This window comes from Nocardia abscessus, from assembly GCF_015477775.1.
Taxonomy (GTDB): Bacteria; Actinomycetota; Actinomycetes; order Mycobacteriales; family Mycobacteriaceae; genus Nocardia; species Nocardia abscessus_A.
On sequence record NZ_JADLQO010000004.1, the window covers coordinates 458,586 to 507,417 of the forward strand.

General features: G+C 69.2%; 36 protein-coding genes and 1 pseudogene (1 of these 37 running past the window's edge). 21 read left to right on the plus strand and 16 right to left on the minus strand.

The features are described 5' to 3' along the window. Together IU450_RS15095 and IU450_RS15100 are read right to left on the minus strand one after the other, a co-directional pair. Positions 1-1,072, minus strand: partial view of an amino acid deaminase/aldolase gene (locus tag IU450_RS15095; protein WP_195150409.1) — the 5' portion only. It extends 107 nt beyond the left edge of the window; only the first 1,072 of its 1,179 coding nucleotides appear in the window; it begins with the start codon at positions 1,070-1,072; its stop codon lies beyond the left edge, outside the window. A gap of 43 nt (positions 1,073-1,115) precedes the next feature. Continuing rightward, positions 1,116-1,598 (minus strand): TetR family transcriptional regulator, encoded by a 483-nt coding sequence (locus tag IU450_RS15100; protein WP_228834554.1) that lies wholly within the window; start codon positions 1,596-1,598, stop codon positions 1,116-1,118. A gap of 412 nt (positions 1,599-2,010) precedes the next feature. Between IU450_RS15100 and IU450_RS15105 the strand changes: the two genes are divergently transcribed. Then, on the plus strand, positions 2,011-2,757 hold the full coding sequence (locus tag IU450_RS15105) for a tyrosine-protein phosphatase (RefSeq protein ID WP_195150410.1): 747 nt from the start codon (positions 2,011-2,013) through the stop codon (positions 2,755-2,757). 7 nt (positions 2,758-2,764) lie between these two features. Here IU450_RS15105 and IU450_RS15110 read toward each other — a convergent pair whose 3' ends face one another. After that, the gene (locus IU450_RS15110) at positions 2,765-4,024 is read right to left on the minus strand and encodes a class I adenylate-forming enzyme family protein (RefSeq protein ID WP_195150411.1); all 1,260 of its coding nucleotides are present in this window, start codon (positions 4,022-4,024) and stop codon (positions 2,765-2,767) included. Positions 4,025-4,116: 92 nt separating this feature from the next. Beyond that, entirely contained in the window at positions 4,117-4,911 is a 795-nt protein-coding gene (locus tag IU450_RS15115) for an enoyl-CoA hydratase/isomerase family protein (protein WP_195150412.1), read from the minus strand. Positions 4,912-4,952: 41 nt separating this feature from the next. Here IU450_RS15115 and IU450_RS15120 point away from each other — a divergent pair, with 41 nt between their 5' ends. The 7 genes from IU450_RS15120 to IU450_RS15150 all read left to right on the plus strand — a co-directional run bounded on the left by IU450_RS15120 (position 4,953) and on the right by IU450_RS15150 (position 21,265). Further along, positions 4,953-5,975 (plus strand): glutathione S-transferase family protein, encoded by a 1,023-nt coding sequence (locus IU450_RS15120; RefSeq protein WP_195150473.1) that lies wholly within the window; start codon positions 4,953-4,955, stop codon positions 5,973-5,975. Positions 5,976-6,180: 205 nt separating this feature from the next. Next, positions 6,181-6,912 (plus strand): hypothetical protein, encoded by a 732-nt coding sequence (locus IU450_RS15125; protein WP_195150413.1) that lies wholly within the window; start codon positions 6,181-6,183, stop codon positions 6,910-6,912. Then, positions 6,909-7,895 carry an ABC transporter ATP-binding protein gene (locus tag IU450_RS15130; RefSeq protein WP_195150414.1) on the plus strand — a complete coding sequence of 329 codons (987 nt, stop codon included), beginning with the start codon at positions 6,909-6,911 and terminating at the stop codon, positions 7,893-7,895. The genes IU450_RS15125 and IU450_RS15130 overlap by 4 nt, the downstream gene beginning before the upstream one ends. Further along, positions 7,892-8,674 (plus strand): ABC transporter permease, encoded by a 783-nt coding sequence (locus IU450_RS15135; RefSeq protein WP_195150415.1) that lies wholly within the window; start codon positions 7,892-7,894, stop codon positions 8,672-8,674. The genes IU450_RS15130 and IU450_RS15135 overlap by 4 nt, the downstream gene beginning before the upstream one ends. A gap of 51 nt (positions 8,675-8,725) precedes the next feature. Beyond that, positions 8,726-12,595, plus strand: a complete 3,870-nt coding sequence (locus tag IU450_RS15140; RefSeq protein WP_416382870.1) for an ABC transporter ATP-binding protein — start codon at positions 8,726-8,728, stop codon at positions 12,593-12,595. Between the two features lie 106 nt (positions 12,596-12,701). Beyond that, on the plus strand, positions 12,702-16,538 hold the full coding sequence (locus IU450_RS15145; protein ID WP_195150416.1) for a multifunctional oxoglutarate decarboxylase/oxoglutarate dehydrogenase thiamine pyrophosphate-binding subunit/dihydrolipoyllysine-residue succinyltransferase subunit: 3,837 nt from the start codon (positions 12,702-12,704) through the stop codon (positions 16,536-16,538). Between the two features lie 578 nt (positions 16,539-17,116). Beyond that, complete coding sequence (locus IU450_RS15150) at positions 17,117-21,265, plus strand: CHAT domain-containing protein (protein ID WP_195150417.1); 4,149 nt, start codon at positions 17,117-17,119, stop codon at positions 21,263-21,265. A gap of 106 nt (positions 21,266-21,371) precedes the next feature. Here IU450_RS15150 and IU450_RS15155 read toward each other — a convergent pair whose 3' ends face one another. Further along, positions 21,372-23,414, minus strand: a complete 2,043-nt coding sequence (locus IU450_RS15155; protein WP_195150418.1) for an NERD domain-containing protein — start codon at positions 23,412-23,414, stop codon at positions 21,372-21,374. Between the two features lie 167 nt (positions 23,415-23,581). Then, positions 23,582-24,214, minus strand: a complete 633-nt coding sequence (locus IU450_RS15160; RefSeq protein ID WP_195150419.1) for a TetR/AcrR family transcriptional regulator — start codon at positions 24,212-24,214, stop codon at positions 23,582-23,584. Between the two features lie 70 nt (positions 24,215-24,284). Here IU450_RS15160 and IU450_RS15165 point away from each other — a divergent pair, with 70 nt between their 5' ends. From IU450_RS15165 to IU450_RS15185, 5 genes are all read left to right on the plus strand, one after another. Beyond that, positions 24,285-25,814 (plus strand): flavin-containing monooxygenase, encoded by a 1,530-nt coding sequence (locus IU450_RS15165; protein ID WP_195150420.1) that lies wholly within the window; start codon positions 24,285-24,287, stop codon positions 25,812-25,814. Then, complete coding sequence (locus IU450_RS15170; RefSeq protein ID WP_195150421.1) at positions 25,811-26,641, plus strand: SDR family NAD(P)-dependent oxidoreductase; 831 nt, start codon at positions 25,811-25,813, stop codon at positions 26,639-26,641. The genes IU450_RS15165 and IU450_RS15170 overlap by 4 nt, the downstream gene beginning before the upstream one ends. A 22-nt stretch (positions 26,642-26,663) precedes the next feature. Further along, positions 26,664-27,581 (plus strand): alpha/beta hydrolase, encoded by a 918-nt coding sequence (locus IU450_RS15175; RefSeq protein ID WP_195150422.1) that lies wholly within the window; start codon positions 26,664-26,666, stop codon positions 27,579-27,581. Positions 27,582-27,699: 118 nt separating this feature from the next. After that, complete coding sequence (locus IU450_RS15180; protein ID WP_195150423.1) at positions 27,700-29,493, plus strand: AMP-dependent synthetase/ligase; 1,794 nt, start codon at positions 27,700-27,702, stop codon at positions 29,491-29,493. A 170-nt stretch (positions 29,494-29,663) separates the two neighbouring features. After that, the gene (locus IU450_RS15185; protein ID WP_195150424.1) at positions 29,664-31,331 is read left to right on the plus strand and encodes a molybdopterin-dependent oxidoreductase; all 1,668 of its coding nucleotides are present in this window, start codon (positions 29,664-29,666) and stop codon (positions 31,329-31,331) included. Between the two features lie 100 nt (positions 31,332-31,431). On the opposite strand, the gene IU450_RS15190 is transcribed toward IU450_RS15185, so the two are convergent. The 3 genes from IU450_RS15190 to IU450_RS15200 form a co-directional block, all read right to left on the minus strand. Then, the gene (locus IU450_RS15190; RefSeq protein WP_195150425.1) at positions 31,432-32,913 is read right to left on the minus strand and encodes a DHA2 family efflux MFS transporter permease subunit; all 1,482 of its coding nucleotides are present in this window, start codon (positions 32,911-32,913) and stop codon (positions 31,432-31,434) included. Between the two features lie 11 nt (positions 32,914-32,924). After that, positions 32,925-33,635 (minus strand): PadR family transcriptional regulator, encoded by a 711-nt coding sequence (locus tag IU450_RS15195; RefSeq protein WP_195150426.1) that lies wholly within the window; start codon positions 33,633-33,635, stop codon positions 32,925-32,927. Between the two features lie 496 nt (positions 33,636-34,131). Continuing rightward, entirely contained in the window at positions 34,132-35,022 is an 891-nt protein-coding gene (locus IU450_RS15200; RefSeq protein ID WP_195150427.1) for a glycine betaine ABC transporter substrate-binding protein, read from the minus strand. A gap of 243 nt (positions 35,023-35,265) precedes the next feature. On the opposite strand from IU450_RS15200, the gene IU450_RS15205 reads away from it, so the two are divergent. The 4 genes from IU450_RS15205 to IU450_RS15220 are packed head-to-tail and all read left to right on the plus strand — an operon-like array spanning position 35,266 to position 38,699. Beyond that, positions 35,266-36,150, plus strand: coding sequence for an ABC transporter substrate-binding protein (locus tag IU450_RS15205; RefSeq protein WP_228834639.1), 885 nt, complete (start codon positions 35,266-35,268; stop codon positions 36,148-36,150). 12 nt (positions 36,151-36,162) lie between these two features. After that, complete coding sequence (locus IU450_RS15210) at positions 36,163-37,311, plus strand: ABC transporter ATP-binding protein (protein WP_195150429.1); 1,149 nt, start codon at positions 36,163-36,165, stop codon at positions 37,309-37,311. A gap of 6 nt (positions 37,312-37,317) precedes the next feature. Further along, positions 37,318-37,986: an ABC transporter permease gene (locus IU450_RS15215; RefSeq protein ID WP_195150430.1), complete on the plus strand. Its 669-nt coding sequence runs from the start codon at positions 37,318-37,320 to the stop codon at positions 37,984-37,986. Continuing rightward, positions 37,983-38,699 (plus strand): ABC transporter permease, encoded by a 717-nt coding sequence (locus IU450_RS15220; protein WP_195150431.1) that lies wholly within the window; start codon positions 37,983-37,985, stop codon positions 38,697-38,699. The genes IU450_RS15215 and IU450_RS15220 overlap by 4 nt, the downstream gene beginning before the upstream one ends. Before the next feature lie 74 nt (positions 38,700-38,773). Here the strand turns inward: IU450_RS15220 and IU450_RS15225 are convergent, their stop codons facing one another. The 4 genes from IU450_RS15225 to IU450_RS15240 form a co-directional block, all read right to left on the minus strand. Then, positions 38,774-39,970, minus strand: a complete 1,197-nt coding sequence (locus IU450_RS15225) for an NAD(P)-dependent malic enzyme (protein WP_408638650.1) — start codon at positions 39,968-39,970, stop codon at positions 38,774-38,776. A gap of 526 nt (positions 39,971-40,496) precedes the next feature. Further along, positions 40,497-42,035 carry an FAD-dependent oxidoreductase gene (locus tag IU450_RS15230; protein WP_195150432.1) on the minus strand — a complete coding sequence of 513 codons (1,539 nt, stop codon included), beginning with the start codon at positions 42,033-42,035 and terminating at the stop codon, positions 40,497-40,499. A 50-nt stretch (positions 42,036-42,085) separates the two neighbouring features. Continuing rightward, on the minus strand, positions 42,086-42,298 hold the full coding sequence (locus IU450_RS15235; protein WP_228825723.1) for a hypothetical protein: 213 nt from the start codon (positions 42,296-42,298) through the stop codon (positions 42,086-42,088). Positions 42,299-42,348: 50 nt separating this feature from the next. After that, entirely contained in the window at positions 42,349-43,203 is an 855-nt protein-coding gene (locus IU450_RS15240; RefSeq protein ID WP_195150433.1) for a PHP domain-containing protein, read from the minus strand. A gap of 74 nt (positions 43,204-43,277) precedes the next feature. Here IU450_RS15240 and IU450_RS15245 point away from each other — a divergent pair, with 74 nt between their 5' ends. Continuing rightward, on the plus strand, positions 43,278-44,369 hold the full coding sequence (locus IU450_RS15245; protein ID WP_324197683.1) for a magnesium and cobalt transport protein CorA: 1,092 nt from the start codon (positions 43,278-43,280) through the stop codon (positions 44,367-44,369). Between the two features lie 12 nt (positions 44,370-44,381). Here IU450_RS15245 and IU450_RS15250 read toward each other — a convergent pair whose 3' ends face one another. From IU450_RS15250 to IU450_RS15260, 3 genes are read right to left on the minus strand one after another with little or no spacing between them, the layout of a single operon-like run. Then, complete coding sequence (locus tag IU450_RS15250) at positions 44,382-44,963, minus strand: suppressor of fused domain protein (protein ID WP_195150435.1); 582 nt, start codon at positions 44,961-44,963, stop codon at positions 44,382-44,384. A gap of 3 nt (positions 44,964-44,966) precedes the next feature. Continuing rightward, on the minus strand, positions 44,967-45,458 hold the full coding sequence (locus tag IU450_RS15255) for a general stress protein (protein WP_195150436.1): 492 nt from the start codon (positions 45,456-45,458) through the stop codon (positions 44,967-44,969). 12 nt (positions 45,459-45,470) lie between these two features. Further along, positions 45,471-46,427: an HpcH/HpaI aldolase/citrate lyase family protein gene (locus IU450_RS15260; protein ID WP_195150437.1), complete on the minus strand. Its 957-nt coding sequence runs from the start codon at positions 46,425-46,427 to the stop codon at positions 45,471-45,473. Between the two features lie 62 nt (positions 46,428-46,489). On the opposite strand from IU450_RS15260, the gene IU450_RS15265 reads away from it, so the two are divergent. The 3 genes and pseudogenes from IU450_RS15265 to IU450_RS15275 all read left to right on the plus strand — a co-directional run. Further along, positions 46,490-47,770 carry a magnesium transporter MgtE N-terminal domain-containing protein gene (locus IU450_RS15265; RefSeq protein WP_195150438.1) on the plus strand — a complete coding sequence of 427 codons (1,281 nt, stop codon included), beginning with the start codon at positions 46,490-46,492 and terminating at the stop codon, positions 47,768-47,770. A gap of 55 nt (positions 47,771-47,825) precedes the next feature. Further along, complete coding sequence (locus IU450_RS15270) at positions 47,826-48,476, plus strand: DUF1003 domain-containing protein (protein WP_324197678.1); 651 nt, start codon at positions 47,826-47,828, stop codon at positions 48,474-48,476. A 153-nt stretch (positions 48,477-48,629) separates the two neighbouring features. Further along, a pseudogene (locus IU450_RS15275) lies at positions 48,630-48,832 on the plus strand (lytic transglycosylase); the annotation flags it as partial.

Consider the following 48,832-nt stretch of genomic DNA (forward strand, 5'->3'; position numbering starts at 1 on the left):
TCGCGTGCCGGAACCACACCCGGTCGCCGATCCGGAGTTCCGCGGCGCCCGACAGCGGGGTCTGCACTTCGCCCGCTCCCTCGGTGCCGAGCAGCTTCAACTTGCGCGGCCACACCGGTTTGGGTATCCGCGACGCCCCGGCGGGGCCGGAGGCGACGTAGCCGCCCGCGAAGACGGTGGCGATATCGGGCGTGGGCCGCCGCAGCACCGGCATCGCGAAATACAGCGCGGGTCGCGGGGTGAACGACCGGTAGTCGTCGAACAGCGTCGGCACGTACAGCCCGGACCCGGCGGTCACCTCGGTGACGTCCGGATCGGCCACGCTGACCTCGATGGAGCCGCTGCCGCCGCTGTTGACGATCTCGAGGCCGCCGGTCACCGAGCGGACCGCGTCGAGCACGTCGGCCCGGCGCTTGCGGATTTCCGCCGCTGAAGCCCGCTTCACCAGCCGCACCGCGACATTCGAGTCCGGCAGCCCCGCGATCTGCGCCTCGTAGGTCATCACGCCCACCACGTCGAATCCCTGGCGCAGCGCCTCGCCCGCCAGGGTGGCCGCCTGCTCCGGCGTGCGCACGGGAGAGCGGCGCACACCGAGGTGCAGCGGGCCGATCCGCAGGGAGGCGTCCACGTCCAGGCAGACGCGCGGCCGCACCCGGTCGGTGCCGACGGCGACGCGGATCAGGTCGAGTTGCGCGGCATCATCGATCATCAGCGTGATCGAGCGCAGCAGGAGGTCGTCGGCCGCCAGTTCGGCCAGCGCCGCGCGGTCCACGCTCGGGTAACCGAGCAGGACATCACGCGCGCCGTGGCGCACGAGCCAGAGCGCTTCGCGCAGGGAGTAGGACATGATGCCCGCGAAGCCGTCCGCGGCGGTGAGGTCGGGGCCGAGGACTTCGGCGAGAACGGCGCGGCAGCGCACGGATTTGCTGGCCACCCGCACCGGCGTGCCACCAGCGCGGCGCAGCAGATCGGCGGCGTTCGTACGCAGGGTGGGCAGGTCGAGGGCGGCCAGGGGTGGGTCCAGTTCGGCGGTGGCCGCGTGCAGCCCCGCGATCGGCGACGTCTCGGTCACCAGGACAACTCAACCACCAAGTTGGTCAAACGTCCAGTATTTGTCAGATCTCCACGGCCTTGGCGGCAAGTCCGCTGACCATCTCGTCGAGCACCACCAGCATGGTCTCGTCATTGCAATCGGCCAGCCAGCGCAGCACCGTGCCCTGCACGATCGAGACGACGTTGCAGGCGATCGCCTCCACCGGCTCCAGCCACTGCGTGTCCGACAGTTCGGCACACAGCTTCAGGAACGCGGTGACCTCCGCGTCCTTCTCGCGATAGAACTCCGTCGCGATCGGATCCGGAAAGCAATCGCCCCTGGCATGCCAGCGGGCGCGCAGGGCCTGCAAGGTCATCTCGTACGACTTGATCTGTCTATCCGGAGTGGCTTTGACCAGCGGCCAGTACGCACTGACCCCCGCGTGCAGCAGTACCCGCAGCGCGCGCAGGCCCGTGTAGTCGAGCGTGGCGGCCGCAGCTTCCACCGCGTCGGTGACGGCGGGTCGTAGCCGGATTTCTGTTATCACTTCTCCACGTGCGCTCAACGACGACTCCCTCGGCGAAAGAACTCGCGCACCTCCGCGGCGCGACTCGCTGAACAGGGCGGGCAACATCGGGAAACACCTGGGCTGCCCGGTCCAACGTTCATCAATGGTAGAGCGTTTTCGGGGTTTGAGAATGGGTTCGATGGGTAATTCCAGACTGAAAGAATGTTTTGTTACCCAACCGGGACCGGGATGCGATCCCGCCGTGTCGCCCGGAAATCCCGCTATGACGGTGGATCTCGGGCCACCCTACTACTCGGCAGACCGTTGACAACGGTACGGTTCGAGGAGCTGGCATCCCAAATTCTGTGGCGCATCCCACATCGAAACCACCCAAAACGGTCAGCTTATCGTGTGGGGTCCGATCCGCAACCGACACCTTTTCGTTCCGCGATGCGGATAGCCTGGATCGGTGACTCTCTCGCCCCCCGCCGACCAGTACTTCCTCTCCGGCACGTTCAACTTCCGAGACACCGGCGGGCTGCGCACCGACGACGGCGCCAAGGTCCGCCCCGGCGTCCTGCTGCGCTCGGCCCAGCTGAGCGGACTCGACGAGACCGGCCACGCCGCGCTGCGCGAACTGGGCGTCAGCGATGTGCACGACCTGCGCGGACAGCGCGAGATCGACCACATGGGCGCCGACCTGCTCCCCTCCGGCGTCCGGCTGACCGTCACGCCGTTCGACTCGCGGATGGCCGAGGCGCCGCCGCACGAGGCGACCGCGCGGACCGCCTACACGCACATGCTCGAGGTCTACCGGATGTTCCCGGCACTACCCGAGGCGCATGCCGCCATCGTCTCCCTCGCCGAGTCCATCGTGCGCGGAGACGGCGCCGTGCTGGTGCACTGCGCGGCGGGCAAGGACCGCACCGGCTGGGCCGTCGCGACCCTGCTGCGCGCGGTCGGCGTCACCGAGGACGACGTGCAGGCCGACTACCTGCTCAGCAACGGGGCCATCCCCGCGCTGCGCGCCGTCATGACGACGAAACTGCTCGCCGGCGAGGAAGTCTCGGTCGACCTGCTCGGCGTGCGCGAGGAGTACCTCGACATCGCCACCGCGTCGATGCGCGAGCTGCACGGCGGCCTGCACGGTTATCTCGCGACCGCCGGGCTGACGCCGGAACTGCTCGCGCGGCTGCGCGAGCGCATGCTCGAGTGAGACCGGCTCACTCGACCGGCGCCGCCGCTCCCCTGCGCACCAAGCCGTCGGCGTCGATGGTCACCTGATCGCCGGTGTGGAACCAGGTTCCGGTGAACCGCGCCGCCGTCGTGGTGGGGTCGTTCCAATAGCGCGGCGTGATGTTCGGCCCGCGGCACAGCAGTTCGCCGCGCCCCGCCTTCGCCTTGGGACCCCAGAGCGCCAATTCCGTACCGCCGAACGGGAATCCGAGCACCGCGGCCGCGTCGGCCGGGTCGGCGTCCTGCTCGGCGTCGTCCACCGCGAGGCCGATGCCGCTGGTCTCGGTCGCGCCCCACACCGACCACTGCCGCGCCTCGGGAAACACGCCGCGCAGCTCGGTGGTGAGGTCGACCGGAGCGAACGCGGACGCGGCCCGTTCGGCACGATGACCGGCTTTGCTGATCCGCGCGATGCCATCGGTGCACAGTCCCTCGGCGCGCAGATCCGCCAGTTCGGGCAGCAGGCCCGCGAAGATGCGCGGCGTCGCGGAGACCATGTCGACCCGCTCGGCGGTGATGGCTTCGGCCAGACCGCGCGCGTCCCGGGCGAGCACGACGGTGCCGCCGACGGCGAAGGTCGGCAACAGCTGGTCCACACAGCCACTGGCGTGCGCCAACGGCAGCAGCACCAGGTTGCGCAGGCCGTCGGTGGGCAGATCCAGCGCCGCGACCACCGAGCGCACTGCGGACAGCAGATTCTCGTTGGTCAGCTCCACGCCCTTGGGCGTGCAGGCCCCGCTGGTGTAGCACAGCAGCGCCAAGTCGCCGAGCGACGCACCGTCATCGATGTAGGCGGCGCCGTCCGGGAACTCGCTCTCGGAGCCCTTGCGTCCGAGCACGAAATCGGCACGGCTATCGGCGATCACGCGCTCGGCCATCGCCTCGGGCAGCCCGTCGGGCACCAGCACCGGTACCGCGCCGCTGAGCAAGGCGCCGAGGAAGGCCTGCACCCAGCGCACGCCCGCGGGCGTGCGGATCGCGATCCGGTCGCCGTATCCGATGCCGTGCTCCTGCAAGCCGCCCGCGATCCGGGAGGCGGAGTGCCACAGCTCGCGGTAGGTCAGGCGCGGGCCGCCGACTTCGACCACGGCTTCGCGAGTGGCGAACGCGTGCACTTGCAGATCCAGGAGTTCGGTCAGCGCGGGTGTGAGGTTTCCGTAGCGCAGCACCCCGTCGACGCCCCGGGCTAGCGGGTTGTCCCAGGCGTGTGGGCCGGTGAGGGGATATTCGACGAGCAACTGCGACATTCGTCCTCCGCGTGCCTCGAGGTATCAGGCACTGCGACTATATGACGCATGTCACAACTTCGCTGCGATAGGCGATGAACGTGTCCTAGCTGTCACCGCCCGGTGTAGCGAGCCTTCCCCGGCCCCTGCTCGAGGAAACTGCGCACGCCGCCCTTCAGGTCCTCGGTGTCGAACAGCATTCCGGACACCTCCGGCGTCACCGAATCCGCGTGTGCCACACCGCCGGAACGCCAGGCCTCGATGATCTTCTTGGTCGCCGCGTTCGCCTTCGTCGGGCCCCCGGCCAGCCGGTGGGTCAGGGCCCGCGCGGCGGCGTCGAGGTCCTCGTGCACGGCGTTCACCACGCCCCACTCGGCCATGGTCGCCGCGTCGTAGAGGTCGCCGGTCATCACGAACTCGCGGGCCCGGCCCGAACCCGCGCGCTCGGCGAGGCGCTGCGGACCGCCCATCGACGGGGTCAGCCCGACCACGATCTCCACCAGTCCGAACTTCGCCTTCGGCGCCGCCAGGAGGATGTCGCAGGCGAGCGCGATCTCGAAGGCCGCGGTCAGGGTCAATCCGTGCGCGGCGAACACCACCGGGCACGGCAGCGCCTCCAGCGGATGGATGATCTGCGCGAACAGGGTGCGCCACAACTCGGCGCCCTGCTCCGGGGACAAACCGTCGAAGACGTGCACGTCCACGCCGCCGGACACCACCTTGCCCTCGGCGCGCAGCAGCACCGCCCGCGGCGGCCGCGCCGACAGGTCGGCGATATCGGCGATCAGCGCGTCCAGCATGGCCCGATCGAAGAGATTGAGCGGCGGATGGGCGAGCGTGAGGGTCGCGACCTCCGCGCCACCGTCGGTGAAGTCTCGTTCCAGCCGGGTCGCCTTCGTTTCACTCATCCGGTCAGCGTACGAGGTCGATCTGGAAGACTGTGGACGTGATCAAGTCGGCCAGTGAAAGCGGTTCCTACGTCGAGCCCGGCGAGTTCAAGAGGGACACGAACTACATCACCACCCGGATCACGGCCGACGGCCGCGACGGCTACCCCGTCGAGCCGGGGCGCTACCGGCTCGTCGCGGCTCGCGCCTGCCCGTGGGCCAACCGAACGCTGATCGTGCGCCGTCTGCTCGGGCTCGAGCCGGTGCTCTCGCTCGGCCTGTGCGGGCCCACGCACGACAAACTCAGCTGGACCTTCGATCTGGATCCCGGCGGCGTCGACCCGGTACTCGGCATTCCGCGGCTGCGCGACGCCTACCTGGCCCGGTTCCCGGACTACCCGCGCGGCATCACGGTGCCCGCCGTCGTGGACGTGCCGACCGGGCAGGTCGTCACCAACGACTACGCGCAGATCACGCTCGACTTCTCCACCGAGTGGACCGAGCACCACCGGCCCGGCGCACCGCAGTTGTATCCCGAACCGCTGCGCGCGGAGATCGACGAGGTGAGCCTCGCGGTGTTCCGCGACGTCAACAACGGCGTCTACCGTTGCGGGTTCGCCGGGGCGCAGGACGCCTACGACGCCGCCTACGACCGGCTCTTCCACCGGCTGGACTGGCTGTCGGAACGCCTTGCCGGACAACGCTATCTGGTCGGCGACACGATCACCGAGGCGGACGTGCGGCTGTTCACCACGCTGGTCCGCTTCGACGCCGTGTACCACGGGCACTTCAAGTGCAACCGGTCCAAGCTCGCCGAGATGCCGGTGCTGTGGGCGTACGCGCGCGATCTGTACCAGACCCCCGGCTTCGGCGACACGATCGACTTCGAGCAGATCAAGAGGCACTACTACGTCGTGCACACGGACATCAACCCGACGGGAATCATCCCCAAGGGCCCGGATCTGGCGAACTGGCTGACCCCGCACGGCCGAGAGGCCCTCGGCGGCAGTCCCTTCGGCGACGGAACCCCGCCGCCCCCTCCGGCGCTGGCCGAACGCGTGCCCGCGATCCACGCACCCGCGTAACGGACGAAGTCCGACGGAGACCGCGCCGGGCCGGGCGAAGGCGAGGCAGCGGCGTAACGAACGCAGCCGGACGACATCCATCCGGTCGAAAGCAGGCGGCCGCCGGTGGAACCGATCCGCCTGGGTACTTCGTTGTCATGACGAGCTGACGGCAACCGGTGCCATACAGTTCTACTCAGCAGACCGGAAGAGGAGGATGCCGCCGATGCTCAAAGGCGCGTTCGAGAAGACGGTGGTCGAACTGCTCGACACCGGGTCCCGCCTGCAGGCCCCCGCGGTCGCCAAGTACGTGGACCGAATCCGCCGCTCCCACCCGGACGAGAGTCCCGCGCAGATCATCGAACGGTTGGAGAAGCAGTACCTGCTCGCGGTGACCGGCAGCGGCAGCGCGGTCGGCGCGACCGCCGCCTTCCCCGGCGTCGGCACCGTCGCGGCCATCGCCGCGGTGAGTGCCGAGACCACCTTCTTCATGGAGGCTTCGGCGGTGTTCACCCTGGCGGTCGCCTCGGTGCACGGCATCGCGCCGGAGGACCAGGAGCAGCGCAGGGCGCTGGTGCTGGCCGTCGTGCTGGGCGAGAGCGGCATGCAGATCGTCCAGAAGAGCGTCGGCACCTCGGCGAAGAACTGGGGCACGGCCTTCGCCAGCCGAATTCCCGGGCTGTCGCGCATGAACGATTCGCTGTTGAAGCGGTTCATCATCCGGTTCATCACCAAGCGCGCCGCGCTGATGGCAGGCAAAGTGCTGCCCGCGGGCATCGGCGCCGTGATCGGCGGGGCGGGCAACCGCGCGCTGGGCAAGGCCACGATCACCAACGCGCGCAAGGCCTTCGGGCCGCCGCCGCGCACCTGGCCCGTCGACCGAAACCTGGTCATCGACGCCGATCCGCTCACCGCGATCGACCCGGCGAAGCCGCAACCTCCGGCCACGCCACGATGAGCGGGGCGCGGCCGGTCGCGTTCGCGGTCCGGGGACTGACCAAGCGGTACGACCTGGCGACCGCCGTGACGGACGTCAGCTTCACCGTGCCCTCCGGCGCCGTCGCCGCGCTGGTGGGTCCGCGCGGTGCGGGCAAGACCACGATCCTGCGGGTGCTGCTCGGTCTGCTCGCCCCCACCTCCGGCTCCGCGTCCGTCGGCGGCCCCGGTTCCCGGCGAGAGGGCGTCGGCTCCGCGGACGCGATCGGCGGCGTGCTCGCGCCCCGCGGGTTGCATCCGGCGCGCACGGCGCGAGACCACCTGTGGATCTACGCCGCCGCGGCGGGCGTCGCCGACAGCCGGGTGGCCGAGGTGCTCGAGCTCGTCGGTCTGGACGAACAGGCCACGACGAAGATCCGCGCCCTGTCGATCGGACAGCAGACGAGGCTGGCCCTGGCCACCGCGCTGCTCGGCGATCCGCCGCTGCTGGTGCTCGATGAGCCGATGGACGGGCTCGACGCGGCCGAACGCGGCTGGCTGCACGATTTCCTGCGCAAGCACGCCCGTCGCGGCGGTAGTGCCCTGCTGACCAGCGAAAGCCTCGGCGCTGTCCTGCCGGGCGCGGACCAGCTGATCGTGCTGCACGAGGGCATGGTGGCCTATCAGGGCACCCCCGCGCGATTGCGGCGCGGGCATCCGGACCGGCTGGTCGTCGCGGCGTCCACCCCGATCGCACTGGCCACCATGCTCGCGGCAGAGGGATTCACCGACGCGGTGATCCGGCCCGACGGCCGTCTGGCCGTCGCCGAAGCGAGCGAAGCGCAGATCAGAGCCGCGGCCACCGCGGCTCAGGTGCGGATCGACAGCATCGTCCCCGACCCGATCCACCCCGACCGGGTGCTCGCGTCGCTGACCAAACCCAGCGCCGCGCCCGCGCCGCCCTATCCGGGCCTCGCCGCGCCCGGCCCCCCGCCAACGCCGACGCCCTACGGGATTCCACGATGATCGCCATCCTGCCCGCGGACCTGGTGCCGAACGTCGACTCCGAGGTCCGCAAGATCGTCACTCTGCCACGCGTCCGGGCGCTCGCCGGTGCGCTGGTCGCCGTGGCGCTGTTCGCGAGCCTCGCGTCGGCGAGCCTGGCCGGACCGCCGGATCCGCGCGGGCAGCCCGCCACCGGCGCGGCGACGATCGGGCTCTACGTCGGCCTCGCACTGGTCGCGCTGGCGGCCGCGGTTTTCGGCGCGGTGGGCAGCGGCGCGGAGTACCGGTATCACAGCATGGCCGTGACCGCGCTGTTCACCGCCGACCGCGACCGGCTCGCCGCCGCGAAGTTCCTGGTCATCGGATGCTCCGCGCTGGCGGCGGCGGTAGCGGTGGAATTGGTGTCGATCGGCGCGCTGTTCGGCGTCGGTCGCGGCAAGGTCTCCGTCACCGGGGAGTTGTTCGCGGTGCTGGGCGGCGGACTGCTCGCCGCGGTCTGCTGGTCGCTGATCGGCGCGAGCGCGGGCATCCTCCTGCGGTCCTCGACCAGGGCGGTGACGCTGCTGCTCGGCTGGATCGTGCTCGCGGAACCCTTGCTCTGGCTGATCGCGCGCGGCCTCGGCATCCCGGGCGTGGTCACCCTGCTGCCCGTCTCCGCCAGCGTCGGCGCCGTCGCCGTCGGCTCCTACCCCGACAGCGATCTGCTCGCGCCCACCCCCGTCGCCGTCGTGGTGCTGCTGCTGTGGACCATCGGCCTGGGTGCGGCGAGCTGGTGGAGCCTGCGCACCCGCGATCTGTGATCCGAGGACGGACCGGGAACAACGAGATGTCGGCCGGTGTCGGTACCGTCGATGGCGAACACGGTGCGACGAAGGGGGCCGGCGGGCGTGGACGGGGGACGAAGACCGGGGTGGATGCGCAGGCTGTGGGCCGAGTGCCTACCGCACCGCGCGGTGCTGGCCGGCCTCTCCGCGGCGGTGCTCGGCGGGGCGATCGTCGAGACCGCGGGGCCCCTGCTGACCAAACGGGCCATCGACGCGGCGGGTATCGGTGACACGAGAACGATCAGCGCCGTCGCGGCGCTGATCCTGGTGCTGGCGGTGAGCCGGTCCGCGGCCGGATTCGGGCGGCGCTGGCTGGCCGGACGGCTCTCCCTGGACGTGCAGCACGCGCTGCGGGTGAATCTGCTCGGCTCACTGCAGCGGCTGGACGGCGTCGGACAGGACACCCTGCGCACCGGGCAGGTGGTGTCGCGCTCGATCACCGATCTCCAGCTGGTCCAGGGCCTGATGGCGATGGTGCCGCTGTCGGGTATGGCACTGCTGGAATTCGGTCTCGCCGCCGGGGTGATGATCTGGCTCTCACCGCCGCTGGCCGCTGTGGCGCTGCTGGTGGTGCCCGCGATCGGCCTGGTGGTCTACCGCATGCGACCGCGCCTGCACGCGGCGACCTGGTCCGCGCAGCAGCGCGCCGCCGATCTGGCCCAGCACGTCGAGGAGACGGTCACCGGTGTGCGGGTGGTCAAAGGCTTCGGCCAGGAAGCGCGGATGGTCGATCTGCTGGAGCGGCACGGTCGCAAGCTGTTCGCCGAGCGGATGCGCGCCGCCCGGATCGACGCCGGGTTCGCGCCGACCGTCTCGACGATTCCGCAGGTCGGCATGGTCGCGGTCATCGCGCTCGGCGGGCTGCTCGCCCTGCACGGCAGCATCGGCATCGGCACCTTCGTCGCGTTCGCCGCCTACGTCGCCGTCATGACCGGTACCGCGCGCATCCTCTCCTCGGTGATCGTCATGGCGCAGCTGACCCGAGCGGCGGCCGAGCGCGTGTTCCAGGTGATCGACACCGCGCCGGTCGTCGCCGACCCCGATCGTCCGGTCGAACTGCCGGACGGACCGCTCGGCATCGAGATCGATGCGCTCACCTTCGGCTTCGATCCCGACCAGCCCGTGCTGCGCGAACTGGACCTGCGCGTGCGGCCCGGCGAGACGGTGGCCGTCATCGGCCCCGCGGGGTCGGGCAAGTCCACGCTCGCCCTGCTGCTGCCCCGGTTCTACGCGCCGGACGCGGGCAGTATCCGGCTGTTCGCCGACACTGTCCCCGCCACCGGACTCCCACCGCGTGACGACCCGGCCGACGCGTTCGGCGCCGCGCACGCGAGCTCACGCGCCGCGACCCGCACCGCCGAGACCGTCGAGGTCGACATCGCCGACGTGCGCGCCGCCGACCTGCGCGCCGCCATCGGCGTCGTCTTCGACGACCCCTTCCTGTTCTCCGACACGATCGCGGCCAATATCGCGCTCGGGCGGCCGGACGCGACCGACGAGGAGATCCGCCGCGCGGCCGTGCAGGCCGCCGCCGACGAATTCATCGCCGAACTGCCCGACGGCTACGACACGGTGGTCGGCGAGCGCGGCCTCACCCTCTCCGGGGGTCAGCGACAGCGAATCGCGCTGGCGCGGGCGCTGCTGTCGCGCCCGCGGGTACTGGTGCTGGACGACGCCACCTCCGCGGTGGACGCGGTGACCGAGGCGGCGATCTTCGACGCGCTGCCCGGCGACGGCGGCCGGACCACGCTGATCCTGGCGCATCGGGAGTCGACGCTCGCCCACGCCGACCGCGTGATCCGGTTGCCCGCTCCCGCCGCACCCCTCGCTCCGGAGCCGGAGGTGGTCGCGAGCAAGCGAGCGGTCAGCGGTTCCGCCCGCCGCTTCGCGGGCGCGGCGGCCGACATCAGCGAGACCCCCGAGCTGCGCCGGAACATCGAACTCCTCCCGCCCGCCACCGAGCAGCCGGGCCTGCACGCGGAAGGTCTGCGCGAGCCGGACCCCCGCTTCCGGCTGGCCCGCATGCTGCGCCCCGTTCGCGGGCTGGTGCTGACGGTGATAGCGCTGCTGACGGCGGACGCGGCGATCGCGCTCGCGTTCCCGCCGCTGGTGCGGTACGCGATCGACGGCGGGGTGCTCGGCGACAACGCCGCGGCACTGGTCCGCGCGGCACTGCTCGGCGCGATCCTGGCCGCCGTGGGCTGGGCGGTCGGCGCGGCCACGACCTTGCTCACCGCGCGCACGGGCGAACGGGTGCTGTTCGGACTGCGGATCCGCAGCTTCGCGCATCTGCAACGGCTCGGGCTGGACTACTACGAACGCGAGCTGTCCGGGCGGATCATGACGCGGATGACCACCGACGTCGACGCCCTGTCGACGTTCCTGCAGACCGGCGTCGCCACCACCCTGGTCGGCTTGCTGACGCTGGCGGGCATCACGGTCGCGTTGCTGGTCATCGACGTCTCGCTGGCGCTGGTCGTGCTGTCGACGGTGCCCGCCCTGGCGATCGCGACAGTGCTGTTCCGGCGGGTGTCCTCCACCGCGTACACCGTCTCGCGGGAGCACGTGTCGGCGGTCAACGCCGACTTCCAGGAGAACGTGACGGGCTTGCGCGCGGTGCAGGCCAACCGGCACGAGCCGCGCGCCGCCCGGCGCTTCGCCGAATACTCCCAGCGCTACCGCAACAGCAGGTTGCGGGCCCAGCGGGCGATCGCGCTGTACTTCGCGTTCGTCGTCGGGTGGGCGGACGTCGCGTTGGCCGCGGTGGTGTTCTTCGGTGCGCGCGAGGTCGCCACCGGCGCGACCAGCGCGGGGACGCTGGTCGCGTTCGTGCTGTATCTCCAGTTGCTGTTCGTGCCGATCCTGCAGCTGTCCCAGGTCTTCGACAGCTACCAGCAGGCCAGGGTCGGCCTGCGCCGGATCGGGGACCTGCTGCGCACGCCCTCCTCGATCGCCGCCGATCCGGCCGAGCCGGTGCCGATAGACCAGGGGCTGCGTGGCGACGTGGCATTCGACGACGTCCGCTTCCACTACTCGGGCAGCCACGTTCCGGCGCTGGACGGTGTCTCGCTGCGCATCCCGGCCGGTTCCACCCTGGCCCTGGTCGGGCCCACCGGCGCGGGCAAGTCGACCGTCGTCAAGTTGCTCGCGCGGCTGTACGATCTGCCGCCCGATCCGGGCGCACGTCCGGCGAGACCGGGTGAGGTCGCGGTCCCGGCCACGCGGGAGCCCGAACCCGCCGTGGCGACGAACGGCACCCGCCTGATCGCGAGCGATCCCGGCGCGATCCGCGTCGACGGCGCCGACATCCGCGACTACCGCCTCGCCGACTACCGCTCCCGGCTGGGCATCGTCCCGCAAGAAGCTCACCTGTTCACCGGTGACGTGGCGAGCAACATTGCATTCGGGAAACCATTCGCGACTCCCGCGGAGATCGCCGCGGCGGCCGCGGCCGTGGGGGCGGCGGACATGATCGCCGCCCTTCCGCTGGGGATGAGCCAGCCGGTCGGTGAGCGCGGCCGCGGCTTGTCGGCCGGGCAGCGGCAGCTGATCGCGCTCGCCCGCGCGGAACTGGTCGCTCCGGACTTGCTGCTGCTCGATGAGGCCACCGCGACGCTCGACCCGGACACCGAGGCATCGGTGCTGGCCGCGAGCCGATCGCTGAGCCGGGACCGGACCACGGTGATCGTCGCGCACCGGCTCGGCACGGCCGCGCGCGCCGACCGGATCGCCGTGGTCGATCACGGGCGGATCGTGGAATTCGGCTCTCACGAGCAGTTGCTCGCGGCGGGCGGGCCATATGCCCGGCTGTGGGCAGCGGCGCTGCCGTCCGAGGGAATATTCTCGGGAGACGACGGGTCGTCACCAATAGGGTCGGGGGTGTCGGGTGGTCAGTGAATCCGCCGATTTGCTGCTGGGCCTATCCTCAGATAGGGCGCATCGGCGCGCAATCCGCTGATCCCCGTGCCGGGCACGTCACAAACGTCGCAGCGCGAAGAACGAAATGAGGCGAACACCTGCTGTGAGCAGCTCAACTTCCCAGTTCGGACAGAACCAGTGGCTAGTCGACGAGATGTATCAGAAGTTCAAACAAGATCCATCCTCGGTCGACGAAAGCTGGCACGAGTTCCTGGCCGACTACACGCCTGACGCGAGTGGCGACTCCGGCAACAGCCAGCCCGCCTCCGCGCCCGCGCAGGCTGCCGCTCCTGCACCGGCTCCAGCGGCCACCCAGCCCGCTGCCGCCAAGCGCAACGACGCCGCGCCTGCCGCCACGAAGCCCACCACCACCGCCGCGGCCCCGAAAGCGCCCGCCCAGGGCGCGGCCAAGCCCGCCCCGGCAGCGGCCAAGCCTGCTCCGGCCGCCGCCAAGCCCGCGGCGACCACGCGCACACCGCAGACCACCCCGGCGCCGACGTCGAACGCAGCACCGACCTCCGGCCCCAAGCCCGCCGACACCGCCACCGACGAGTCCAAGGTGCTGCGCGGCGCCGCCGCGGCGGTGGCGAAGAACATGGCTGCTTCGCTGAGCATCCCCACCGCGACCAGCGTGCGTGCCATCCCGGCCAAGCTGATGATCGACAACCGCTTGGTCATCAACAACCACCTCGCCCGCACCAGGGGCGGGAAGATCTCCTTCACCCACCTGCTCGGTTACGCCATCGTGCAGGCGGTCAAGGCTTTTCCGAACATGAACCGGCACTACGCCGAGGTCGACGGCAAGCCGAACGCGGTCACCCCCGCGCATACCAACCTCGGTCTAGCCATCGACCTGCCCGGCAAGGACGGCAGCCGGTCGCTGGTCGTCGCGGCCATCAAGGGCTGCGAGGCGATGACCTTCGGGCAGTTCCACACCGCCTACGAGGACATCGTCCGCCGCGCACGCGACGGCAAGCTCACCGCCGAGGACTTCTCGGGCGTCACCATCTCGCTGACCAACCCGGGCACCATCGGCACCGTGCACTCGGTCCCCCGCCTGATGAACGGGCAGGGCGCGATCATCGGCGCCGGCGCGATGGAGTACCCCGCCGAGTTCCAGGGCATGAGCGACGAGCGCATCGCCGAACTGGGCGTCGGCAAGCTGATGACGCTCACCTCCACCTACGATCACCGCATCATCCAGGGCGCGGAGTCCGGTGACTTCCTGCGCACCATCCACCAACTGCTGATCTCCGACGACTTCTTCGACGAGATCTTCCACGGCCTCGGCGTGCCCTACGAGCCGGTCCGCTGGCGCAAGGACATCCGCGAACGCGGCGTGGACAAGAGCGCGCGCGTGCTGGAGATGATCGCGGCCTACCGCAACCGCGGTCACCTGATGGCCGACACCGATCCGCTGCGGCTGGTCAAGGACAAGTTCCGCAGCCACCCGGACCTGGACGTCACCCAGCACGGCCTGACCCTGTGGGACCTGGACCGCACCTTCAACATCGCGGGCTTCCACGGCCAGGAGCAGATGAAGCTGCGCGACGTGCTGTCGATCCTGCGCGACGCCTACTGCCGCCACGTCGGCGTCGAGTACACCCACATCCTCGACCCGGAGCAGCTGCACTGGATCCAGGAGCGGGTCGAGCAGAAGCACGCGAAACCGACTGTCGCGCAACAGAAGTACATCCTGAACCGGCTGAACGCGGCGGAGGCCTTCGAGACCTTCCTGCAGACCAAGTACGTCGGGCAGAAGCGCTTCTCGCTGGAGGGCGCCGAGGCCGTCATCCCGATGATGGACGCGGTGATCGACCAGTGCGCCGAGCACAGCCTCGACGAGGTCATCATCGGCATGCCGCACCGCGGCAGGCTCAACGTGCTGGCCAACATCGTCGGCAAGCCGTACTCGAAGATCTTCACCGAGTTCGAGGGCAACATGAACCCGGCCGCCACCCACGGCTCCGGCGACGTGAAGTACCACCTCGGCGCGCAGGGCACGTACCTGCAGATGTTCGGCGACAACGAGATCGAGGTCTCGCTCACCGCCAACCCCTCGCACCTGGAGGCGGTCGACCCGGTCCTGGAGGGCCTGGTCCGCGCCAAGCAGGACCTGCTGGACAAGGGCGACGGGCCGGAGGGCTACTCGGTCGTTCCGCTGATGCTGCACGGTGACGCCGCGTTCGCCGGTCAGGGCGTGGTCGCCGAGACGCTGAACCTGGGTGGCCTGCGCGGCTACCGGGTCGGCGGCACGATCCACATCGTGGTGAACAACCAGATCGGCTTCACCACCGCACCGGAGAACAGCCGCTCCACCGAGTACTCCACCGATATCGCGAAGTTCATCGGCGCGCCGATCTTCCACGTCAACGGCGACGACCCGGAGGCGTGCGACTGGGTGGCGCGTCTGGCGGTCGACTTCCGGCAGAAGTTCCGCAAGGACGTCGTGATCGACATGATCTGCTACCGCCGTCGCGGCCACAACGAGGGCGACGACCCGTCGATGACACAGCCGTACATGTACGACGTCATCGACACCAAGCGCTCGGTGCGCAAGGCCTACACCGAGAGCCTGATCGGCCGTGGTGACATCTCGCTGAAAGAGGCCGAGGACGCGCTGCGCGACTACCAGGGCCAGCTGGAGCGGGTGTTCAACGAGGTCCGTGAGCTGGAGAAATACTCACCGGGACCGAGCGAGTCGGTCGAAGGCGACCAGCCGGTGCCCGCGACCGTCGCGACGGCCGTGGACAAGGCTGTCCTGCAGCGCATCGGCGACGCGTTCCTGCACGTGCCCGACGGCTTCAACGTGCACCCGCGCGTCAAGCCGGTGCTGGAGAAGCGCCGCGAAATGGCCTACGAGGGCAAGGTCGACTGGGCCTTCGCCGAGCTGCTCGCGTTCGGCACGCTGATCGATGAGGGACGCGCGGTGCGCCTGACCGGTCAGGACTCCCGCCGCGGCACGTTCACCCAGCGGCACGCGGTGATCATCGACCGCAAGACCGCCGAGGAGTACACCCCGCTGCACAACATCGGCAGCGAGAACCCCGGCTGGTTCGCGGTGCACGACTCGGCGCTGAGCGAATTCGCCGCCGTCGGCTTCGAATACGGCTACTCGCTGGGCAACCCCAACGCACTCGTGTTGTGGGAGGCGCAGTTCGGTGACTTCGTCAACGGCGCGCAGTCGATCATCGACGAGTTCATCTCCTCCGGTGAGGCCAAGTGGGGCCAGCTCTCCGACGTCGTGCTGCTGCTGCCGCATGGCCACGAGGGCCAGGGCCCGGACCACACCTCCGGCCGCATCGAGCGCTTCCTCCAGCTGTGCGCGGAGGGCTCGATGACCGTCGCGGTGCCGTCCACCCCGGCCAACTACTTCCACCTGCTGCGCCGCCACGCACTGGACGGCATCCGCCGCCCGCTGATCGTCTTCACCCCGAAGTCGATGCTGCGCAACAAGGCCGTGGTCTCGGACCTGAAGGACTTCACCGAGAGCAAGTTCCGCTCGGTCTTCGACGAGCCCGCCTACGAGCAGGGCATCGGCGACCGCAGCAAGGTCAAGCGCATCCTGATGACCAGCGGCAAGCTCTACTACGAGCTGGCCGCCGAAAAGGCCAAGCAGAAGCGCGAAGACGTCGCCATCGTGCGTATCGAGCAGCTCTACCCGCTGCCCGTCCGCCGCTTGAACGAGGCCCTGGAGGGCTACCCCAACGCCACCGACCTGGCGTGGGTCCAGGAGGAACCGGCCAACCAGGGCGCCTGGCCCTTCTTCGGCCTCAACCTCCCCGAAACCCTCCCCACCCGCCTCGGCAAACTCCGCCGCATCTCCCGCCGCGCCATGTCGGCCCCGTCCTCGGGGTCGAGCAAGGTCCACGCGGTGGAGCAGGCGGAGATCATCGCGGAGGCGTTCGAACCGACCAGCTAGGTCTCTGACCTGACGCCGGGCCGGATCGCTCTACTGACAGAGTGATCCGGCCCGGCGTTTTCGTTTGGGAACATGACCGTGTTATCGAGCGCAGCCAGAAGCTTTCCAGTTCCGAACACGGCCGTCACTACTCCTTGATGCTGGTGACAGCCGGCTGACCGAATCCTGTATAGGGAACGCAGATTTTCGAACGCAACCCCGTTGGGCTGTCAGCACCATCGGTCATTGCCGCGCCCCCTCGTCGAACCGCTACGTCAGCGACATCCGTGACCATACCGAATGCCTATGACCAGGCCGTCCGAGAATGATCCAATGCCACTACCCCGCAACGGCGTTCCGTCTTCGCCACCGGATACGCGGGCGGCCAACGCACGGTGCAGTACATGCGGCGGGTGGGTGGAGGTAGTGGGTGCGGGTGTGGCAAGCGAGCGTGCCCGTGTGATCGTGTCGTCGTAAACCGTTGTGCCAGGGGTGAGCACGTGGTTAGCGTGGGCTCGATGGGGCTCGATGGGGCTCGTGTCAGGGGGTGATGAGGTGTGAAGATCGGCGTCGCCTTCATCACAGCCGAAATCAAACTGATGCAACGCAAGTTGGCCTCCATCGCCGCCGACCACCCTGCGCGGGCGCTGTACCTGGTCCGCCTCGGAGACGCACTTCATCGCCGATTCAAGGAGACGGGGGTGACGACCGATCTGGACGAAGCCATCGTCGCGCTCCGGGAAGCCGTGGACGCCGTCCCCGCCGGTCACCCCGGGCTGGCCGGCATACTGCAAAATCTCGGCGGAGCGTTCTGGATTCGGTTCGAGCTGAACGGGGCGTCGGCCGACCTGAACGAGGCGATCCGGTTTGCTCGACAGGTGGTGGATGCCAGGCCCCCTGATCACCCCGACGTTGCCCTCCTGCTGTTCTTCATTGCGAAAGCCCTCATGATCCGATTCGAGCGGACGGGCGAAGTGTCCGATCTAGAAGAGACGACTCGAACGATTCGGCGGGCGGTAGAAGCCACGCCCACAGACCACCCCGAGCGCGCCGAAAGATTGAGCGCGCTCAGCCGCGCCCTGCGGTATCAATACAGGTCGACCACGGTGCCCGCGGAACTGGACGAGGCGATCCGAATAGCTCGCCTGGCGGTAGAGGCCACGACCTCGGATCACCCCGAACGTACCCGTGTTCTGTCCGATCTCGGGATCGCCCTGCGGATGGGGTTCGAGCGGACGGGGGTGCCCGCCGAACTGGACGAGGCGATCCGAATGAGTCGGCAGGCGGTCGCGGAAACGCCCCCGGACCACCCCGAGCGGGCCGACAGGATTACCAACCTCTGCCGAGCCCTGGTGGACGGGTTCAGGCGGTCGGGGGTGCTCGCCGATCTGGAGGAAGCGATCCGAATCGCTCGACAGGCCGTAGAGGCCTCGGCCCCGGACCATCCCGACGGTATGTCCACCCTCGGGATCGCCCTGCAACTGCGGTTCGAGCGGACCGGCTCGATGGCCGATCTGGACGAGGCCATCGCCACCCTCCGAAATGCCGTGAACATAGACCCCGACCACTCCGACCTAGCTGTCTCGCTGTCCTGTCTCGGGATCGCCCTTATGCAGCGGTTCGAATGGACCGGAGCGCCGTCCGATCTGGATGAGGCGATCCGGATCGGACGGCAGGCGGCGGCAACCGGCTCCGGCCGCCTCGACCTCGGCAACATGCTGTCCAGTCTCGGCGTCACCGTACTGAGGCGGTTCGAGCGGACGGGCGAAATGACCGATCTGGACGAGGCCATCACCATCCTCCGGAAAGCCGCGGACGCCACGCCCACGGATCATCCCGACCTCGCCGGCACCCTGGCCAATCTCGCGATCGCCCTACTGAAGCGGTTCGAGCGGACCGGCCCCCTGGCCGATCTGGACGAAGCGATCCGGCTCGGCCGGCAAGCGGTGACAGCCAGGCCGCCCGACCACCCCAACCGCGCTGTTTCGCTGTCCAATCTCGGGACCGTCCTGCTGCGGCGGTTCGAGCGGACGGGCGAAATGGCCGATCTGGACGAAGTGATCCGGCTCGGCCGGGAAGCGGTCGACGCCACGCCCACTGACCACCCAGGCATGGCCGGCACACTCTCCAATCTCGGAGCCGCCGTACTGACCCGATTTCTACGGACGGGGTCGACAACCGACCTCGACGAGGCGATCGTCACCCTCCGCAAAGCCCTGGACGTCGTTTCCCACGAACATTCGAATCTTCTCCCGATTCTGTCCAATCTCGGTGTCGCACTGTGGAAGCGGTTCGACCGCACGGGCGCGCCGACCGATCTGCACGAGGCGATCCGCGTGAATCGACGGGCGGTGGCGGCCACCCCGGCCGACCACCCCCTTCTGCCCCGTCACCTGTCCAATCTCGCTGTTCCGCTGCGGATTCGGTTTCAGCAAACCGGAGTGATGGCCGATCTGGACGAAGCGATCCGAACGGGTCGTCAGGCGGTCGAGGCCACACCCCCAGGGCACCCCGAGCTTGCCAGTCTTCTGTCCGAACTCGCGGCCGCCCTGCTGAGCCGGTCCGAGCGGACGGAAATCATCGCTGATCTGGACGAGGCCATCGTCACCCTCCGGAGGGCCGTGGAGGTCAGCCCCCGCGACCTCCCCGCTCTTGTCGGGATGATGTCCGATCTCGGGGTTGCCCTCTGGAAGCGGTTCGAACGGACGGAAGTGGCCGCTGATCTGGACGAGGCGATCCGAATGGGTCGGCAGGCGGTCGCCGTCACGCCCGCGGACCACCCCGAATGCGCCAACCGGTTGTCCAATCTCGCGGTCCCCTTGCTGATTCGGTTCGAGCAGTTGGGAACGACAGACGATCTGGACGAAGCGATCCGAACGAGTCGGCGGGCGGTCGCGGCCACCCCCGCCGACCACCCCGGCCACGCCGTCATGCAGATCAATTTCGCCGCCGCTCTGCAGGACCGATACGAGCAGACGGGCGCGACGGCCGATCGGGACGAGGCGACGACGGCTCTGCAGGCCGCTGCGGAGCAGGACATCGCGCCACCGTCGATCCGGATCCTGGCAGCTCGTACCGCCGCCGAGCTCACCGCAGCGGCCGAGCCAGGCAGGGCGGCAGAACTGCTGCGGCGGGCGATCCGATTGCTGCCCGAAGTCGCGCCACGCGAGTTGGAGCGGCCGGATCAACAGCACGCTCTGGGTGCGAACGCCGGGATCGCCGCCGACGCAGCCGCACTGGCGCTGGAAGATCCGGCCACACCGCCGGATGAGCGGCCCATCCTGGCATTGCAGCTGCTGGAGGCGGGGCGGGGAGTGCTGTTGAGCCAAGCATTACAGGTGCGCAGCGACATCACCGACCTCGCAGACCAGCATCCGGATCTGGCCTCGGACTTCGTCCGATTGCGGAACCTTCTCGACCGGACGCCCGAGGCCGTCGCTGTGCCGGACACGGCGGCCGACCCGGTAGCGGACCGGGCGCGATCGGCACGGGAGTTGAACGACGTGCTGGCGCGGATCCGTGCGCAGCCCGGATTCGAATCCTTCGCCCTGCCGCCGTCGGCGGACGAACTCACCGCTCGAGCCGACCAAGGCCCGGTGGTGGTGTTCAACATCAGCCGATATCGCAGCGATGCGCTGCTGCTCACCCCGGACGGAACAACCTGCCTGCCGTTGCCCGGCCTGCGGCTCCAGACCGTGATCGACCAGGTTCTCGCCTTCCACGAAGCCTTGCAGATCGCTGGTCACGGCCGCACCGGGCCGGAGCGGCTAGCCGCCCAACGACAGCTCAGCCGGATCCTGGAATGGCTCTGGGACAACGCCGCGGGACCCGTCCTGGATACCCTGGATTACCGCGAACGGTCCCCTTCGGACCGGACAGGCCCGCGGGTGTGGTGGGTACCCGGCGGTCTGCTGGGTCTATTGCCCATCCACGCGGCCGGCTATCACACCACGCCACCCGACCCCACCGGTCGGGCCGTGATGGACCGGGTTGTCTCCTCCTACACCCCCACCATCGCTGCCCTGCGCCACGCGCGCCGCCGCGCACCGAACGCCGAGCCGCCTACACGCGGGCCGGTCCTCATCGTCGCGATGCCGACCACTCCGGGCGTCGCGGGACGCCTGCACCACGTCCCGGATGAAGTTCGGGCGGTCGCTGCCCACCTGTCGTCCGGGATCATGCTCACCGAACCGGAATCCGACCCCCGGGCCGATTCCGCCTGTGCGGCGACCACGGCGCAACACGGCCCCACGACAACCCTTCCGACCAGGGCCAACGTACTGAACGGCTTGGCCGACTGCGCCATCGCGCACTTCGCCTGCCACGGCACCACCGATCCGGCCGACCCGTCCCGCAGCCACCTGCTGCTGCACGACCACGAGACGGACCCGCTCACCGTCGCCGCGCTCGCCTCGATCCACCTCGACCACGCACGACTGGCTTACCTGTCGGCCTGCGAGACAGCTCTCACCACCCATACCGAACTCCTCGACGAAGCCATCCATCTCACCTCGGCGTTCCAACTCGCCGGCTACCCCCACGTCATCGGCACGCTGTGGACCATCGACGACGAGATCGCCGTCCGAATCGCCGACGCGTTCTACGCCGCCCTGGTCACCACCGACCACGACAGCGGGCCGGACGTGACGCACTCCGCACACGCACTGCACCAGGCCATACGCGAAGTGCGCGATACCCTTCCCGCCACCCCGTCGCTTTGGGCCGCCTACCTGCACGCCGGGGCATGAGACGACCGCTGAGGGACCTCCGCTCGCTGAGCCACGGCCTGGCGATCCGCGCGTCAGCGGCGGCGCGGACTCAGGTTGCCGATACGGATCGGCCTCGATGACGTCATCAGCACTTGGGGTCGAGCGGAGAACACAGAGGCAGGAGATTCATGCGGCCCGGGGTTTCGGTGACGGGCGGAGGCGGCGGCACAGCCTCGGTGGTGGGCACGGGGGCTTGGGGCTGTTGCACAGCGCCGCCCGTGGGGGTCGAGCAGGAGGCGGCCAGTATCCAGATCGTGCCGATGACGAGCACGATCAATGCCACTGCGGCGATCTGCTGCGAACGGTGGCCGCGTAGCTGGGGCTTTTCGGCCGCGCGTGCGGGTAGGGCAGTTATCCGCCGCAGATCCGCGATTCGTGGACGGCGCTCGATGACAGCGGTCGGCGTGGGTCGGCGCAGTGGCTGAGGTTCGGGACTGGGCGTGGACCACGATGCCGGCCTGCTCGGCAGAGGTGCGGGCGCGGGCCGTGGGCGCAGTGGTCGGTCGGGCGCGGGTTCGATCCACGACGACCAGTTGTCCGTGAACGACGACGGCGCTGATCGCGCGACCGGATCGAGTCCCTCGCCGGCGGGCGAGGGCTCGGGTTCTGTTCGTTCCGGGCCGGTGGGCGCGGCCGCGGCGGCCCGTTTCGACGCTACGTGCTCGGTTGTGAAGCGTTCCGGCGCATGGTCTTCGGGCTCGGCGATTTCCTCTCGGGCGGGCCTGACCGCGAGCCGTCCTTCGGAGCGAGGCGGCTTCGAGGCCCATTCCGCGCCATCGACCTCTGGCTCTTCCGCCGAATCGCGCGACTGCGCATACCCCGGAGAGGGCGGCGCGTGGTGCGTTAGTGCGCGGCCGCCCGGATCGGGATGGGCTGTCGCACTGGCCGACTCAGGCTCGAATGCCGCCGGCTCCGGCGCGAGGAATTCCGGTGCGAATGGGTCCGGCTCGGCCGGTCGCGTCTGCACCACCCTCGCAGCGGGCGCATCCTGCGCGGGACGCGACTCGGCGGCGTACACCACTCGGATGTCGTCGGAAACATCCACGTATTCGAGCGGCTGCGGATCCGTCGACGAGAATCCGTCCGCTCGCTGTTCGCTCTCCGCACCGGATCGCCTCGACGGCTCGGGCTCCGATTCCTCGGATTCCGAGATATCGAACCCCGCAGCGTCGGGTTCCGCATCGTCGGTTCGCGTCCGCACCGGCATCGCGGACAGCGGTGGCATCGACCGATCCGACTCCGTCGCGAGCTGACCTACTTCGACCGGTCCGTCATTCGCCCCAGAGCTTCGCTTCGAACTGGATGCGGTGAGTCGCGCCGCAACGGGAACCACATCCGACGGCTCCGGAGCAAGCTCCGCCGATGGCGCCTCCGAGCTCTCCGACATGTCATCGGTATCCGAGATGATCTCGGCCGCGGCAGACCTGCCGCCATCCGGACGCGGCTTGCGCGTCACGGTGTCCAGCGCCGCGAGCGTCCCGGCCCGCAGCTTCTGCTCCGGCGGAAAACCGTCCGCCACCAAGTCGTCGACGGTGACCTGGTCGCCCAGGTTCAGATCGGTGAGCAGGGCGTGGGTGCGTTCGGCGGTCCAGATGAGTTTGCGGCTCGCGGTGCGGTGGAACCAGGCGCGAAGGTCGACGGGCGTGGTGCCGAGGACCACTGCGCAACCGCGCCGCCGTGATTCGACGTTCAGCGTGAGGTTCGAGTTCTCGGGCGGCACCACCACGATGAGGCCGTCCACGAACGCTTCGGCATTGTGCTTGCGCACCAGTGCCTTCAGGTTGAAGACGTTGCTCGTCACCTGGTCGAACGGGCTGCTGTCGTTGTCGCGCACGTGGATCGGGTCGCCCGCGAAGCCGGACAGCCGCCAGCGCCCGTTGGCCTGTACCGAGAGGACGCCGGTCGTGGCTTCCGGGACGGCGCCCTTCACCTCGATCACCACCGCCGCCCTGGGCGTGATGACCACCAGATCGGCTTCTTGCGTCTCGTCCTTGCGGTCGCGCTCGGGTAGGTAACACCCCGAGATCGCCAGTCCCACAATGACGTACTGGCCGGTCCAGGTCCGCATCCAGTTGAGCACACGCTGCTCGGATCGCGGCGCCGTCGTTCGTTCGTTGATGACCAACATCGGCGGCCTCCATCGCCGTCCCACACCATGGACCCCACAACGGTATGCGCCGAGATATCCGACACAAAATCGAAAGGCACTGTAGGAGCACGGTATTGGCAGCACAAGGGCATACGGAGTACGGCGTGTGGGCAGCGCCACAGTGACGACGTCCGAAGCGGGACTCGTCAACCCCGCAGCGCGGAAGCCAGGGCCGGATCGACGGAGAAGGCTATGGCGATCAGCGACTCGACCAGCAGTTCGACGAGTTGTTCGCGGGAGACGGGTTCGGTGCGCAACCACGTCAGGGTGGATTCTTCGACGAACGCGATCCAGCCGCGCATGGCGAGCATGAGGCGGGGGTGGTCGGACTCGGAGACCGGCACGGGCGTTTCGGCGAGGATGATCCCGATGATGGCATCGCGAGTCTGGTCGACCAAGGGGGCCAACTCGGGGCTGACGCTGGTCGGGCCGCGCAGGAGCGCGAGGTAAGAGGTGCGGTTCTCGGTGACGTACCCGATGTAGCGCTCGATCGAGTCGCGCAACATCTCGAAGAGGCCGAGCGAGCGGTCCGGCGCGACACGCTCGAGCAGTTCGGCGTTGGCGTGTCGCACGATCGCCAGCTGGAAATCCTGCTTGGTCGGGAAGTAGTGGAACAGCAGGCCGCGCGAGATGCCGGCCTGGGCGGCGATCTCACTGACCGAGATGTCCTCGATGGAGCGCTCGCCGAGCATCTTGGCGCCCAAGGTGATCAGCTGCTCGCGGCGCTCGTCGGGGCTGAGCCGCGTGCGCTTCGGGGCGTCTCCGTGAGTTCTGGTCACCAGCACATCCTACTGAACGGAAGTCAATACACTGTTGACTCGTGCTCAATAGCACCGTAGTCTCGATTACATGAGTCGCAAGGTTACAGACAAAGCTGTCGCCGCCCGACCCACGCGCCACGCCAGGACGATCATCATCGGCAGCGGGTTCGCGGGTCTGGGTCTGGCCATCCGGCTGACCCAGCAGGGTCGCAACGACTTCCTCGTGCTGGAGCGCGGCAGCGATGTCGGCGGCACCTGGCGCGACAACACCTATCCCGGCGCGGCCTGCGACGTCCCTTCGCATCTGTACTCGTACTCGTTCGCGCTGAACCCGAACTGGTCGCGGTCGTTCTCCCGGCAGGGCGAGATCCAGCAGTACATCCAGGACGTGTCCAAGCGCTACGACGTGCGCGACAAGCACATCTTCGACTGCGACGTGACCAGCGCCCGCTGGAACAATGAGACCTCCCGCTGGGAGATCGAGTCGACCAAGGGCAGCTTCACCGCCGACACGGTGGTCTCGGCGGTCGGCGCGCTGTGCGAGCCCGCGCTGCCGGATATCAAAGGCATCGGCGAGTTCGAAGGCGAGATCTTCCACTCCGCACGCTGGAACCACGACGCCGACCTCACCGGCAAGCGGGTAGCCATCATCGGCACCGGCGCCTCGGCCATCCAGATCGTGCCCGCCATCGCGGCGCAGGTCGGGCACCTGGACGTCTACCAGCGCACCGCGCCGTGGCTGCTGCCGCGCCTGGACCGCCCGTACACGAAGGCCGAGCGACTCGCCTTCAAGCACGTGCCCGGCTTGCAGCGACTGTCCCGCGCGGCCATCTACGCCGCGCGCGAGACCCAGGTGGTCGGCCTGGCCAAGGCTCCGGCCCTGATGCAGCTGTTCCAAGCCATCGCGAAGGCCAAATTGCGCTACGAGATCCGCGATCCGCAGTTGCGCGCCAAGGTCACGCCGAACTTCCGGATCGGCTGCAAGCGCATGCTGATCTCCAACGACTACTACCCGGCGCTGTCGCGCCCCAACGTCGACGTGGTCACCGACGGCATCGCCGAGGTGCGCGCGAACTCGATCGTCACCGAGGACGGCACCGAGCGCGAGATCGACGCGTTGATCGTGGCGACCGGCTTCCACGTCACCGACTCGCCGACCTACGACACGATCGCGGGCCGCGACGGCCGCACCCTGTCGGAGGTGTTCGACGAGATCGGCCAGCAGGGCTACAAGGGCACTTCGATCGCCAACTTCCCCAATATGTTCTTCCTGCTGGGGCCGAACGTGGGCCTCGGGCACACCTCGATGGTGTACATGATCGAATCGCAGATCAATTACGTGGCCGACGCATTGGCTACCATCGAGCGCCTCGACCTGCGTACCGTGGAAGTGCGCCGCGAAGTGCAGGATGCCTACAACAAGGATCTGCAGGCGAAGCTGGCCGGGAGCGTCTGGCTCACCGGCGGGTGCTCGAGCTGGTACCTGGACAAGCACGGCAACAACACCACGCTGTGGCCGGACTTCACTTTCGAATTCCGTAGGCTGACCAAGACTTTCGACGTGGCGGCGTACGACATCTCCATTTCCCGAACCGATGTGAAAGCAGTGGCATCGTGAGCAGTGACGCTTACTTCAAGAACAAGGTCTGTGTGATCACCGGAGCGGGCTCCGGGATAGGTCGTGCGCTGGCGGTGAATCTGGCCAGGCGCGGAGCCAAACTGGCACTGTCGGACATCGATGTCGAGGGTCTGGCCGAGACCACCCGCCGCTGCGAGCAGCTGGGCGCCGAAGTCAAGTCCGACCGGCTGAACGTGGTCGAACGTGAAGCGGTCATCCTCTACGCCGACGCGGTGAAAGCGCACTTCGGCACCGTGCACCAGGTCTACAACAACGCGGGCATCGCCCACCACGGCGAGGTCATCCGCTCGGAGTACAAGGACTTCGAGCGCGTGATGGACGTCGATTTCTGGGGTGTCGTCAACGGCACCAAGGCGTTTCTGCCGATGGTCATCGAGTCCGGTGACGGCCACATCGTCAACGTCTCCAGCCTGTTCGGGCTGATCGCGATCCCCGGCCAGTCCGCGTACAACGCGGCCAAGTTCGCGGTGCGCGGCTTCACCGAGTCGCTGCGCCAGGAGATGCTGGTCGCGCGGCACCCGGTCAAGGTCACCTGCGTGCACCCCGGCGGCATCAAGACCGCGGTCGCGCGCAACGCCACCTACGCCGAGGGCATCGACAGCAAGTCGGCCGCGTCGATGTTCGACAGGAAGCTGGCCATCCACACCCCGGAGATGGCGGCGCAGACCATCACCGAGGGCGTGCGCAAGGGGCACGGCCGCGTGCTGATCGGCTGGGAGGCCAAGCTGCTGGATCTGTTCGTCCGGGTGACCGCGTCGGGCTACCAGCGGATCGCGGCCAACGTCGAACGCCGCTTCCTGCCCTGATCCCGGGATTCGAGACACGACGATGCGGGACATCAACCTTCCGCTGCCCCTCGCGCGGGCGGTACTGAATCCGATCTTCCGGGTGACGCTGAACAAGCGGTTGCCGTTCGCGGTGCAGCGCAGACTGCTCGACGTGAGCTCGCGGGCACAGCTGCTGCCCGCGGGCGCGGTCGTGCAACCCATCCGGCTGGGCGGCAGGCCCGCCGAGCGGATCGGCTTCGCGAACACCGCCGGCGACGGCGCCGTCCTGTATCTCCACGGGGGCGGCTATGCGGTCGGCTCCCTGGCGACGCACCGCTCGCTGGCGGCCCGCCTGGCGCGGGACACGGGTTACGCGGTCTACGTGCTGGACTACCGCCTCGCGCCGGAACACCCGTTCCCCGCGGCGCTGGACGACGCCGAGGCCGCATTCCTCGAACTCGTGGCGAGCGAGGGATTCCAGCCGGGCCGGATCGCCGTCTCGGGCGATTCCGCGGGGGGCGGGCTGTCGCTGGCCCTCGCGCAACGCCTGATCGCCCGGCACGGGCAGACCCCGGCGGCGCTCGGGCTGATCGCGCCGTGGGCCGACCCGAACGAGATCCCGGAGCGGGAACGCGACCTGGTGATCAACAAGCCGTGGTCACGCGCCTGCGCGTCCGCCTACCTGGGCGAGGGCGACTCGGCCGATCCGTCCTACGCCCCGCTGACCGGTGAACTGCGCGGCCTGCCGCCGACTTACGTGCAAGTGGACGTCAGCGAACTGCTGCACGGCCAGTGCGTCACGCTGGTCGCCGCGCTGCGCGAGGCGGGCGTGCACGTCCGCTTCACCGAGAGCAAGGGATTGTGGCACGTCGCACAGCTGCAGGCCGCGCTGGCCTCGCCCGCGGCGGCCGCGCTGCGCGAGCTCGCCGAGTTCCTGCGCGAAGCGATTCAACCGGCGGACCTGCGCGAACTAGGATGAAATCCGAGCGGGTCCCTACCCTGCGGTGATGTACGGAGGCGATTTCGGTGGTCGACCTCACGACCCTGGCGCAGGTGTCGTAGATTACTGGCGAGTAAACCCACGTGGAAGGGCACTGATGCGAGAGTTCGAAGTCCCGGCTTCCTACACCATTCCGGATGACGCGAACAATTCCGACAACGTCTTCCGCCACGCCGAACAAGCGCCGAACGCGGTGCTGTTCAATGTGCCGAACGGCAGTGGCGGCTGGCAGGACGTCACAGCCGCGGAGTTCGCGAAGACCGTGACGGGCGTGGCGAAGGGCTTGATCGCCGCGGGCCTCGAACTCGGCGATCGCGTCGCCATCATGGCTCCGACGCGCTACGAATGGGCCGTCCTCGATTTCGCCATCTGGGCCGCGGGCGGCTGCACCGTCGCGATCTACGACAGCTCCGCCGCCGAGCAGGCCAAGTGGATCCTGCAGGACTCGGCCACCAAGCTGCTGATCCTGGACAGCGACAAGCACCGCAAGGTGATCGATGAGATCGAAGCCGGGTCGCTGCCGGACCTGCGGGAGATCCTGCAGATCGACAAGGGCGCGCTGGACGACCTGATCGGTCGCGGCGCCGACCTGGACGATCAGGCCGTGCACGACCGCCGCGCCCAGGTCGGCGCGCAGTCACCGGCCACCCTGATCTACACCTCGGGCACCACCGGCCGCCCGAAGGGCGTCATGCTGACCCACGCGAACCTGTACGCGGAGTCCAAGTCCGACCGGATCGCGCTGCACAAGTACGTCACCGAGGGCAAGAAGACCCTCATGTTCCTGCCGCTGGCGCACGTCTTCGCCCGCGCCGTCGCGCTCGCCGCGTTCGACGCGAAGGTGATCGTCGCGCACACCGCCGACTGGTCCACCCTGGTCGAGCAGTTCGGCAGCTACCGGCCGCACTTCATCCTCTCGGTGCCCCGGGTGTTCGAGAAGGTGTTCAACAGCGCCAAGCAGAAGGCCCACGACGGCGGCAAGGGCAAGATCTTCGACGCCGCCGCCGATACCGCGATCGCGTGGAGCGAGGCGATCGACAACGGCGGACCGGGCATCGGGCTGAAGCTCAAGCACGCGCTGTTCGACAAGCTGGTCTACAGCAAGCTGCGCGCGGCCCTCGGCGGCCAGTGCGAGGCGGCCGTCTCCGGCGGCGGCCCGCTCGGCGCGCGGCTTGGCCACTTCTTCCGCGGCGTCGGCGTGACCATCTACGAGGGCTACGGCCTCACCGAGACCACCGCGGCCATCGCGGTCAACACCCCGGAGCAGATCCGGGTCGGCTCGGTCGGCCGCCCGATCGAGGGCCACGCCGCCAAGATCGCCGAGGACGGCGAGCTGCTGCTGCGCGGCTCGGTCGTGTTCGACGGTTACTGGGGCAACGCGGAGGCCACCGAGGAGGCATTCGAGGACGGCTGGTTCAAGACCGGCGATCTCGGCGCCATCGACGGCGACGGCTTCATCACCATCACCGGCCGCAAGAAGGAGATCATCGTCACCGCCGGTGGCAAGAACGTCTCCCCCGCGCTGCTGGAGGACTCGCTGCGGGCGCATCCGCTGATCAGCCAGGTGATGGTGGTCGGCGACGGCCAGCCGTTCATCGGCGCGCTGATCACGCTGGACCCGGAGTCGCTGCCCGGCTGGAAGGAACGCAACAACCTGCCCGCCGACACCCCGATCGAGAAGCTGATCGAGAACCCGGACCTGATCGCCGAGGTGGACGCGGCGGTGGCCGAGACCAACAAGAAGGTCTCGCACGCCGAGCAGATCAAGAAGACTCGTCTGCTGACCATCGACTGGACCCAGGAGACCGGCGAGCTCACCCCGAAGATGTCGCTCAAGCGCGCGGTCGTGATGAAGCAGCACGCCGACGACGTGGCGAGCATCTACAACTGAGCTGATCGCTGCGAGGCGCTGTCCGCGAACCATTCGCGGACAGCGCCTTTCGCGTTCCCGAGGGCTGGTCGCCCGCACTCGACCGGGTCCGGCACGGGGGTGAACGCCGCAACGGGGACCGGTGGATCGGTCACCGGCCGCGGGGGCCGACCCGCAGTAGTCTCGATGCCATGGCCGATCTGCGACTGCGCGTGGTGGCCGGGATCGTCTCGGCGGGGCTGACGCTGGGCGTGGCCGAACTGTTCGCGGCTTTCCTCGGGCCCGACAACGCGCCGCTGCATGTCCTCGGCTCGGCCGTGGTCGACCACACGCCCGATGGGTTGCGGGAATGGGCCATCACCACCTTCGGCACGAACGACAAGGCCGTGCTGTACCTGGTCATGGGCGTGATCGCGGTGCTGGTCGCCGGGGCGGCAGGAGCGGTCGAGCGGACCGAGCGTGCCGCCGGGTCGTGGTTGTTCGTCGCGTTCGGGGTCCTCACGGCATGGCTGGCCGTGACGCGTTCGGGTCTGTCCGCCGCGATGCCGACTGTCGTCGGTGTGGCGGTGGGCATCTTCGCGCTGCGTGCGCTCACCCGTCGAATCGACGCCGCGACACAAGTCCTTCGCGCCGGGGCAGGGCGCTCGACCGTCGATTCCGAGACCCGGCCCAGGGCGGAAACGTCGCGGACTTCCGGAGCCGAAAGGCATCGAGGTCACGCCGAGCGCACCGCGGGCACCGGCGATGTGTCCGACGCTTCCGCCGATGGCGGCTCTGCCACCGGTGCGTCTCCGGAGCGCAGGCAGGTCTTGCGGGGACTGATGGTAGCGAGTGGTTCGGCCGTAACCGCCGGGGTCACCGGCCGCCTGCTGGGCGCCAGGCGCAGCGACGTTTCGGGTGAACGCGCCGCGGTGCGGTTGCCGGAGCCGACGGCTCCCGCCGAACCTCTCGCACCCGGCGTCGATCTTCGAGTACCCGGGCTGACCTCGTACCTGACTCCCAACGACGACTTCTACCGGATCGATACCGCGCTGATCGTTCCACAGGTCTCCAAAGACAGCTGGTCGCTGCGCATCCACGGCATGGTCGACCGCGAAATCCGGCTCGGCTGGGCGGATCTGGCGAACCGTCCGGTGGAGGAACACCTGGTCACCCTTGCCTGTGTGTCGAATCCGGTCGGCGGCGACCTGATCGGCAACGCGCGATGGCTCGGCTACCGCGTGGATCAGCTGCTCGCCGAAGCCGGACCGCACCCCGATGCGGACATGGTGCTCTCGCGCAGCGCCGACGGCTGGACCGCGGGCACTCCGCTGGCGGTGCTCACCGACGGACGCGACGCCCTGCTGGCTGTCGGCATGAACGGCGAACCCCTTCCGGTGCAGCACGGTTACCCGGCCCGGCTGGTCGTGCCCGGTCTCTACGGCTACGTCTCGGCCACCAAATGGGTGACCGAGCTGGAAGTCACCCGCTTCGACCGCGCCACCGCGTACTGGACCCGGCGCGGTTGGTCGGCACTGGGCCCGATCAAGACCGGCACCCGCATCGACACGCCACGCGGTCGCGGTCGCCTCCAACCCGGCCGCATCCCCATCGCCGGTGTCACCTGGGCACAGCATCGCGGCATCCGCGCCGTGGAAGTCCAGATCGACAACGGCCCCTGGCAGCAGGCCCGTCTTTCCGACGAGCAGTCCATCGACACCTGGCGCCAGTGGGTCCTCGACTGGGATGCCACCTCCGGCCCGCACACCATCCGCGCCCGCGCCACCGACGGAACCGGCGAAACCCAGACCGCCGAACGCCGCGACGTGATCCCCGACGGCGCCACCGGCTATCCCTCGGTCACTGTCCAGATCGCCTGAGCGCGATCTGTTCCCGACCGAACCGAGCCAGCCGGGACGCTGCGCCGACGAGCATGCCCCGCAGAGGAGCGTCTTCTGCGGGGCATGAGGTTTCGGGACGTCAGCTCGCCGCGGAGTCGGCCGTGGCTCGTTCTTTCTCGAGTTGCGCCGGGGCGGCCGCGCCGTGGCGGATGAACAGTACGGAGGCGGCGACGCCGAGCAGCAGGATGGCCGCGGGGAGCAGGGTGGACTGGCTCAGCGCGGTGCTGAAGGAGTCCTTGACGAACTCCGGGATCGGGCCCTGGCCCGCGCCGCCCTCGGCGACGGTCCCGCCGCCCAGTCCGTTCGCCGTCATCCTGGCCGCCACCAGCGCGCTGATCGCCGCACTGCCGAGCACCGAGCCCACCTGGCGGGTGGTGTTGTAGACACCGGCGCCCGCACCGGCCTGCTGGACCGGCAGGTTGTGGGTCGCGGTGGCCGCCAGCGGAGCCCAGATGCAGGCGTTGGCGAAGCCGGCCAGCCCAGCGGCCACCAGGAACCAGGCCAGCGACGAGTGCGGGTCCATCAGCACCGAGAACCAGAACACCGACAGCGCGAACAGGGCGAAGCCGATGGTGGGCACGATCCTCGGGTGCAACCGGTCGGCGAACTTGCCGATCAGCGGGGCCGCGAAGCCGGTCACGATCGCCATGGGCGCGAAGACCAGCGCGGACTCGGTCGGCGACATCTCCCGCACGGCCTGCAGGTAGAAGTACGTCGGCACCATCAGGGAGGTCACCGCCGCACCCATCGCGGCGATCGCGGCATTGGACAGCGCGAAGTTGCGGTCCCGGAACAGACTCAGCGGCAGCAGCGGCTCCCCCTTGTTCCTGGCCTGGTTGACCAAGAACACGGCGAGCACCACCAGACCCGCACCGATCAACAGCCAGATCCGCAACGACCAGTCGTAGCTGTTGCCCTCCTGGATGCCGAACACCAGCAGGAACATGCCGATACCGCTGAGCAGCACGCCGGGGATGTCGAACTTGTGCTCGTGGGTCGGCAGCGCGGGCACCAGCCAGACCGCCAGCGCGAAGGCGACCGCACCGACCGGAACGTTCACGATGAAGATCCACTCCCAGCCGAGCCCGTCCACCAGCACACCGCCGAGGATCGGCCCGATCAGCGTCGCCAGCCCCGCGACGCCACCCCACAGACCCATCGCCGCGCCACGCCGGTCCGGCGGGAAAGTCCTGGTGATCACGGCCATGGTCTGCGGCGTCATCAGCGCGGCGCCGACGCCCTGTGCGGCGCGCGCCGCGATCAGCATGCCGATGCTGCCGGACAGGCCGCACCACAGCGACGCGGCGGTGAACACCGCCAAGCCGATCAGATAGATGTTCTTGGGGCCGAATCGGTCGCCCAACCTTCCGGTGACCAGCAGCGGCACCGCGTAGGTGAGCAGGTAGGCGCTGGTCACCCAGATCACCTGGGAGATATCGGCGTGCAGGCTCGTCATGATCGCGGGATTGGCGACCGCGACGATCGTCATGTCCAGCAGGATCATGAAGAAGCCGACGACCAGCGCTAATAGCGCAGGCCACGGATTGCGGGGTGTGGACATGTGTTTCGTTCCTAACTCGGACTATCCGAAAGGCTTGTGTCGGAATTCGCCACCTCGCCGCGCGGCACCGGTGGCGTCGTGCTGGGGGAGTCGGCCGACTCTGGGGCGTCGCCGAAGCCGGTGGGAGCGCCGGTCTCGGGGTCGAAGTCCTCCCATTCGAGTGCGCCGCTGTCCAATTCGGCCGTGAACTCCTCGACCCAGGTCAGTTCGGCGGCCAGCATCGCCCGCAGGTAGGGCAGGGCGATCCAGTAGCGGCGCGGGACGGCGTGCTCGCGCGCCCACGCACTCAGCATGTCGGTGTCGGCCAACTCGGCTTTCAAAACGCCGATCCGTTCGCGCAGCAGCGCGAGCGCCTCGGGCTGGGGCAGGTTGTGCATTTCGCCCAGCGCCACCGGGAAGATCGGATACTCCGGAACGGGCCGCCGCACGATCTCGGCGATCCGGTTGCGCAGTGCGTCCCTGCCGCGCCCGGTGATCCGGTAGGTGGTGCGTTCGGGCCGGTTGCCCGCCCGGTCGACGCCCTCGGCGCGGACCAATTCCTGGTCGGCCAGCCGGGACACGGTGTGGTACAGCGAACCGGGCCGCACCTTCACCAGCTTGTCCTCCCGCCGGGCGATCAGCGTCTGGAACATCTCGTACGGATGCATGGGCCGCTCCTCGAGCAGCGCGAGCACCGCGATGGCCAGCGGCGTCACCGATGAATGCGCCTGCCCTTGCCCCACGCCTGTTCACCTCCGTTGAGGATGAGTCTCGACCTTTCGGCCGCCTGCCCGCCGAGCTCGCCCCCGCACGATATCGGCGGGTGGCGACATGCTCCACGCTAAATATTCCACGTGGAATATACGGCGCGGAACAGTCCGTCGGCAAGGGTGCACGACCGGTGATGGGCGACACAGTTCTCTTGTCGGTGGGTTGCCAGTGCCTGCCGAGTAGATGCCTGCCGAATAACGAGAGGCCGTCGAGATGTGACTCTCGACGGCCTCTCGATCAGCTCCCGCCGCGAGGTCGGCAACGTCGGCGACCCCGGTACAGCGCCATTGCTGATACGGGACTGTGTAGTGATGTTCGCGAAGCCCTCCACAGGGCTCGACTAGAAGACTATGCCCGGGTTCTCCGGAGCGGCAGTGTCGGATGCGACATCTATCGCTCGATTTCCGACATCAGTCTTGCGTTGACCTCGAGCTCACCGGGGTATCGATGCGGACCGGTCCCGACCGGCTACAGGGCGTGCTGATCCAACCAGTCGCGCGCGACATCCCCCGGCGCGGAGCCCTCGTCCCGGACGCGCCGGATCATGGCGGCCAGGTCGTCCGTCCTCAGTTCACCCGCGACATAGTTCAGCTTCTTGATCTGGCGCTGGTCCAGCATGCCCTTGCGGAACAGCGGCAGCACGTTCTCGGCGCGCACCGCATAGTCGTCGTCGGACAGCACGGCCAGACCGTCGGTCGCGCCGGGCGCCAGCTCGGGCGGACCGCTGAGCAGACCGGCCTGGACCTGGCCGTCCAGCAATGCTTTTCGCAGCGCGGCCGGATCCGGGAACGCCACGGTGGCCGCGAAGTCGCACCCGCCGACGCGATCGCGCCCGGCCGACGGCAACAGGCCGGGCGTGACCGCCACGCCGACGGTCAGCTCACCGCAGCGTGGCGCGAGATCGCCCACCGAACGCACCTTGTCCTGGGCCGCCGCCTGCGCGGTGAGCAGCACCCGCGGTCGCAGATCGGCGCCGTCGGCGAAGTCGGAGACCACCAGCCCCTCGGGCAGGGCGGCGCTCACCGCGTTCGCCACGTATTTCGGCAGCCGATCGGTCGCGTGTTCATCGAAATGAGTCAGCAACGCGCCGGTGTGCTCGGCGACCACCTGGACCCGGTCGGCGTCCAGCGCGGCGAGGTAGTCCTCCCGGCCACCCAGACGAGCGGCCACCGCGGTGCGTGCCCCGGTACGCGCCAGTGCGCCCGCATAGACCTCGGCGAGCACCGACGACTCCACCGAATCACCCGCGCCGACGGTGATCGACGGTCCCGCCGCATCGTTCCCGCAGGACACGACCAGCGCGACGGAAACGACCACCAGCAACCGAGCCAGCACCCGCTGTGACGCGGCCAACACCATCCGGCGACACCAACTCTCCGTCGAATCGACACAGCCAACAGAAAAACCCGGAAGCGGGCAGTATGGACACCCAGAATGTACCGGCGGCCGCTCGGTGCCGAGACCGCGCACCGCCGTCATGTCGGAAGGACTCTCGTGAAATCCACCCGCATCCCCGATGCCGCCGGGCGTCGGCGCCCCGCTGTGCGCGCCGCGCTGCGCGCCGCCCGCGTCCTCGCCGCCGCCGCGGCGCTCGCCGTCGCGATGATCCTGTCGGCTTGTGGCAATTCCGACCCGCTCGCCACCGGCGGCAGCTGTTCGGGAGACGGATTGATCGTCGGTTCGGCGAATTTCCCGGAATCCGAGACCGTCGCCAACGTGTACGCGGAAGTGTTGCGCGCCAACGGTTTCACCGTGGACACCAAGCTCAATATCGGCAGCCGCGAAGCCTACGTGCCCGCGGTGCGGCAGTGCGCCATCTCGGTGATCCCCGACTACACCGGCAACCTGCTGCAATACCTGGACAAGAACGCCACGGCCACCAGCGCGGCCGACGTCGAGAGCGCGCTGGACACGGCGCTCGGTTCCGATCTCGCGATCGGCACGCCCGCGCCCGGGGAGGATTCGGACGCCGTCGTGGTCACCCGCGCCACCGCGCAGCGCTGGAACCTGCGCACGATCGCGGACCTGGCCGCGCACTCGGCCGAGGTGAAATTCGGCGCGCCCGCCGAGTTCCAGGAGCGGGCAGGCGGTCTGCCCGGCCTGAAGAAGAACTACGGCCTCGACATCGCCGCGAGCAATTTCGTGCCGATCGCCGACGGCGGCGGCCCCGCCACGGTGCGCGCGCTGGTCGAGGGCCAGGTGACCGCGGCCAATATCTTCACCACCGCACCCGCCATCGCACAGAACGACCTCGTGGTGCTGGAAGACCCGAAGCACAACTTCCCCGCGCAGAACGTGGTGCCGCTGCTCAACGCGAGCAAGAAGTCGGACAAGCTGCTCGCGGCGCTGAACGCGGTGTCGGCGCAGCTGACCACCGCCGAACTGGTCGAGCTGAACAAGGCTGTCTCCGGTAGCGCCAAGACCGAGCCCAAGGCCGCCGCCGCGGCCTGGGTCGCCGCCAAGGGGCTGAACAAGCCGGTCGGCTAGGGAGGCGAATCGATGTCCGATATCGCGTTCTCCGGTATCAGCAAGGTCTATCCGGACGGCACCCACGCCGTCACCGACCTCGATCTGCGCATCGAATCCGGGTCGTTCACCGTCTTCGTCGGGCCTTCCGGCTGTGGGAAGACGACCTCGATGCGGATGATCAACCGCATGATCGTGCCGACTTCGGGGACGATCACCATTGCCGGGCAGGATATTTCGACCGTCGACCCGGTCCGGCTCCGCCTCGGGATCGGGTACGTCATCCAGAGCGGCGGCCTGCTGCCGCACCGGACGGTCCTCGACAACGTCGCGACCGTTCCGGTGCTGCGCGGTGACTCGCGCCGGGCCGCCCGCGCCGCGGCGCTCGAGGTACTCGACCGGGTCGGCCTGGACCGATCGCTGGCCCGGCGGTACCCGGCGCAGCTGTCCGGGGGTCAGCAGCAGCGCGTCGGCGTGGCCCGCGCGCTGGCGGCCGACCCGCCGATCCTGCTGATGGACGAGCCGTTCAGCGCGGTCGACCCGGTGGTGCGCGCCGAATTGCAGATCGAGATGCAAAGGCTGCAAGCCGAATTGCACAAGACCATCGTGTTCGTCACGCACGACATCGATGAGGCGATCACGCTCGGCGATCGCGTGGCGGTGTTCGGCCGCGGCGGGACATTGCAGCAGTACGACCCGCCACAGCGCCTGCTGGCACAGCCCGCCACGGATTTCGTCGCCGACTTCGTCGGCCGGGACCGCGGCTACCGCGGGTTGTCCTTCCGCACCGCGACCGACGTTCCGCTGCACGAGATCCGGACGGCCGGCGCGGACGAGGTGGACGGGCTGCGGTTGGACGCGGGCGAATGGGTGCTGGTGGTGGACGCGCAGCGCAAGCCGGTCGGCTGGATCGACGTCACCGGGGTCGAGGGCTTCCGCGCGGGTCGTGCGCTGGCTGAAAGCATGTCGGCGGGCGGCTCGCTGTTCACCCCGACCGGTGACCTGCGCCAAGCGCTGGACGCCGCGATCTCCTCGCCCTCCGGAGTAGGCGTAGCCGTGGACGACGCGGGAGCGGTGCGGGGCGGCGTGCTGGCCACCGAGGTGCTCGAGCAACTGGCCGGGCAGCGCGCGCACGAAGACGCCGAACGCAACCGGCACTTCTTCGAAGAACAGGTGCGATAGCCGGCCATGCGATATCTCGTCGAGAATTACCCGGAGGTCATGGGTTTCACCGCGACCCATCTCTATCTCGCGCTGGCGCCGCTGCTGCTGGCATCGGTGATCGCGATTCCGGCCGGCGCGCTGGTGCGGCGGGTGCCGTGGCTGCGCCGGGTCACGGTGACCGCCGCGAGCCTCGCCTACACGGTTCCGTCGCTGGCGCTGCTGGTGATCATTCCTCCGCTGGTAGGGATCTCGGCCATCGATCCGCTGAACGTGATCATCGCGCTCACCATCTACTCCACCGCACTACTGGTGATCGCCGTGCCTGCCGCCCTGGATTCGGTGCCCGCCGCCGTGCTCGACGCGGCCGACGCCGTCGGCTACGGCCCGCTGCGCCGCACCCTCACCGTGGACATGCCGCTGGCCGTGCCGGTTTTCGTGTCCAGCCTGCGGGTGGTGGTGGTGACCAACATCGCGATGGTGTCGGTGGGCGCGCTGATCGGCGTCGGCGGGCTCGGCAAGCTCTTCACCCAGGGCTATCAGCGCGACTACCCGGACGAGATCATCGCGGGCGTCCTCGTGACGCTCGCGCTCGCGCTGGTCGCCGACCGTGTGGTGTACGCGCTGGGCCGCTGGTCGACGCCGTGGGTCCGCGCGGACGCCAGGACCGCGAAGGCGAAAGGCGCCGCCGCGTGAATCTCTTCCTCGACGCCTGGCAATACTTCACCGACGCCGCCCACTGGCGCGGGCCCTCCGGCATCGGGACCCGTATCGTTCAGCATCTCTGGTATAGCTTTTTGACCATCGCCGTCTCGGCGGTGATCGCGGTACCTCTCGGCTTGGTGATCGGCCACACCCGGAGCGGCGCGGCGGTGCTGGTCGGCTTCGCCAACGCCATGCGCGCGCTGCCAACCCTAGGCCTGTTGACGTTCCTGGTGCTGCTGCTCGGCCTCGGCCTGATCCCGCCGCTGCTGGCCCTGGTCACGGTCGGCATTCCGCCGCTGCTGGCGGGCGCGTACGCCGGAATCTCGAACGTCCCCGCCGATGTCGTGGACGCCTCGCGCGCCATGGGCATGACCGAGCGGCAGATCCTGTTCCGGGTGGAGGTGCCCAACGCGCTGCCCATCCTGCTCACCGGCCTGCGCGGCGCGACACTTCAGGTGGTGGCCACCGCCACGATCGCCGCCTACGTCAACCTCGGCGGCCTTGGCCGGTACATCTTCGACGGCATCAGCCTCTACCGCTACGACCGGGTGCTGGTGGGTGCGTTGCTGGTGGCCGTACTGGCGATGCTGCTGGATGGTCTGCTGGCGTTCGCGGTGTGGGCGAGTGCGCCCGGTGCGGGCCGATTGCGCCGGTTGCCGAAGCCGGTGGGTCCGCCCGCGGCCGAATTGCAGACCACGAACTGAGTTCGCGGCCGCAACGACGAAGGCGCCCCGTTCGAGGTGAACGGAGCGCCTTCTTCGATGCGTGGGAATGCGCGTTACGCGACGCCCTCGGCGCGGGCGGCGGCCGCGACCGCCTCGGCGACGGCCGGAGCGACCCGCGGGTCCAGCGGGCTGGGGACGATCTTGTCCGGCCCGAGTTCGTCGGCCACGACGCTGAGGATCGCGTCGGCGGCGGCGATCTTCATGCCCTCGGTGATCCGCCGGGCGCCCGCGTCCAGCGCGCCCTTGAAGACGCCGGGGAACGCCAGCACGTTGTTGATCTGGTTCGGGAAATCGCTGCGGCCGGTGGCCACGATCGCGGCGTACTTGCGCGCCACCTCGGGGTGGATCTCCGGGTCCGGGTTGGACATGGCGAACACGATCGACTCCGGCGCCATCGACGCGATGAGCTCCTCGGCGATCAGGCCCGCGGACAGCCCGAGGAACACGTCGGCGCCCGCCAGCGCCTCGGCCGCACCGCCGGTGAGGCCGCGCGGATTGGTGCGGGTGGCCAGTTCGGCCTTCACCTCGTTGAGGTCGCCGCGCTCCCGATTCACGATGCCCTTGGAATCGAGCACGGTGACATCCCGGACACCGGCGGCGAGCAGGATGTTCGTGCACGCGACACCGGCCGCGCCCGCGCCGGACACCACGACCTTCAGTCCCTCGATGCCGCGGCCCTGCACCTTGGCCGCGCCGTTGAGGGCCGCGAGCACCACGATGGCGGTGCCGTGCTGGTCGTCGTGCATCACCGGGCAGTCGAGCGCCTCGATCACGCGCTTCTCGATCTCGAAGCAGCGGGGCGCGGAGATGTCCTCCAGGTTCACCGCGCCGAAGCTCGGGCGCAGCCGGATCAGCGTCTCGACGATCTCGTCGACGTCCTTGGTGTCCAACACGATCGGAATCGAATCCAGCCCGGCGAACTTCTTGAACAGCGCCGCCTTGCCCTCCATCACCGGCAGTGAGGCGCGCGGGCCGATGTCACCGAGGCCGAGCACGGCGGTGCCGTCGCTGACCACGACCACGAGCCGGTCGGTCCAGGTGTAGCGCTTGGCGAGCGCCTCGTCCTCCGCGATCGCGCGGCTGACCTGGGCGACACCCGGGGTGTAGGCGATCGAGAGGTCCCGCTGGGTCTCCAAGGGCGCACTGAGTTCGACCGAGAGCTTGCCGCCGAGATGTCCCGCGAAGATTTCGTCGTTTGTGATTTCAGACAGGCTTGCGGTGGAATTCGGTGCGTCAGTCACAGGTGACACGATTTCACTCCTGCTCGGGTCGGGCTAAACCGGGGGACGGTTACCACCGGGTAATGGGTATAAGTCGTTTCACTACGCTCATCGAGTGCGCTGACCGGTATGTTTCGAGCGGCTGCGAGCGAGCGAACACGGCTTGCCGGTATCTCGACGACGGGCGCGGCACTGATCCGCGAAGCGGAACCGGACGGGTGGGCCCGGACAGAACATGCGGTGTGGTCTCTCGGGTCGCGACGGTACGTCGGCGAGGCGGAGACCTCCGTGATTCCCTCACCCGGCGGTGGCGGAGGTAAGGAATCCGACACATTCTGCCAGTCCGGTAGGCGAGTTGCCAAACCGCGTACCCTCTGGGCCGTGTCGCGCTCCATCACCCAACGTTAGGGGCCGGGAATTACCTTCAGGTAATGGGAAACTCGCCGTTTCCGGCCGGGATGTGGTGAGTAGTCGCACCGCCCGGGGCGACGCCGGTGTGAGAATTGCCTGCGCAGGGCGCGCAGCCGCGGCCGAAGCGGCATCCGGCCACCCCGCTTCATGCGACGATATCGCGGGGCTGCCGCGGCATCGTCCGCGGCGCCTCCGGGCGCACCCACACGCTGCGCACTCCGCCCGAGTTCAGCCGCACCCGCCAAGTGTCGGTCGCGCCGGGATGGTCGGTCCTGCGGTGCATGCCTCTGCTCTCCGCGCGCATCAGCGCGCTGTATTTCGTCCATCGCGCCACCGCCAGCAGCGCGGCGGCCTGCCGGGCGCGCAGCAGGTCCACACCCCTGCCGCCCAGGTCGAATTCCGCGCCCGGCCACATACCGTCGAGTTCGCCGATGCTGTCGCGCAGGCTGCCCGCGCTGCGCCAGTAGCTGCGCCGCAGTGGCAAGGTGTGCTCCTGCACGAGACCGATCACCGCCCGCGGATCGATCCGCGCCACGGCGTTGAGCCCGGCTCCCGGTACCTCGTGGGCCGGGGCGCGCCGATCGGCCGTGCGGGCGAATTTCGCCGCGCTGGTGCCCGCCCAGACGCCCGAGGCCATCGCCCACGCCCCGCCCAGGCCGTCGACGCCGCTCACCGCGCCGGTGACCGACTCGCGGCTGACGACGTCACCCGCGGCGAACAGGCCCGCGACGGTCGTCGCGCACTCGGGCCCGGTGACGCGCAGTCCCCCGGTACCGCGCACGGTGCCGCCCAGCACCGCACGCAGCGGCACCCGCTTCGCGCGGTCGGCGATGCCCTGGCGCGCCGGCCGGGTGCGGGCGGCCTGCCCGTCGTCCAGACCGGCGAAGACCCGGCGACCATCGGCGATGGCGGCCAGCGCCGCCGAGCGATGCCCCGGCAACTCTGCGCCGGATTCGTCGTAGAGCGTGGCGAACCGCAGGCCGAGACCTCGCAGTGCGGAAGTCTCGGCATTCCCCTGCGGCAGCAGGCTGTAGGCGCAGGAGAACTCCATCCCGGACAGCTCGGCGCCCGCTTCCGCGGCGAACAACAGACCGTCGCCGGTGTCCACGTCGGTGCCCGCGCCGCCGGACAGGAACGCGCAGCCGCCCGTGGCCACCACTACCGCGCCGGCGCGCACGGTCCAGCGCTCGAACCCGTTGTCGTTGCGCAGGCCGGTGGCGCCCGCCACCACACCGTCGCGGTCGACGAGCAACTGCAGGGCGGGGTGGTGATCGAGCACACGTACGCCGGCTTCCCGCACACCGCGGCGCATTCGCCGCAGGTAACCGGCGCCGTCCAGGTAGATCCGCCGCGTGGCCGGGGCGGCCGGATCAGTGGCGATCCGGTATCCCCACCGCGCCACCTGCTCGATCCGCTGATAGGTCTCCTCCAGTACGCGGTACATCAGCTCCGCGTCCCCCAGCCCGCCACCGTGCGCGTGCGCCCGCCGGACCGCCTCGTCCCGCGCTGGGCCCGGCGGGATGTGCCACAGGGAGATCGCGCCGTGCGCGGTCGGTCCACTCGACCCGCACCGCGCCTTGTCGACCAGCACGACCGTGGCGCCCGCCGCGGCGGCCGAGACGGCCGCCCAGGTACCGGCGGGGCCGCCGCCGATTACCAGCACGTCCGTCTCGAGTTCGGTCATAAAGAAAAATGTTCGGGCACAATTCATTCACCCGCAACCAAAGCGGGGAATCAGCTCCACCATTGCGTCCACAGCAATAGTCCAGCAGCCAGAAAAACCACCATGGATCCGGTAAAAGCGGCCGGACCCCGATGCCGATCCGAATAGATCTGCGCCGCGAGGGCGACCGCCGCGACCGCCACATGCCAGGCGACCGATTCGCCGCCGGGGCCGGGAAAACCGCGCCGGTCCGCGAGGACGGCGGTACCGACCACCACCAGCATGCCCACCACCGTGCCCCCGGCGACGACGCCGCTGAGGCCGCGCACCAGTCTCACGAGGTGATCACCGGCACGCCGGAGGCCTTGTCGGCCAGCTTCTCGAATTGCGCCGGATCGGTGGTGAACTCGCCGAGCCGGATGGTCTTGTTCGTGCCGTGGTAGTCCGACGAACCGGTGCTGAGCAGGCCGAGTTCGGCGGCGAGATCGGTCAGCAGCGCGCGGTCGGCGGCCGAATGGTCGGGGTGCGCGATCTCCAGGCCACCTAGGCCGAGGGCGGCCAGCTCGCGGATGTCGTCGAGCGCGAGCAACCTGCCCCGCTTGCGCGCCCTGGTGTGCGCGAGGACGCTGACGCCGCCCGCGCTGGCGATCATCTGCACCGCGCGACGCAGCGGGGTATCGGCCTTCTCGGCGTAGTAGCGACCGTGCGGGGCGAGCAACTCGTCGAACGCCGCGTCCACGCTCGGCACCACGCCTGCCTCGACGAGCGCGCGGGCCAGGTGCGGACGTCCCGCCGAGGGGCCCGCCGAGGCCAGGACGGCGTCGGGATCGATCGGCAGTCCGTCGGCCGCCATGCGCTCGGCCATGGCGCGCAGCCGCTCCACACGTTCGGCGCGCAACCGCTCGCGTTCCTCGGCGAAGCCACGGTGGGTCGGGTCGAACAGGTAGGCCAGCAGATGCACGGGCACCGGCCAGCCGTCCGCACCGAGACCGACACAGGACATCTCCATGCCGCGGACCAGCGTCAGCCCCTCCGGTAGCGCCTCGACCGCCTCGGTCCATCCGGCCGTGGTGTCGTGATCGGTGATCGCGACGACGTCCAGGCCCGCCGCGGCCGCGTTCCGCACGAGTTCGGCCGGAGTATCGGTGCCGTCGGACGCGGTCGAATGGGTATGCAGGTCGATGCGCACGCCTTCAAGTCTTACAGTGCGGCGAGGGCGTCTCGCACGCGCAGGCGACCTTCCCTCAGGTCGGTCCACGTAGCATCGTCACCGTGCCGTCGTTTTCTCCGCTCTCCTCGCTTCGTGGCTCCGGCCGCACGCCACCGCGGCAGGAGCAACGGTTCATCCCGGTTCCGACGGCGCAGGCCATCGTCGACTGCGCGGTGTACGTGGACGGCAAGCGGCTGCCCGGGCGATTCACCCACAAGGCGGCACTCGCGCGAGCCCGGGAGGAGCAGAACGGATTCGTCTGGGTCGGGCTGCACGATCCGGACCTCACGCAGATGACCGACATCGCCGAGACTTTCGGGTTGCACCAGCTGGCCACCGAGCACGCCCTGCAGAAGCACCAGCGGCCGAAGCTGGAGCGTTACGACGATTCGCTGCTGCTGGTGCTGCGCACGGTGAGTTACGTCGAGCACGAGATGGACAGCGTCAGCGAGATCGTGGAGACCGGCGAGATCATCGTGTTCACCGGTCCCGACTTCGTGGTCGCCGTCCGGCACGGTGAGCACTCCGGGCTCGCCGAGGTGCGCAAGGCTTTGGAAGAAGATCCCGCGCAGCTGGCGCTCGGTCCCGGCGCGGTGCTGCACGCGATCGCCGACCGGGTCGTGGACTCCTACATCGAGGTGGCCCAGTCGGTCGAGAACGACATCGATGAGATGGAAGAGGAGATCTTCACCCCCCGCAGCAGGGTCACGGTGGAATCCATCTACCAGCTCAAGCGCGAGGTGGTCGAGTTGCGGCGGGCGGTGAATCCGCTCGCCGCGCCGCTGGAGTTGCTCAGTCACAAACCGGATCTGCCGGTGCCCAAGGAGGTTCGGCGCTATCTGCGCGACGTCGCCGAGCACCACGCCGCCGTCGCGGAACGGATCAACGACTTCGACGAGGTGCTCAGTGCGCTGATCAGCGCCGCGCTGGCCCGGATCGGCGTGCAGCAGAACACCGACATGCGCAAGATCTCGGCGTGGGTGGCGATCGCTGCGGTGCCGACGATGATCGCGGGCATCTACGGCATGAACTTCGACCACATGCCCGAATTGCACCAGGTCTGGGGTTATCCGGCGGTATGGCTGGTCATCCTCGCCATCTGCACCGGCCTGTTCTTCACCTTCCGGCGCAACAAGTGGCTGTAGCGGGGCCGCGGATCACAGGCTGGCGGCGCCGCGCCCCGGGTCGCGCACGTCGATCCCCGCCTCCTGCCAGGCGTCCCGCAATGCCTGCGCGCCACGGACCCGCACCCATGCCGCTTCCGTCGCGGTCACCGGCGTCACCCCGAAGTACCGCACCGGCTCGGCCGGGTCGGGCAGCGCCACGTCCGGAATATCGCTGTCACCGAGCAGCACCGCGGTGAACGGCGCGTCGCGCCAGATCGGCTCGCTCAGGTCCATCAACGCGTCCGGTTGCAGCACAACGCCTTCCACGGCCGGCGCCGCGGCGAGCACGCCCAGCGACTTGGCCAGGCCCGCGCTCGCGCCCACGCCGGAGCGCAGCGTCAGCACCAGCTCCGCCCGCGGCCCGCGCAACGGGTCCGCGTGCAGTGCCGTGGGATCGCCCATCGGATGGCGGCTTCCGCCCAGCGTCACGTAATGCACCAGATCACCGTCGGCGATGCGCAGAATCTCGATCGGCTCCAAGCCCAGGAAAGTGACCGACGCGGCGTCGACGTTCGCGGCGTCCACGCCGAAATGGCCCAGCACCTCGGTGCGGACCCGCTCCAGCACCTCCATGCGTCAGATCGCCAGCCGCGCGAGCATATCCCGCGCCTGTTCGGCCGACTTCGGATCGCACAGCACGTCGTAGCGGCCCGCCACCAGCTGCATGGTGGACGCGAAATCGCGCTGACCCCTGGTCGCCGCGTACGGGATCGAGGTCGAGATGACGCCGAAGATGATGCCGCCGACCAGGCCGACCAGCAGTGGCCCCAGCGCGCCGCTGGTGGTGAACAGGCTCAGCAGCAGGCCGAGGAACAGGCCGAGCCAGGCGCCCGACACCACGCCGCCGCCGATCACCTTGCCCCAGGTGAGCCGATAGAGGACTCGCTCGACCTGCATCAAGTCGACACCGACGATGGTCACGTCCTGCACCGGGAACTGGTTGTCGGCCAGGTAGTCGACCGCCTTCTGCGCCTCGGCATAGGTCGGATAGGAACCGACCGGCCAGCCCGACGGGGGCGTCGGGAGGCCCGGCCGCGCACGGCTCGAGTTCCCCAAGGGATTCGTCATGGCTCCATTCTGCTATTTCGACGCATCCGGCGGGGGTGTGAAACGCGTGGTGCGCGTCATTGCGGCGGCGCGTCCCTTCTCCGCGATCACCTGAGCCATCTTGGCGCTGGCCTCATCGATCATCTCGTCGCCGAGCATCACCGCGCCACGCGCGCCGCCCGCCGCGGAGGTGTGGAACGCGTAGGCGTCCAGGATCTCCTCGGCGCGGTCGTAATCGGTCTGGCGCGGGCTGAAGATCTCGTTCGCCGCCTCGATCTGGCCGGGGTGCAGCACCCACTTGCCGTCGAATCCGAGCGCCGCCGTGCGCGCGGCGGCGCGGCGGAAACCCTCCACGTCCCGGATCTGCAGGTACGGACCGTCGATCGCCTGCAGTCCGTGGGCACGGGCGGCGAGCAGGATGGTCATCAGGATGTGATGGTAGGCGTCGCCGGTGTCGTAGCCCTCCGGTTGTTCGCCGACCACCAGGGTGCGCATGTTGATGCTGGCCATGAAGTCGGCCGGGCCGAAGACCAGGGTCTGCACCCGTGGGCTCGCGGTGGCGATCGCGTCGATGTTGCGCAGTCCCAGCGCGTTCTCGATCTGGGGCTCGATACCGATCCGGCCGGTGTCCAGGCCGCAGGTCTTCTCCAACTGGGTCAGCAGCAGGTCCAGCGCGCGCACCTGGCCCGCGTCGGTCACCTTGGGCAGCAGGATCGCGTCCAGTGCCGCGCCCGCGCCCTCGACCACGGAAATGACGTCGGCGTAGGTCCATTCAGTGGTCCAGTCGTTCACCCGGACCACGCGCAGTTGCGTTCCCCACCCGGAGTCGTTCAGCGCCGCGACGATGTTCGCCCGCGCTTCGGCCTTCGCGGCCGGGGCGACCGCGTCCTCCAGATCGAGAAACACCTCGTCGACGGGCAAGGTCTTGGCCTTCTCGATCATCTTCGTGTTGCTGCCCGGGCAGGCGAGCACCGAACGGCGTGGCTTCATGATCACTCCCGTCGATCGTGGCGCGGTGCGAGCACCGGCCCGCGAACATCTAGCCTGGCAGCATGGCAGCTACCAGGGTCTACGTCGCCAGGCTGGCCGGATTGGCGGTGCTGGGACCGGACGGGGAGTCTATCGGCCGGATCCGTGACGTCGTCGTGGCCGTCCGCTCCGATCGCCAGCAGCCCCGCGTGCACGGTCTGGTCGTCGAATTGCCGACGCGGCGGCGTATTTTCGTGCCCATCCTGCGGGTCACCGCGATCGAACCCGGCGTGGTCACGCTGAACACCGGAACGGTCAGCCTGCGACGTTTCACGCAGCGACCTGGCGAGATGCTGGCCCTGGCGCAGATCGTCGACTCGGTGGTGCGGGTCGAGGACCCGGACCTGCCGGATCTGGCGGGCGTCGACGTGCACGTGATCGATCTCGGCATGGAACAAACCCGTTCCAGGGACTGGCTGGTCACCAGGGTCGCGGTGCGCGGGCACCGCAGACTGGGCCGCAGGCGCACGGTGCACGTGGTCGACTGGATCATGGTGTCCGGCCTGACGCCCAACGAGATCGACCGGCCGGGACAGGACGTCACCCAGCTGCTGGAACAGTTCGAGGGCATGCGCGCGGCCGACGTCGCACAGCAGTTGCGCGAGCTGCCGGAGAAGCGGCGGATCGAAGTGGCCGTCGCGCTGGACGACGAACGCTTGGCCGACGTGGTGCAGGAACTTCCCGACGACGAGCAGGTCGAGCTGCTCAGCCACCTGGAAGTACGGCGGGCCGCCGACGTGCTGGAGGCGATGGACCCCGACGACGCCGCCGACCTGCTGGGCGAGCTGCCCGAGGGCGAGGCCGAATCGCTGCTGGCCCTGATGGACCCGCAGGAGTCCGAGCCGGTGCGCAGGCTGCTCGAGCACTCCCCCTACAGCGCGGGCGGGTTGATGACGCCGAAGCCGATCATCCTGACGCCGGCCACCACGGTGGCCGAAGCGCTGGCCCGGGTGCGCAACCCCGACCTGACCCCGGCACTGGCCAGCATGGTGTTCGTGGTCCGTCCGCCCACCGCGACACCGACCGGCCGCTACCTGGGTTCGGTGCACATCCAGCAATTGCTGCGCGAGCCACCGGCCCACCTGGTGGGCGGCATTCTCGACACCGATCTGTCGCCGCTGCGCCCCGAACTCCCGCTCGCCGCGGTGACCCGGTACTTCGCGACCTACAACCTGGTCTGCGGACCGGTGGTGGACGAGGAGAACCACCTGCTCGGGGCGGTGAGCGTCGACGACGTCCTCGACCACCTGCTGCCCGAGGACTGGCGCGACCAGCAAGAGACCGACGAGAGGGGCGGGGCGTGAGGCGGCGGCGCGCCGTGACCACGCAGGTCCGCGCGCACGCCCGGAAGGACATACCGTGAGCGAGAACGACCCGGGCGTGCGGCTCGGTCACAGCAGGGCCCGCCAGCGGCTGGAGACGCCGGTGGAAGGCCGGTTCCGGTTGGAGTGGGACGCCGAGGCTTTGGCCCGCAGCAGCGAGCGGGTGGCGCGATTCCTGGGCACCGGACGATATCTGGCGGTCCAGACGATCCTGGTGCTGGTCTGGATCGTGTTGAACGTCTTCGTGGTCGCGCTGCGCTGGGACCCGTACCCGTTCATCCTGCTGAATCTGGCGTTCTCCACCCAGGCCGCCTACGCGGCGCCGCTGATCCTGCTCGCGCAGAACCGGCAGGACAACCGGGACCGGGTCGCCTTGGAGGAGGACCGGAGGCGGGCCGCGCAGACCAAGGCCGACACCGAGTTCCTGGCCCGCGAACTCGCCGCGCTGCGCATCGCGGTCGGCGAAGTGGCCACCCGCGATTACCTGCGCCGGGAATTGGAAGAGCTGAAAGGCATTCTGGACCGGATCGAGTCCGCGGAATCCCCCGATCAAGAGATCCGGGCGGAAAGCGGTGGAAAGAGTGGGCGCAAGAAAAGCTCCGGCCGAAAGACCGCTCCAGCTCCGGTTTCACCGTCGGTAACCAGTGATCAACCGGAAATACCGAATAACGACCTGACTGGTGGGTAACCTGGACAACGTTGTCCAGAGCGGCCAGGGCAGGGCATGTCCCGGACGACCGCTCCCACGACGTCGAGGATTGGGTGTGGCCGAATGCGTGTATCCGCTCCGATAACGATCTCGGCTTTGGTTGTTGCTGGTGTGGTGGTGAGTGGTTCAGGGGTGCATTCCCCCGTGGATGCGGGCGCGCCGCAGGCGCCGGAGGTCTTGGCGGCGGCGTCTCCCGGCGCGGGCGCCAGCGGTGGGGAGTCGCGGGTGGCGGGGTTGTTGCCGGTGTCGCCGGAGTTGCCGCGGCGGTTGCGGGCGGTGTCGCCGCCGTTCGCGGGTGTGGTGCCGTTGCAGGAGCTTACGTTGCCTGCGGTGGG

What these genes read in the sequence shown, in the direction of transcription:
- IU450_RS15110 (WP_195150411.1), bottom strand. Translation starts at nt 4,024, where the DNA reads ATGTCGCAGTTGCTCGTCGAATATCCCCTCACCGGCCCACACGCCTGG.
- IU450_RS15115 (WP_195150412.1), bottom strand. Translation starts at nt 4,911, where the DNA reads ATGAGTGAAACGAAGGCGACCCGGCTGGAACGAGACTTCACCGACGGT.
- IU450_RS15125 (WP_195150413.1), top strand. Translation starts at nt 6,181, where the DNA reads ATGCTCAAAGGCGCGTTCGAGAAGACGGTGGTCGAACTGCTCGACACC.
- IU450_RS15130 (WP_195150414.1), top strand. Translation starts at nt 6,909, where the DNA reads ATGAGCGGGGCGCGGCCGGTCGCGTTCGCGGTCCGGGGACTGACCAAG.
- IU450_RS15135 (WP_195150415.1), top strand. Translation starts at nt 7,892, where the DNA reads ATGATCGCCATCCTGCCCGCGGACCTGGTGCCGAACGTCGACTCCGAG.
- IU450_RS15140 (WP_416382870.1), top strand. Translation starts at nt 8,726, where the DNA reads ATGGCGAACACGGTGCGACGAAGGGGGCCGGCGGGCGTGGACGGGGGA.
- IU450_RS15145 (WP_195150416.1), top strand. Translation starts at nt 12,702, where the DNA reads ATGAGGCGAACACCTGCTGTGAGCAGCTCAACTTCCCAGTTCGGACAG.
- IU450_RS15150 (WP_195150417.1), top strand. Translation starts at nt 17,117, where the DNA reads ATGCAACGCAAGTTGGCCTCCATCGCCGCCGACCACCCTGCGCGGGCG.
- IU450_RS15155 (WP_195150418.1), bottom strand. Translation starts at nt 23,414, where the DNA reads ATGTTGGTCATCAACGAACGAACGACGGCGCCGCGATCCGAGCAGCGT.
- IU450_RS15165 (WP_195150420.1), top strand. Translation starts at nt 24,285, where the DNA reads ATGAGTCGCAAGGTTACAGACAAAGCTGTCGCCGCCCGACCCACGCGC.
- IU450_RS15175 (WP_195150422.1), top strand. Translation starts at nt 26,664, where the DNA reads ATGCGGGACATCAACCTTCCGCTGCCCCTCGCGCGGGCGGTACTGAAT.
- IU450_RS15180 (WP_195150423.1), top strand. Translation starts at nt 27,700, where the DNA reads ATGCGAGAGTTCGAAGTCCCGGCTTCCTACACCATTCCGGATGACGCG.
- IU450_RS15185 (WP_195150424.1), top strand. Translation starts at nt 29,664, where the DNA reads ATGGCCGATCTGCGACTGCGCGTGGTGGCCGGGATCGTCTCGGCGGGG.
- IU450_RS15190 (WP_195150425.1), bottom strand. Translation starts at nt 32,913, where the DNA reads ATGTCCACACCCCGCAATCCGTGGCCTGCGCTATTAGCGCTGGTCGTC.
- IU450_RS15200 (WP_195150427.1), bottom strand. Translation starts at nt 35,022, where the DNA reads ATGGTGTTGGCCGCGTCACAGCGGGTGCTGGCTCGGTTGCTGGTGGTC.
- IU450_RS15205 (WP_228834639.1), top strand. Translation starts at nt 35,266, where the DNA reads ATGATCCTGTCGGCTTGTGGCAATTCCGACCCGCTCGCCACCGGCGGC.
- IU450_RS15210 (WP_195150429.1), top strand. Translation starts at nt 36,163, where the DNA reads ATGTCCGATATCGCGTTCTCCGGTATCAGCAAGGTCTATCCGGACGGC.
- IU450_RS15215 (WP_195150430.1), top strand. Translation starts at nt 37,318, where the DNA reads ATGCGATATCTCGTCGAGAATTACCCGGAGGTCATGGGTTTCACCGCG.
- IU450_RS15230 (WP_195150432.1), bottom strand. Translation starts at nt 42,035, where the DNA reads ATGACCGAACTCGAGACGGACGTGCTGGTAATCGGCGGCGGCCCCGCC.
- IU450_RS15235 (WP_228825723.1), bottom strand. Translation starts at nt 42,298, where the DNA reads ATGCTGGTGGTGGTCGGTACCGCCGTCCTCGCGGACCGGCGCGGTTTT.
- IU450_RS15250 (WP_195150435.1), bottom strand. Translation starts at nt 44,963, where the DNA reads ATGGAGGTGCTGGAGCGGGTCCGCACCGAGGTGCTGGGCCATTTCGGC.
- IU450_RS15255 (WP_195150436.1), bottom strand. Translation starts at nt 45,458, where the DNA reads ATGACGAATCCCTTGGGGAACTCGAGCCGTGCGCGGCCGGGCCTCCCG.
- IU450_RS15260 (WP_195150437.1), bottom strand. Translation starts at nt 46,427, where the DNA reads ATGAAGCCACGCCGTTCGGTGCTCGCCTGCCCGGGCAGCAACACGAAG.
- IU450_RS15265 (WP_195150438.1), top strand. Translation starts at nt 46,490, where the DNA reads ATGGCAGCTACCAGGGTCTACGTCGCCAGGCTGGCCGGATTGGCGGTG.